Here is a 53,934-nt window from a genome sequence, read left to right as displayed (position 1 = left end):
ATCACGCGGCCCTCTTGGTGGCCTTGGCCATGAGGCGTTCGGCCTTGCCGATGGCGGCCATCATCCGGGCGGTGGCGACGACGTTGTCACGGTGCGCTCTGGCCCCGGCAGCGTGTTGCATGGCCTTGCGGGGCAGTTCGGGGTCGGCCAGGGAGTCGCCGCACGAGACGTAGGCGTTGGGGCCGAGGTCCCAAAGGAGGACGTTGACCGCGGCGCCGGCTGCGGCGAGCTGGTCGACGTCGGTCAGGTGCCAGGTGAAGTCGTGGGGGTTGAAGCCGGCGTCGCGCAGGTGGTTGGACAGTGAGCGGAACATGCCGCCGGTGCCGGCCGCGGGGTCGTAGAACGCCTGACCGGGCTCTACGTCATGGAGGTCGTGGAGGATCTTGGCCAACACGTCGCACACGTCGGGGGGCGTGTGGTGCTCGCCGAGGCCCTGCCGGGCGCCTTCGGAGCGCAGGTGGGTGATGACCCACGACATCAGGTCGATGCTGGTGCTCATGCCCGGGATCCCGCTGTGGGTGTACTCCATCATGCCGCTGGTCAGGGCCGCTTTGGTGACGGCCCGGACGCCTCGGAGGGTGTTGGTGTCAGGCTTGTCGTCCTGGAGCCAGGTCGCGAGGATGCTGGCCCGGTCGACGAGGTCGGGGCGGTCGACCCAGCGGTATGCCCAGGTCTCCTCGTAGAGCTTCCACAGCTCGGTGTCGCTGAGGCCCATCAGCCAGTCGGCCATCCTCGGGACCTCCCCTCCCTCGAAGGGGAGGAGGGCGAGGGCGGCGATGGTGCCGACGGGGACTTCGAGGCGGTTGCCGCCGTGGGCGTTGTTCCAGGCGGCGCAGACCCGCTCGCCGATGGTGATGCCGTCGCGGCGGGCGTACCGGCGGCGCTGCTCCGGTGTGCGCGGTGCCGGTGTGGGGGCGAAGTAGGGGCGCTCTCGGGGAGCGGTTCGCAGGGTGCCCGGGAGGAGGGGAGCACCGCCCTCGTCCGGGCTCGGAGTTGGGGCCGGGGCCGGGGTGGGGGTGGGGACGCGGCGGAAGGTGTTGGGGACGGCGGGCTTGTCGTCCCCGTCGCCGAGGAGGTCGAGCAGGCGCATCGTTTCTCCTTTTGGAAATGGAGCACCCCGGCCGCCTACGAGGGCGGCCGGGGTGTGGCGGGTGGATGGTGGGGCTACTGGTTGTCGGCGGTGGCGAACTCCGCTTCGGCGCAGTCGATGCAGAGACTGCTGCTGCGGTGCCACCCGGGGTGGCACTCGTTGCAGGTCTCGCAGCCGGCGCAGAGTTCGACGTGGTCGACGGCGGGGCTGGAGCGGCAGTCGGGACAGGACCGGGACGGTGGAGGGGGCATCTGGGGCTCCTGCGAGAAGGGCTGGCCGCCCCGTACATGGACGGGGCGGCCGGTCTTGGGGGTCAGGAGGGGAGGTCGCCGATGGCCCGGGAGAGGGGCGTCAGGGACTGATGAGGGCGGCCGGTAACGACCAACCAGTACTGCTGGTAGAGCCCGACCAGGGTCCGAGTGTCGAAGCTCTCGGTGAAGGTGGAGATGTTCGACGGCCGGGCCTGTTCGTAGGAGCGGTGTCGGTAGGCGCGAGCGATGAAGTCGTAGACACCGTCCAATGCCTGGTAGTGCACCTCTACGTCTGCGCAGAAGATTCGGGCGGCAGTCTGGGCGAATGGGAGCTGGGCTAGGGGGTGGCCCTGCAAGTACGAGGTGTCGGCAGGCTGCTGTCGCTGGGTTATGGCCTCCGTGCCGAGGGCTAGGGCTTCGGTTTCGGTGATGCAGTGGACGGTGACGAAGCTGTGGCAGGCGTCGTACAGGTGGACCATCAGGGCTGAGTGTTCGTCGGGGTTGGTGGGTGCGGGTATCGGGTCGTGGACCTTGTGGGAGGTGCAGCTGTCGTCGTACGGGACGTACCAGGTGCGCGTGGTGGACGCCATGTCTTCTTCTCCAAGAGGTCGTGGCGGGAACAAAACTTCTACTTAGATTTTATAGGCAAAAGCTTCGCGAGTACAGGATCCGCCCACGAAGTCTCCGCAGGTCAAGAGGGATGCCTAACAGAGGCCGCGGGTCGAAGGCGCCGCCCTCCGGTAGGGCCAGGGTGCCCTCTGGCATGTGATCCTGACCGTTTGCCATGTGATCTTTGCGCGCTCGGGGGCCACAGAGCACAGCGTTCCTCCGCCCCCGACGACGGTTGGGCTGGGGCTGTCATTCCGGGACCTGGGCTCTGCTCCGTTGCGAGGGAGCCGATGTACGGGGTGTGGTCGCGAAGGCCGGCCCGCGCGCCCGGCCAGAGTGAGTGTCCCGTCCAGCGGGTCACTGGCTGGGATCGGGAGTCCCAGGACTCGGCCCCAACACTCCGAGACGGCATCGGGAAGGGGAGGATAAATGCCCCTTACTGTGCCGCCATGACACCAGACGAACAGCGCCGCGCCGACCTCGCCCAGCGCGCGATCACCCGCCACCTCCGCGACCAGTTGACGGAAGCCAAGCGCAACGTCGGGCTGGCGGCTGACGCACCGGACGCCAACCAGCGTCGAGCGAAATGGGAGCAGGCCAGCGAGCGGCTGACCCGGTGGCTCGGCGAGCGCCAGCTGGATGCCGACACGGTAGTGGAGGTGTCCAACGCGTTCCTGCAGGCGATGGAGGACGGCGACGCGCTGGTCATGCAATCTGGCGAATTTGGTGACGCCGATCAGCAGCTCACGCTTCGGCAACGCGCCTTCGTGACACGTGAATGGCTGCGCGACCAGGGGTACGACGTCCCCGCCTATTCCAAGGAGTCAGAGTTCTGAGCGAGGTCAGCCTCCTGGCCTCGACGAGGCCACCCGCAGGGGTATCTGACCCTCGTCACCACGACGCTGAGCCGGGCGGCCAGACTCACCTGGCAAACGGTCAGGATCGCGTGGCAGAGGACACAGGGGCGCTGGGGCATGTGCGTAGAGCGGCCCCACGTGGGGCCGCTCTACGTCCTATGCGGAGGGGTGTGCCTCGAGTACGCGACGGGTCAGGTTGCCGACGTCGGTGAGCAGGGCCATGATGCCGCTGGCGAACTCTTGCTGAGGCTTGGTCAGCAGAATGTCGAACAGCACCTTGCACTGTTCGTCGTCATCGTTGGCGTGCGCCGTGATGAAGCGCGCGGAGAATACGTGTGCTGGGTGGCACTGGCCGTGCGGCGCGGGTTCCTTCATCGCCCACATCTGGCCGGGGGTCGGGACGTGGATCTGGAGGAGGTTTTGCAGGCCCATCTCGGCGAGCAAGCGGCACACCCTGTAGACCTCGTCCGTGCTGCTGAACGCGATGATTTCCTCCATGAGACGCACAGCTTTCGAGGGGTGATGCTTGATCACCGCGTCGACAGCTTCGCCGGTCCGGATGGTGCGTTCGATGTTGTCCACAGGGACGGTTCCTTTCAGAAGGTGGGCCCCACCGCAGAGGCGGCGAGGTAGAGGCGAACGAGTGTGGGGGAAGGTCGCCGTCTGCTGCCCCGCAAGGAGGGCGAGGCAGCAGACGGCAACCTGGTCAGGTGTCGGTGTGGCCGGCGGCGAGGAGGCCGCGTTACTCGGCCCGTCCACTGCCCGCCGTCGGTACGTCTGCAGACAGGGACTTGACGACCATGCCCCCGCACCAGATCCGGCCGCCGCACACGCCGTCGAACCGGGCGGAGCGGGGTCGCACCAGGGCTTCACATTCCTTGGTGAACGGGCACCGTGCACATGCCTCCAGGGCGCTGCTGCACAGGTCGATCAGGTCGTGTTGGTTCTTCCAGACGCTGTCGCGCGGGGAGAACAGCGCATCGTTGCCTCGGCACGGCGCCTGGGGCATCCATTCGCGCGTCACTGCTTCACCTCTGACGCCTCTGCGTCAGAGCAGGGGCAGTTTTCAGGGCGCCAGGAGCAGCGGGGGCACAGCCCGGTCACCAGGCCGGTACTTGCGGCGTACTGCTGGCCACCGGTGGCCCACGCGAAGGCGTACGTCGCGAGGGCGCGGTTGCGGTCGTCCAGGGAGCCGAGGCGGTACAGGTCCAGGGCGTGATAGCCGGTGAGGACACATGCGAGTTTGAGGATTGCCCACTGACTGTCGGAGGCGTCCAGGGGGCGCGGAATGCTGGCGCCGGGGCGGGAACCAGGGCCGCTGCAATGGTTGGCGGCGCTCTGCCAGCTGATGAAGGCAATGCCGCTCGGCAGGGTGGTAATGATCTCTGCGCGCAGGAGCTCGGGCAGCCAGAAGCCGTGCTGAACGAGCAGCCAGGTGGCGGCCCTGGGGCCCTTCGCTGCGCCGGCGGAATCGGCAAGCTGCCGTATGAGCGTGCCGCGGTCGATCGGGGACATCACGTTTCTCCAAGAGGTGTGTGATGGGCCCGCCCCGGTCGGGGCGGGCCCGGAGGCGTTACAGGTCTTCGCCGCTGATGGCTTCGACCAGGGCGGACATCAGCACTTCGGCCGCCGGAGGGGTGACCGCGTTGCCGTATTGGCGGACGCGCTCGCGCCGGTTGCCGAGGAGCCGGTAGGTGGGGTGGAAGGCCATCGCGTTGCCGATCTCGGACGGCTGCAACATCCGCAGCAGGCAGTCCTCGACCGCCACGCCGTGGATCAGGCCGCCGTCGGCGGTGACCAGCCCGTGGCGGTCGACGGTCGTGACGGTCCTCATCGGCTCGCCGGTGGGGGCGGCCGTGCCCCGGCCGTAGTACGGCACGAGCAGAGCGTCCGTCTCCCGGGTGGTGCGGGTCCGCATCGGTTCGGTGACCGGCGCGGCCTCGTCGTTCCAGGTGCCGCCGACGGGAACGAGGAGCGAGCCGGACTCGCGGGGGCCGGTCACGAGACCGTGGTGGTTCCCGGACGCGCACACGGTCGCCAGGGGCTCGTCCACCCCGCGGGCCTTCTTCTGGGAGCCACCACCCCTCATCTCGGCGATGAACGGCAGGAACTGGCCGGGCAGGTAGGCGAGCCCGGTCTCGTTGCGGGTCGTCATGGTCCGCATGGGCTCGGCGTCGAGCGGGAAGGGTTTCTTGCCCTCGCGCCCTTCCATCGGGACGGCGACGGGACGGGCGTAGCGGTCGAGGCCCGCCCGTATGCGGGCGATGGTCTTATCGGCCAGTGGCTTGCTGCGGTCCCCGATGCGGACCCCCGGGACGGTCCAGTCGATCGCGGTGGCAGCGGGGAGCACCTGGGGTTCGACCACGCGGGCGCAGCCGGGGCGCGGGCACAGGTAGACGTACTGGAAGCGGTAGCTCCCGGCCTTGCGGCCGTTCTTGAACGACTGGCGCGCCTGGACGCAGCCGTGGTCAGGGCACGTGGCGGTCGGCGACGTCCACTTCTCCACGTCGGGCCGGCGGCCGAGCTTCTTGAGGGTGAGCAGGTCGTACTTGCGGTTGCGCGACTGCGGCGCGCGCGGGGAGCCGAACTTCGGTTCGGCGTGCATCGAGTTGAGGTAGACGCTGGTGACGTCGTAGCCGAGGCTGTCGGCGGCCTGCCGCCAGGAGGGGTAGAGGATCCACTTGTCCAGGTCGGGGACGTTCTCCACGACGGCGCCGAGGGCGGGACGGCCGCGCAGGAGCATCGCCTCCAGGTAGCGCAGGACGTCCCACATGGTGGCGCGCGACCGTACGGCGGCCTCGGTGGGCAGGATCTCGCCGAACAAGTCCGGCTGCCGGTCGGAGTCGGCGCGCACGCCGCGCGCGATGGTGTGGTTGGTGCACTCAGGCGAACCCCACACGATGTCGGTGCGCGGGTAGCGGGCGAAGTTGATCTGGCTGATGTCGGCACAGTCGTGGTCGACCTTGGGGAAGTTCAGCGCGTGAGAGTCGATCGCGAGTGACCAGTGGTTCGCGGCGATCTTCACTTCCACGCCGGGGACAAGGTGCATCCCCTGCGCGCTTCCGCCGGCGCCGCAGAAGAAGTCGGTGACGGTGTAGGTCATCGGTGAGCCTTTCGGGCGGGCCCGCCCCGGGGCCGGGGCGGGCCGGGGCGGGTCAGCGGCGAGAGGCGTTGGAGAGCGCCGAGGCGAGGTGGGAGCGGACGGTGTCGAACAGGCAGGGCTCCCCGTCGACCGGGACGACGTCCTGCATGTGGCCGGGCTGGTGGCGGTGCTGGCGGGTGATCTTCCAGGCCGCCGGGGTGCCGTCCGCGTCGATGTCGAGGGGGCAGCAGAGCAGGTACGTGCCGTCGGGCAGATCGAAGGTGATCCGGTAGGTGCCGGTGTGGTCTTCGGGATCGACCTCAATGCCGTACTCAGCGAGCAGGGCCGTGACGTTGGCGGGCAGTTCGGGGCCTTCAGCGTTCTCCGGGGCTTCGACCTTCGTACGACCGCGGCTGGCGGCAAGGTGCTGGTGGGCGGCGTCCTGCTCGGCCTTGACGTGGGGAAGGACCACGACCATCAGCGCCAGGACGTCGGTGCCGTTGGCCGCTTGGTCGCCCCGGGCCGAGTCGTAGACAAGGTGGTGGTCGCCACCCTCGGAGCACAGGTGGACGACGTGCCAGGCGCCGAGTTCGGCGCGGTCGAGCGGTAGGGCCTTCGCGCCTGTCTCGCCTGAGGCCCGGATCGCGAGCTCGCAGCCGTTGGGCAGCTCGGCGGTGATGGTGAACTCGCCGTCGCTCATCTCCACGTCGGTGGTGATGCCGTCGGAGCGCAGCATGGTGATCACGTCGTTGTAGGTGGCCCACAGGCGCTGCCACAGCGGGTCGTTGACCCGGTGGTGGCTGGGGAAGGGAAGGGGCTGGAACACGTACATCACCCTCCAAGAGGTGTATACCCATCGATCGAATGTTGCGGCCTATCTGAACCGCCAGGCGCACGCCGGGTGGGGTTCAGGGAAGGGGTTGATAGTTAGATTTTATATGCACAAAAATCCGGAGGCCAGGGGGAACGATCATGGTTTCGGTTTCCTAGGCGACCTCTCGCGCGCCAAATCCCGGCCTCTCCGGGCCTCCTCACGCGCCTGCCGCCGTGCTGCCGCCAACCGGTCGGGCCGCTCTTGCACGGCCCTCCGGTTCGCCGCCTTCTCCGCCTCCAGAGCCTTGAACTTCTCACGCTCGGCCCGCCGATCCGCCTCGACCTTGGCCCGGTCCTCTGCCGCGCGCACCGCTCTCGGACTCGTGCCGCAGGCGCGGCAGTTGCCCGCCGGCACCCGGTGGCGGGCGCAGCCCTTCGCCGCCGGGGCTCCCGGCACGACATCGTCCGTAGGGGGAGGGGGGTACTGCAGGAAGGAGGAAGGAGAAGGGAAGGAAGGGGTTTCACCGGTGGAACTCACAGGGTTCCCCTCGTGAAACCCATCAGGTTCCACCGGTGAAACCCTGCCCTCGCCGTCAGGAGGGTTCCACGCGTGCAACCCTTCCGCGTCGGCGCCGGTCGGCGGCCGGTCCTCCGGTCTGTGCTCCTCGGTCTCCTGCGGTCGGGCCTCCTCGCCCCGCTCGTTCTGCTCGGGCGCCGCGCGAGTCTCCTTCCGCGCCTCGACGTCGTGGTGGGTCATCGCCGGCTTCGACGGCCGCGCACGCTGCAGCCCCTTCCGTGCCTTCTTCTCGTTCTTCGGCGCCTCGTCCGCCTCGTGGTGCCGGGCGTCCAGCTCCTCGTTGCTGGGGATCGACGGCACCCCCATCGGGAACACCCGGTACACAGCGGCGCGGCCGATCCGTCCGACGCTGACGCGCTCGACCAGGCCCTTGGCGACCAGTTCCGTCACGATCGTCGTGCACCGGCTCCTCGACACCCCGACCCACGCCCGCAGGCGGCGCATCCCCGGCCGGGCGAGGCGCGTCTCGTCGTCGGCCGAGTCGCAGATCTTCATCAGCGCCAACTTCTGGCCTTGGTTGACCACGTCGGGCGGCAGGTACGCCGCCACGATCATGAGGTGGATGGACAAAGAGGACTCCCCCTCCAGATGCGGGCGCCGCCCGCCCGGCGCGCGGGCGGGCGACGCAGGCGGACGATCAGCTCCGGACGGGTTTCACGTTGATGCTCACGGCCGTGGTCCGGCCGGTCTTGCGCTCGGGGATCGGGAGGCCGGCGTCCTTGAGCACAGAGATCATCCGCTTCTCGTCGGGCACCATCGGCACCTCCAGGCCCTCCGTCTCGTAGAGGTCGACCAACGCCTCGACGTCGGGTTCGGTCGTCGGATTGCCGCCGGACCACAGCAGCTCGTTGCTGCCGTAGATCCCCTCCGGGGCGCCGTCGAGCTTGGCGCGGGCGAACTTCTTCGCCTTCTTCCCCGCCGACTCCAGCTCGTGGCCCTTCACGTACTCCGCCAGGGCCTGCTCCCGATCGGCGTCCGTGCGGACGATGGCGGACTGCACCGTCCGGCCAGGGGCCGGGACTCCCCAGCACGCGGTCATGAACGCGCAGTTGTCGCAGATCGCGTCCAGGCCGGGACCGTCGAAGTCGCGGCGCGCGTCCTCCGGGCTGGGCAGGTCGCGGACGTTCTCCACCCACCAGCGGGCGAACGTCGCGCTCACCGGGTCGAAGGCGATCTCGTGTATGTGCTCGTCGCCGTTGTCGCGGTTGATGAAGCGGAAGCGGATGGCGACGACGTTCAGCGGGCCGAGGCGGGCCAGGTACCGCTGCCCCGGGACGTCCTCAAACCCGACGCTGGCGAGCACCCCGGCGTACAGGTACGCCTGACGCAACTCGGCCTCCGTCGGGCCATACCGCATGACTTTGTCCCAGAGGTACGTGGACTTCGTCTTGATGTCCTCCACGATCACCCCTTCGCCGGGCGCCGGGACCTTGGGGCGCATCCGGCGGGGCAGGCGCGCGGCCGTGGCCTCATCGAGCTGGACGGTGTCGACGTGGCCGAGGATCGTCTCGTCGCGGACGCTGCGCTCGACCAGCCAGCCGTACTCGGTGCGGGCGGACTCCAGCAGTCCTTCGTGGAGGTAGATGCCGAGCAGGGCGGCACGCTTCTCGTGGTGATCGGTGGGCTCGGCTCCGGCGAGGATGTACGCCGCGCGCCGCTGACACACGGTGTCGGAGGCGCCAAGTTCTCTCTGCTGCGACCGGTCGCTTCGGTCGCTGACCTCGTGGGCGGCCGTCCAGATCGACGGCGGTTCGAGGGGAAGAGCGGACATGATTCAGGTCTCCAAGAGGTGGGGAGGCCGCGGGGCGGGGCCTCGTGTGGGTCGTCCCGCCCCGCGGCCGGTCATCAGCGGCGTGTCGCCGTGGTCGTGCGGCTGGTGCGGGTACGCCGACGCGGGGCGGCGGCCGGTTCCGGCTCCTGCGGCTCGGACTGGTCCGGGGCATCGCCGGCCTCGGCCTCGCGGGCAGCGGCCTCGCGCAGCTTGTCGCCGTCGGTGGCCGTACGGTGCTCCCCCATCTCCGTGGGCGGGTTCTTGAGCCGCTCGACCTTCGCCTCGATCTCCGCTCGGATCGACAGGACCTCCCGGCGCTCCAGTCCCTCTTCGGGGTCGGCGGACTTCCGCCACAGGGCGCCCAGCTCGGCGATGTCCTCGGTTTCCTCGAAGTCGTGGTCGTCCAACCAGGTGCTCACCCGGTCGCCGGCCAGGGCAGGCATCTGCCGGGGCTGGGAACTGACCGAGCAGCCCATGAGGCCGAAGACGAGGTGCTCGATGGTGAAGTCCGACAGCCGCATCGGGCGGCGCTTCTCGACGCGCAGCCGCAGCGAGCGGGCCTTGATGACCTGCGGGTCCTCATCGCGCTTGAGACGGACCCACACCGAGGAGTCGAACGGCAGGTCCTTGTGGCCCTGGACCTTCCACTCCTTGAGGTTGCCGATCGGGTTGCCGTTGTCGTCGACGACGGAGACTTGCTTGCCCCGCGCGAGGCACACGACGATCCCGGAGAACGTCTGCAGCAAGTGGATGACGCGCTGCCAGCGGTCCACGGCGTCGTTCCACAGGTTCATCGTGATGTCCACCGCGGCGTCCGGGTCCTCTTCGAGGACGGCCCGGTTCTTCCGGGTGCGGCGGGCGCGCTCCTGGGTCCAGTTCGTCAGCATCCGCCACAGGGCGGAGGCGGAGTCGATGACCAGGACGACGGGCGGCTCCTTGGCGAGGGCCGCGCGGCGGGCCTCGGCGTGGACGGCTTCGATCTGCTCCAGGATGTCGCGGAACGTGCCGTCGTGGTCGATGATCTCGTAGCGGGCCCCGTCGATCGCGGCGTACTCGTCGGCGGACCCTTCGGCGAGGTCGACCCAGTAGGTCTGGCCGATGAGGTCGGAGGCGGAGAACTCGGCGGCGCTGTAGGACTTGCCGCTCCCCTCTTCCCCCTCGATGAGGATGAGCGGCCAGGGCACGATCCCTGTCGGCTTCCTCGTCTTGAGCTTTGGTGGCATGACTGCGTGTGCTCCCAAGGTCGGTTCAGTCCGTGCGCAAAGCGCGCGTGCTGAACAGGTGAGTCCACTCGGGATGTCGCTCCAGGAGGAGGCGGACGTACCGCGAGCGGAAGTTGTTGTTCAGGCGGAACTCGTCGCCTCGGGTGGCTTCGCCGTAGCGCCAGCGCAGGAGCTCGAAGAGCATCGCGATGCCGACGCGGGGCCAGTGCTGGCTCACACAGCGAGCGGTCATGGTTTCCAGTTCGTCCAGAACCCAGGGGTTCAGCTCGTGGAACGCCTCGAACCGCTCCTGGATCGTGGCGCCGGCCACCGGCTCCGGAAGACGGATCTCCTTGATCTCCAGCCCGGGAAGTTCCTGCTGATAAGCCCGCACAGCTCCCCCGTCAAGTCGCGTCACATTGGAGTGTTGCAGCCTATCTTTACGGATGATGGCGAGTTGATCAACGCCCTTCCCTCCCCGGGAATGCCGACCGCCCCGCAACCCAAGGGCTACGAGGCGATCCCGAGACTCCCCGCGCACCCGACATCCGGAAGGGCGAGGTAATTAGATTTTATATGCAATTTGCTGGATCGGGAAGGGACTTCACCCCGCCCGCCCCTTCGTCGCGGCCGGGCCACGCTTCTTGATCACCGACCCCGGACCGTCGTACGAACCGTCCCGCAGCGCCGCTTCGACGCCCGGGTCCACCTCCCACGCGAGCGTCCGCGCCTGCACCTGCAGCGCGGGCGCCGCCCGCAGCAGCGTGTCCAGGAGCCACAGCGGCGACCCCGACAACACCCAGTCCGGCTCGGCCGGCTTGCCTGGCCGAGCCTGCTGCGTCAGGACCTCCGCGTGAGTCAGGCCGAACAGCGCCGCGCCCTCCTGCTGACCAACAATCGGCGGGAGCTGGGCCACGTCGTCCACCCAGCGGGCCGGCATCTGCTCCGCCACCAGGCGCTCCAGCTCCTCTTCGCGCACCTCCCGCCGGCGGGGCGTCGCCTCCCCAAAGCCCCGCGCGAACGCGAGCGGCCAGTACGGCGACCCCGACACGATCCGGGCCTGCTCGTAGGTAAGCGTCCCGCGTCCGATCCACTGAGACACCTGCGGCCCCCGCACTCCATACAGGGCCGCGAACTCCTGCGACCCAACCAGCAACGGCTTCTCCACCAACACGACACCCCGCTCACTCCACCAACACGCCCTATGCCTATAGATACTAAACAGGCGCGAGGTGATCTTCTACGCTGTGCTGGTGCTACTCTGGCGGCCTCCAAGAGGTCGAGGCCCTCACCGCAAGGTGGGGGCCTCTTCCCTCTCTGGGACTACGCTGCCGGATACTCGGGCGGGCGGGCCCAGCCCAGCAGCCAGCCGAAGCGCCGCGACAGCCTCAGCTCCGCGAACCGGAACAACGCGTAGTAGCCGACGGCGAACCCGGAGGTCACCAACGACTCGACCACGCTCGACTCGATCTCGACGCCCAGGCGCAGGGCCTGGGTGATCAGCCATCCGGCAACGACCGGTGCGACCGTCCGCGCCACGGACAGCAGGTAGGCGTACAGCATCAGCTCTCCTCTTTGGGCTTGCGGGCGATAGCTGCGTTCGCCCAGAACATCGCTTGCTCGCACAGCGTCAGCGCGAGCCCCTTCTCGCGGCCCTCGGGCAGCTGCCTGTCAAAGAGCAGAGCGAGGTCACGGCACGCGCCCCTGACCTCTTCGTGCGCTGCGGCCCGCTTCGAAGTGCCGGCCGGGTGGTACCCGAACCGCCTCTCGATCTCCTCCGGCGTCAACGCCACCAGGTCACCTCTTCCCGTACGCCAGGGTGAACAGGTACGCCCAGCCCTTCGGGCCAATCGCCGGATCCCGCGTCACACCCCTGGACCGAAACTGGGGGTGCGCGTTGTGGAACCTTGCGACAGCGGCCTGCGTGCGTGGGCCGTACGCATCCGCCAGGTCCCTGTCCGAGATGGTGAGGAACCCGGCCGCCCGCAGTGCCTTCTGTAGCGGCTTCGCTGAGGGCCGGGTCCTGCCCGGGGCCAGTCCGATGGGGAACGGCGGCGGCGTGTACGGGGGCGCCTTCGGGCCGGGCGCGGGACGGGAGGGGGCGGGCTCCTTGTCCTCGGGCTCAAGGATGCGGGCGACCCGGGCCCGGAAGTCGTCCATCGAGAAACCGCGAGGGTCGGGCTTCCCCGGCTGCCATTCGAGGTGTCCGATCACCGACTTCTCGCTCCACCCGTGCGCGGCGCACAGGGCTGCGGCCCACCGCGCGGCGGCGTCGATCTGCGCCTCGGGCCACGGGTCGTGGCCGTCACCGTGGTTGATCAGCTCGGCGCCATAGAAGTGGGTGTTGCCGTCGGCGTTGGCCTCGTCGTCCGTAGGCAGTGGCTTCTCGCCGATCACGGCTTGGAGCACATCTCGGTCACCGCGGCCGGCGTGATTCGTACGGCCCCAGCCGACGAGGTGGACGGTGCCTGCCTTGTCGATCACCGAGTGGCACAGCGGGCCCGGCAGGGTGGAGTGTCCGGCGTAGCACAGGCTCACCATCCCCGCTTCGGTGCTGTACTTGCCGGTGTGGTGGATGACCACCCCGTGCACTGGCCCCCACGGACCGATGTGGTTGCGGTTGTGGGTCCGCCAGCTGCGAACCTCCTTGATCGCCAGCCCGGCGGCCTTGAAGGTGGCCAGTGCACGGTCGGCGTTGAGCGGTACTGCCATGAGCGCGTCCTGCTTCTCCCCCGCGCCTGGCTATGGGTGGTGCGTGTACGGGCTATCCCGCAAATTTCGCGAGCAGCCAGGAAGTGACGAGTCCAACGATGATCGGCGCGACAATCGCGGAGATCGCCAGGCGGCGGTTGGTGCGGGACTCTGTCGTCTCCCGCTCCTGGGCCCGCTTCACCTCAGCCAGGTCGTCCTCGATCGCCTGAAGTCGCACGTTGGTCGTCCGCTGATCTGCGGCGTACTCGTTCTGCGTGACCATCTCGGCCAGCCGGGCGGCGAACGACGCGAAATCGGCGCGCAGGTCGTCACGCATCTGTTGCATGGTGCGCAACAGCTCCCACGGGGTGGGGTCCTGATTGGGCGCGGTCAACTCCCGCTCCTCTTCCAGCCGGCCCCACGCCGGTGGTCAGTCTACGGTCATCGCGTCTTCCTGCCACTCCACAACTCCCGCGATGAGGTTCCAGGCGCGTCGGACTGCGTCGAGGAGTTGCTCATCGGTGATCGCAGCCTGGGCGCTGCTGGGCTGGTCTTCGACGTAGCCGGCCGCCGCGGCAGCGGAGACGACGGGGTCGGTGGCGATGAGCGGGGCATAGCCCGGTCCGAGCAGGTCTGATGGGGTGAGGGCGCCGCGAGCGAGGGCCGAGCGCAGGGGGTACCCGTCGGTGTCAGGGTGTTCGGCCAGCACCTCACGGGCGATCCGCACGAAGGCAGCCCGGACGCGGACACAGAAGTCCGGGTTGGACATGAGCCTCGCGTGCTCGTCCAGCAGAGACGATATGGGCATGTTCGTTTCCCTTCGGGTTACTTGACGTAGGTAACCTTGAGCTGAGGGGCGTACGCTTCGCCGACGCCTCGGGCCCTCCCATAGAAGGCAGGCGAGGAGCTGTTCGGATCGAGCGCGATCCCGCGCCAAAGGTTCGAATCGAAAATTTCAGTAATATCAACCCATTTACCCTGGTTGCGGGACCAGGAGACCGACTGCGATTCGGAGTCACAGGAGAACGACGTCGGGCGCGACGCGTGCTTGTGCGCCTTGAGGACCGCCGTCCCGCCGGAGTTCGAGTACCAGTGCTCGTAGTACAAGAAGACCTCGGCGCGCTGAATGGAGGCGCCAGACAGGTCGGTAGCCAGGCTCGGGGGAAAGCCAATCAAGGCGGATTGCATTCCGTTGGTGGAGCTGTAATACCCCTGCACGCACTGGTTGTTGTAGTACGCGTTGTACTGCGAACGGTTGGCGTACGAGCCAGACCAGGACGCGTTGTAGATCTTCGTGTAGCTCTTCTTCGCCGGCGTGTTGACGCCACCGCCCGTGTTGTAGACGCCGGTCTCCGGGACGTAAGGACCGATGTCCTCGACGGCGAAGATCCCCGGGTACGGGGCGGCGCCGAGAAGCCGGACAGTCTGCCCGGCCGGACCGCCCTGTGCCCAGAAGCTCACGAGGAGGCGACGGATTCCGCCACCGAACGCGACCCCGGACTTGATGGTCTCCAGGTGGACCCGTTTCCATCCGGCACCGGACAGGGGCTGGGTGATGGACTGGATCTGGGGGGAGCTGATCGTCGGGGTGGAGGCGCCGCCGTCGCGCAGGACGACCGCGATCTCCCCACCGGCCACGTTAGGGTCCGCGTAGCAGTCGAAAGTGACCCGGTACATCCGGCTCGTGTCCGCGTCGAAGGCCAGCTCGACGTAGCCGTACTCGCTCGACCCGGCGGTCACGGCGGTAGCCATGTAGTCGACGGCGACCAGGCCTCGGGGGAGGCGCGCAAGGATCTTCTCCAGGGAGTCACCGCCGACGGACAACTCGCCAGCAACAGAGACGTTGGCGAACCCTCCGTTGCCCTTCTGGTCGATCGAGGCCACCGGCTGGCCGTCCGTGGAGAGCGTCACGTAGTTGGGACGGCCGGTCACCAGCGAAACAGACTCCTCGCCCTGGGCGTCGTACAGACGCAGCCCATCGGGGGCGATCTCTGCACGTGTGCCTCCCGTGGCCGACGACATCACGGGGCGCAGCTCGATGTTGTCGAAGTAGACCGTCCCGGAGCCGGTGGGACTTTGCAGGCGAGGCGCGCAGTAGGCGGCGCCCACGGGAGCTGCATGGATGTACGTCTCCCGGCGCCAAACTCCGTCCGCTGGGGGGCCTGCATTTGAGATGGCGCTGTAGCTGAGGTGAGTGCCGTTGGTGTCGAACCATTGGAGGGCCATGAGCAGGCCGCCTTCGCCGACGAAGTCGATGCCGCCCTTGAAATCGAACGCGGCCCAATAGCGTTCGCCGGCGATGACCGGGAAGCGGTCGTAGAGCAGAGTGCGTGTGTCGGTCGAGACGAGGGTGAACCTCAACGCTTTGCCCGAGAAGTTGCCGCCCGCGACGACCTCGGCGCCGGGTACGCCGGCGAGCTGGCTGGCGATGTACCCGGTCTCGAAAGACGGGTCCGGGATCAGATTTCCGGTCACGCCGATGGCGAGGTGGTCGGCGGTGACGGTGCCGGCCTTGATGTGGGTGGCGGTGACGGAGCCGGCTGCGAGCTTGTCGGCGGTGACCGCGTTGACTGCGATCTTGTCCGCCGTGATCGCGCGGGCCGCGACCTTGTCGCTGGTGATGGCCAGGGCCGCGATCTTCTCAGCGGTGATGCTCAGCGCCGCCAGCTTCTCCGTGGTGATCGCTCCAGCGAGCACCTTCGCGGCCGTGACCGCGTTGTCCGCGAGGGCCTGGGCGCTGACCGCCGCGAGGGCGATCTTCGTCTCGGTGACGGCATGTTCAGCGAGCTTGATCTCCGAGATGATGCCGTCAATCACGTCGTCGGCCACCACCAGCTGCGGACCGATCGGGCCGGCGGATGCCGACGGCAGCGACGCGGCCCCCGAGGTGTTGCGGGCCACGAGGCGGACGTGGACCGGCTGCCCCGTTGGCACAGTGACGAGACCGCCCTGTGGTGATTCCAACGTGGCGGCGAGGGTGTGTGGTCCGGGCGTGAACTCGGGCGTGATCCCGGTGTGGACTTCGACGCGCGCGAAGTCCAGGGGCGTGACGCCCTCTTCGGCGAAGGCACCGTCCCAGACCGCCGCGATGCCGCCGAGCACCGACGTCACGGCGGGCGCGGCGGGCTCGGGCGGCGGCGGGCCGTTGACCACGTTGATGCCCGCGGTGCCGTCCGGCTGCGTACCGACGACCGCGCGCAGCGAGCCGCCCTCGTCGTACACCTCCACCGCGCCGTTCTCGATCGAGGAGTACGCCAAGGAGGACGTGCGGGTGCTGCGGCCCAGCCGCCTTTCCAGGTCGGCGACCCGTGCGACCAGCCGGGCTATGTCCCTGCTCACGAGCTGCCTCCCATGTAGGTGAAGCGGTCGGCGCGCTGGAGCTGCAGGACGGCCTGCTCGGGCTCTTCACCGGCGCCCGGCCTTAGTTGCCAGCCGACGATCCGGCACCAGGCGTCGAAGCTGGTCCACTCGTCGTAGACCCGTACGGGCACGTCGTCGCCGATCTGCCAGGACCCAATCGGCGCGGCCGGGTGGTCGCAGACGATGACCTCGGTGACCTCGCCGGTGATCTGCCGAGAGACCCGCTCAGTACGAGCCCGGGCCGCGAGCCGGTCGTTCCCCTGCTCGTTCGGTACCTCCAGCAGGTGCTCCAGGCGAAGCCGGCCGTCGCGCGCAGCGTCGGTGGCGCGGCGACGGCTGCGCCCCTCGCCGGCACCGAGGGCGACGACAACCTGCGCAGCCTGGTCGGCGTCGTACTCGACCGGCACGGCGCGGACGATGTTCACGCCCGTCGTGAAGGAGATGTCCGTACGCCTCCGGCCCAGACGGGGCCACCCCAGGACGACGCGCAGGGCGGGCTTGCCGTCGCCGCTCCAGGAAACATCCTCGGTCCATTCGGGTCCGCCCTCGACGGCGGTCATGTCCTCGAGAACGCTGCCGAGGGTGGGGGCGTCCCACCAGTCGACGTGGTACGGCTCGGCGGGGGTACCCACCGTCACCTTCGACGTGGTGGCGTCGACGGCCACGCGCAGGTTGCCGTCCGGCTGCCCTTGGCAGTAGGCCCACGCGTCTCGGATGACCTTGCAGGGGTCCGCGTAGACGTAGGGCCCGCGCCCGTCGAGGTTGCCGTGCAGGTCGTGGCGCCGGTACAGGTAGGAGCCGACCCCGGCGGCCTCGATGCGCATCTGTTGGCCCTCGGGGATGCTCCTCCACACGATGCCGCCCCACAGGAGCCGGCCGTCGCGCTCGGCGTAGATGAGGCAGGCGCCGGGGTCGAACTGTGACCGGTCAAGGTAGGCGAGGCGGGGTTCGACCACGGCGGTGAGGGACCCGGTCCCGGACAGGGCAGGTCCGAACTCGACCTGGCTCAAGGGCAGGTCGGAGGCGAGGAACTCGCCGGTCAGGATGTTTTGCGTGAGGTAGCGGTACGACGGCATCAGACAACGCCCTCGCTGAACTCGATGTCGCACACGGCCGTCGTAGCGACGTCAGCCTGCAGGACGCCGGCTTCATTCGAGTTGAGTGCCATGAGCGCGAAGAGCGGCTGATTGGTGCCCCGCAGGGCGGCGGGGACGGCCTGCGTGTCGGCAGAGATGAGGTTGATGCGCTCGGACCCGTCGGACTTGCCTGTGTCGGCGGTGACGCCCTGCCCCCGGACCGTCCCGAGCGTCCACGAGAAGTACGACCAGATACCGCCCTTGAGTACCTGGACACCGGCAATGGTCAGCACAACGCGCACCGTCGTCGCCCATGGTGGGACGGCGATGGTCCACCTCGCTGCGGGCGGCCACGCCACATAGGTGCCGGAGGCGTTGCCGGCCCAGTTCTGGTCTACCGGCGGGGAGGCTGTGTAGAGCCTGCGATCCTTGCGGGGATTCGCGATGCTCCGCAAGTCCTTGATCATCCAGCCGGTGACGGTAGCCGTGTTCGCGGGGATGTCGATGCGGGCGAGGGGGATAGCCGTCATCCCGTCGGGCGACGTAGTCGTGTTCGCGGACACGCCGCTGACAACGTGGAAGTAGCCGATGTCCTGGGTCAGCGGGTCCCGGGTGCCTTCGTACTCGGGGTCCTCGACTCGGAGCGTCACGAGGTCGGAGCGCGCCGCGGCGCCCGTCGGGGCGATGGGGACGATCGCGTCGCCCACGTTGTACTGGGTGTAGCTGCCCTGGGCCCAGCTTGCTCCTCGTACGACGGCCGAGCCGTCGCCGACCCGGACGCCGGCGCCGGGGGTGGACAGCGGGCTGACGCGCAGGTCGTTGCCTTCGGTCACTCCGGAGCTTCCGCGAGCGAGGTCGCGGATCATCATGCGCATGGCCCGAGCGGGGTGAACTCCGCCGTGGACCATCATCGGAGGCTGGATCAGTGCCATCAGGAACTCCTCACAGGGCGGTGTACGCGTCGCGCCACGTGATGGCGAGGCGGGTCGTGTTGGTGTAGTCGGTCGCCGTCCAGCGCAGTTCGGACCGCCCAGGCGGGATCTGGAACTGGTCGAGGCGGCTGAAGGTGCTGAGCGCGGTCTGCGCGCTGCCGGACCCGTTCTTGACGACCCACCGCGCTCCGAGGCGGGTGTCGATCTCGACGTACTCGCCGGGGCCGAGCGTCAGGGCGAGCTGGAGCGCCTTTCCCGTCTCGGCGATCCACACCCTGGGGTTGGCGACGGGGCCGGTGATCCTCAGCTTCGGGAACGCGGGCAGGTCCCCGCGGTTGGTCATCCAGCCGGGCCTGGTCGCGGGGCTGGACACGCCGGTGGTGATCGGCGCGGTGACGGGGGCCCTGAAGCCGGGGGCGTCCTGGGAGATGTCGAGCGGCAGGACGAGGGACTGCTCCACGTCGTCGTGGACGGTCGAGTCGAGGGCGTCGAAGGCCACGTCGAGGGGCACCCACCCGTGGATGAGCTGCGCCGTCGTGATCGCCTCGGCCCGCCGGATGCGCCCGTAGAACCGGCGGGTCGGGCGGCCTGGCCACTTCACCCTCAGGGAGGTGAGCGCGCCTGCCTTCTTCCGGACGGCCGCCGTGGCGGCCATCCTGTGGAGGGCAGCGAGGGCGTCGGTTGCCGCCGCCGGGTCGCCCGGCGTACGGATCGCGGCCTCGATGCGGACCGCCCGGACGCCGTAGTAGTCGACGCCGGGGAAGACGCCGTCCCCCGCGGGGCTGTCGACGTCCTGGCTTCGCAGGTCGGGTGTGCCGAAGCCGGGTACGTCGGCGATGACGTACGGGGTGCCCGGTCCCATGAGGAGGCCCCCGACTTCGATCTGGAAGTCCTTGTTGAGCTCGGCCACTAGATCCGGCCTCCTCGCTGTGCGTTGCGCAGCCGGCGCATGATCTCCGAGCCGACCTCCGCCGCCACGTTCGTGTCGAGGCGGCCGGACACGGTCACCGGCATGGATCCGATCAGCGCCGCCGGCTGCTCACGCACGACGACGACCTTCACCTGTCCCTCAGGGTGGGCGGCGACGAGCCGGGGAGGCTCGACGGTGGCGGAGGTGAGCCGGTAGCCGAACCGCTGTGCCACGTCCTGGAGGACGGCCGTCGCCGAGCTGCGCTGGCCGGTGCCCAGAGGGATGAATGCCTCGCCCTCCGTCTGCGGCTCCGCGAACCGCACGATCCCGTTACTGGTGGCGTAGAGGCCGGGGGTGAGGATGCCGCCCTGGAGGTAGGACAGGCCCTTGTTCGCGCGGGACAGGTCGGAGAAGAATTTCGCGCCCTTGGACCCGAGGGCCGTCTTGATCCGGCTGTAGGCCAGATTCGCCAGCTCGATGATGACGTCCTCGTCCAGGCCGGTGGTCGCCGCGACCTCGTGCAGGCCGACCTTCGAGGACTTCACCGCGGCGATGATCGCCACGAGGTCCGGCAGATCCTCGTCGCGGACCAGGCCGCCGGCGGACTTCGCCGCGTCGTTCGCGGCCTTCGCCTTCTTCTTGTCCTTCACCGCCTGCCCGGCCAGGAGTTCGGCGTCGGCGTCGCCCTGTTCGGCGAGGAGCTTCGCCAGGTCGCCGTATCCGCTGGCCGCCAGCGTCGCGAGGTTCTTCTCGAACGTCTTCTGGTCCGCGACCGCCGCCTTCAACTGTCCGGTGAAGTCGCCCAGGGTGGCCTTGGACGCGTCCGCCAGTGCCCGCAGGTCCGCGGCCATGTCCTTGAGGTACTTCGAGCTGCCGGTGGCCATCTTGCGGGTCAGCTCGATGCCGTCCTCGCCCATCGCTTCGAGGGCGTCGGCGACGTCCTGGCCGGCTCGGCGGGCCACCGTCTGCAGGTCGGCACGCCAGCGGCGGGCCACCGACACGGCGCGGTCGAGGTTCTTCGCGAAGAGATTGAGGTCGAACTTGCCCTTCTTGTTCTTCGAGTCCCCCGCGATCCCGGACAGGTCGAAGAGCTGCGGGGACTGGGGCACCTCGTAGTCGAAACCGCTCAGACCGCCATTGGCGAACCACTGGATGGAGGAGGGGTCGCCGCCGAGGCGCCGTACGGTCTCCTGCACGATCGCTCGGGACCTCGGCCGCTTAGAGCGGTGGAGGGGTACGTAAGCCTCGCCCCCCGTCTCGTCCTCACCCCACACCCTCCAGGAACCGGCCGGTGCGATCTGCGCGACGTGCTGCTCGCGGACGCCGCCTTGGGCGTAGAAGTCGAGGACGCTGCCACGGGCCTGGGGTGCCTGGATCTTGTCGGGCACCCCGTTCGCGTCCCTGTCCCACGGCGACGACTGCCGCTGGAGGATGATCGGCACGATGATCGGGGGCGGCTTCTGCGCGGTGACACTGACCGTGACGGACTTGCTGCCGGGGATGTTCTGCACGGACACGCCGATCGCGTCGAGCTGCGCCTTGACCGCCGCCATGTCCCCGGACAGCAGTGCGGACGTGAGCGCGGCGGCGGCTGCCGAGCCCTTCTGCTGGGACACCTGGGCGATCAGGGAGAGGGCGCCGGACCACTCCTCCCGGGCAGCGGTGCCCGCGCCGGCGAACGCGGCCACGATCTGCTGGAGCTCAGCCTCGGGCACTGGGAGGTCTGCTCCCCATACCTGCTGCAGGCTGGTCATCGCCCGCTCAACGTCTCCGGACAGCAGCGCGTCCTCGAACGCGCCAGCCGCGTCGATGCCCTTCTCCCTCGCGATGGAGGCGAGGATCCCGAGGCCCTTCCGGAACCTGTCGCCCGCCCCCTTGACCGTCTTGTCGACGGCCTTGTCGAGGTCTATCAGAGCCATGTCGCCGAGGACCTTCTTGAAGGCCACCGGATCGTTACGCTCGGACGCCTTCGCCCATGCGCGTGCAGTCTTCTGCCCGTACTCTTCGGCGATGCGGGCGGTGTTCTCCAGGCCGATGCGGTATCCCTCGTTGGACCGCTCCATGTCCTCCAGGACGATCCCGCGGAGCTCGTCGGCAACCTTCGTGTTGCCCTTCTTCAACTGCTCCGCGAGTTCATCCAGCATCGGAGCGGCGTCGATGCCGAGCTCGGCGAAGTGGTCCGCGAGGTCGACATAGCCCTGGACCGCCAACTCGCTTAGGTTTCCCTGGAATTCGCGCTGCGCAGTTTGCTGTCTGCGCAGCTCGTTCATGTAGTCCTGCAGCTTGACCTTGGCGGTGTCAGCCTCTTTCCCCGCCTTCCGCAGCGATTCCGCGACCTTCTGCTGTGCCGAGCGAAACGCTTCGGCCGGCTCGACTGCCGACCCCACGACTTGGGCGAGTGCACGCATCTCGTCGGTGATCTGCGCGGCACCGTTCTTATCGACATTCGCCAGCGACATCAGGTCGAAGAGACCACCGGTGTTCGCGGCCTGCTGCTTGATGCGGGCGGCAACGATCGCCTGCTGGTTGGCGAGGTCCGCTTCCTTCCTGACCGCGTCGGTCCATACCTTGTGCCGCTCGTCGAGGAGCTTCTTCGCCTTGGACCACTGCAACAGGTCGTTGACGTTGCCGGACTTCTCTCGGCGCTGCACTGCCCGGGTGTAGGCCAGGGCGTCCTGATCGAGGCGGGACTTGAGCGCGGCCAACTTCCCGCCGCCCGCGGTGATGGCGTCGATCGCTTCGGTCGCGCCGATCCCGACCTTCTTCAGGTCCTCCAGCGCCCCGTCAGCCGTGAGCTGGTCAACCAGCTCACGGAGTCCAAGCCCGGAGCCACCCTGCTCGCGCTCGGCCTGCAGCGCCTTGGTCAGTTCCTCGGTGGCATCCTTCGCCTTCTGCTTCGACGCCGTGTAGGCCGCGTATCCGGCGATGCCGAGGGTGAGCACCGCGAACAGCCCCGACACGGCGAGACTGGTGCCAGCGAGGAGGGTCGGCATCCCCGTACCGGAGGTCGCCGCCGCCGCCTGCGCGATACGGAAGGCCGCAATCTGGGCGGTCACCTTCTGGTAGGCGGAGCGCAGCAGCAGCACGCCGACCGCCGTGGCGGCGATCACCGCGAGGGTGGACTTCATCGGGCCGGGCATGTCCTGAACGGCGCCGACCACCGTGTGCAGGACCGTCCCGACCGCTTTCAGCGCCGGAATCAGGGCGCGCCCCAGGTCGATTCCGAGCGCCCGCGCCTGGTTGGCGGCCAGCTGCCACTGTCCGGCCACCGTGTCTGTCTGGATCGCGTACGCGCGCTGGGTGGCGCCCGCCCTCGCCACCTCGACCGCGATGCCGGCGTAAGTGTCGCGGTAGTTCTGCCCGTCGGCCGCGGCGAGGGCAAGGGCCGCGCGAGTGGCGCGGATGTCCTTCCACATGTGCTGCAGGCTCTCGGCGGTGCCGCCCGCCGCCGTGTTCAGCTTGTTGACCACCACGTACAGGCCGTCCTGCCGCAGGGCCGCCGACGCCGACTCGTAGCCGAGGTCGCGGACGACGTTCCGCAGTTCGGAGGTCGGCGCCATCATCCGGGTGAGCAGCATGTTCAGCGAGGTTGCGGTCTCGGCCGCGGGGATACCGGACAGCGTGACCGCTGCGAACGCAGCCGATAGGTCATCGAACTCAACACCGGCCGCTGCCGCCATCGGCACCACGTCGCCGAGCTGCTGCGCAAGTTCCTCGAAGGAGACGACGCCAAGGTTGACCGTCTGGAACATGGTGTCCATGACGTCCGTCGCCTGGCTGGCGGGCATCCCGTACGCCTTGAGGACACCGAGCAGCGCGCGGGCGGCTGTCTCCGACGTGGTCAGGCCGGCGGCAGCGCCCTCGGCTGCGACCTCCAGGATCTCCAACGCCTCTTGGCCATCGAAGCCTGTACTGACGACCTGATACAGCCCCTCCGCGAGCTGCTGCGCGGTCTGCGGAAGCTTCGTGGACAGCTCCACGATCTGGTCGGTGAACTGCTCGATCGTGTCGCCGTTGATCTGCTGGCTGATCGTCATGACGTTGGCCATCTCCCGTTCCAGGGCGATCGCCTGCGCCACGCCGACGCCGAGAGCGGCACCGAGGACGAGAGCGTGCTGCGCCGACCGGGCCGCCGCGTGCTCGCGGGCCTGCGCTAGGTCAGCTTCGGCCTGCATGGTGCGGGCCGCGGCAGCCTGCCGGGCGCGGGCAGCCTGCGCCGCCGCTTCGTCCTGCTGGTGTGCCGCCTGCCGAGCGCGCTCCGATGACTGCGCGGACAAGCCGGCCGCCCGTGCTGCAAGGGACTGTGCCGTCTGCACCCGCTGCACCGCCTGCGCGTGAACTTCCGCGGCCCGGGAAGCGGACTGCTGTGCCGCTGCCGCGGTCCGGGCCGCACGTTCCGCGTCCCTCCCGCTGGCCGTCGCCGCCCGGCCGGCCATCGTCTGCGCGACGGCCTGCGCCCGTGCGGCCCGCTCACCGGCCTGCACCGCCGCGGCCCGCGCCGTCTCCGCTCTCGCGGCCGTCTGCGCGGCAACCGTCTGGGCCCGCCCCGCGCGCTGCTGGAGCTGGGCAGCGCGCCGAGCCGCCGCACTGGCCCGGCCCTGCGCCGTCACCATCTGCGCCGACGCCTCCGCCTGCGCGCGTGCGAGCGCCTGGGAAGCGACCCTCACCTGGTTCAGGCGGCCGGCCGTCGCGCCGAGTTGCCCGTCGAAGGCGCGCAGCTGTCCCGCGCCCTGTCGCAGGCCGGAGGCGAGGCCCCCGGTGGACGCGAGCAGGTTGACGTACAGGTTGTAGCCGGAGGCCACGTCAGGCTCCCTCTCTGGGCCTCAGCCCGATCTTCACCCCGCGCCCCTCGGCCCCCGAGGGGACCTGCTCCCGTTCCATCTCGATCAGCTCGCACCCCACACAGCGCACCGGCTCGGGTACGTACGCGAAGCGGTCACCGCCGAGTTCGGGGTCCCACTCCGCCATACGGGTTCCGCAGCCATCGCACGTCGCCCGCTGATACGCCTGCCAGGCCAGGGCCTTGGCCCGGTCCAGAGCGGTCCACCGGCCGCCGGTGTCCGCGCCGAGGTACTGGCTGTGCGGGATGCCGTACGAGGCGCACAGCTGCATCTCGGCGCGGAACTGGGAGTCCTCGATCAGCCTTTTCCCAGGTCAGCCCGGGGGGTCTGGTTAACGAGGAGCGCCGCCGTGAACAGTGCCTTGGCGTCGGGGTCCGACCACGTGTCCAGGAGTTCCTGCGCCTCCCCTGCGGTCATGCCGTCCGTCGAGGAGGCGGAGATCAACGCGGCCGGGAAGGTGTCCACGTTGTACTCGTGCCCCTGGTCGGCGCCCTGTTCCGTCGGCGGATGCTCCTGCAGAAGGTCCTCCCACACCGGCCGGGGAAGGGCGCGAAAGGTCAGCGTGATCGTGGCGTCCTCCAGCGCCGCGTTCGCCTCGACGAGCTTCGAGTCGGCAGCCAGGACGTTCGGCTGGCCGCTGATCCACGCCTCGCGCTGCTCGGCCGGGATCTCCTCGGCATCCGCTCTCCGGTCGGCGTCCGCGCGGGCCTTTGCCAGCCCGAGCGCCGCTTCCGCGACCGCCTTCTTCGCCTCCGGGTCGTCGGCGAACGTCGCGGTTCGCTCAAGGAGCTTCCGCCTCCGCAGGCGCTCCATCTTCGCCGCCCAGTGCGCGTCGCGGGCCACCACGTGCGCCGGCGGCTCGGCAGCCACAGCAGTCCCCTCCGGCTGCTTGCCGCTCACGCGCCACCACCCGAAACAGCAGCGGCCGGGATGGCGCTGTCGAGCGCCGGCTTGGAGGTGATGTTGAAGGAGACCCGGAACTTCGCGGGCTCGGCCGCCGTCGTGTAGCTGGCCGACCGGGCGCCAACACGAACCGAGAAGGTGTCCATGGACGGCGATGCAGGGATGTCGCCCTTCCGGAAGATCACCACGTACCCCTCGACGCCCTTGCTGAGGAGGGTCTCGACGCTGGAGTCCTCCCTGTCCTCGTAGAAAGTCAGCGCGCTGTTCTCGGCCTTGTCCTCGCCGGGAATGGAGCTGGTGTAGTCGGTGCCCATGTCCGGGGTGTCGATCGGCGTGTTCTCCAGCGCCCACCCTTCGACGTCGCTGATGCGGTCGGACAGCTCGGTGCCAGCGATGATCTCCTCACGGGACGGGCCGATCTTCGGGTTGGCGATGGTGGCGAGGAAGAAGAACTTGCTCACGCCACGGCGCATGAACCGCTTCTGAGTGGTCAGCTCGGGCATCTGGGTGACTCGCTCTCCGGGGACTGGCCCAGAGCACGCAGAGGCCGTCCCCATCAGGGGATTCGGCCCGTCACGTCGTGCGAGCGTCCGCGTGTACCTCCGCGGTGAGGAGTATCAGGTCGGCGTGGTCACCTGGTGGTGGTGACGTGCACGGCGAACCGATGGACATAAGAGTACGTGGAACCGGCGACGCTCATCCCGTCCTCGCGATCAAGCTCCCGTCCCATCACCGCATATCCGGCCGGAACGTTGATCGGGTACTGCCAGCCGGAGCCGTCTGCCCTGCGGCCGAGGAACGCCGTCCGCACCCGGTCCGCCCCGGACGACGCTGCCTCGGGACTGTTGCCGACGGTGGTTACCTGGAAGAGCATCCGTGCGTCGGCCGCCTGATCACCAAACGGCGGACCGCTCACGGCCTGCCCCAGCTCGTACAGCACGTGGTAAGGGAGTTGGGCGCCGGTCGGCTGGGACTGGCTCGTCGGAACCGTGCTGTACCCGCAGGACCGACCCGACGCGGCCACGATCGTCTGGATGACCGCTTGGGCCACCTGCCTGCCGGGAACGCTCACTCGTCCTCCTTGCTACGGAGGTGGGCGATGACGGCGTGGCCGACCGAGTTCGCTTCGAGTTCCGTCAGCGCGTACCGCAGCATCCCGATCCGGTCCCAGACCGGTGTGCCGGCCGGTGCCGCCACCGTGAACAAGCCCAGGTCACCGCCGCGGTCGATCACCTCGATGCTCAGCGTCATCCGCGACAGGATGCCGAGCCCGAGCGTGGCCAGGACCTCGCCGACGGCGCCTTCGAGGGCTTCGGTGAACTGCTCTTCCGACACTCCGTTCACGTCTGCCCGCCTCCCTCCGCGACCTGGCGCATCCCCTCCAGGAACAGCGGCCGGATCGCCTCGACGGCGGGGCCGACGTGGGGGTAGGGCCGCTGGGCGTACGTGCGGCCCAGCGCGTCAGTGCCGACGAATCCGTACTCCAGCCTCCTGGCCTGCGGCTTGTTCGTGCCCACCACGCCGATCACATCCGTGCCCGATGCGTACACGGCGTGCGACCACGACCTCCGGTAGTCACCCGTCGGGGCGTTCGGCCCGGGTCTGCCTGACGCATTGGCCTTGACCCGGGTCTCCAGCAGCATCGCGAAGTGCCGCACGAGGGCGACGGAGTGCGGAAGTACCAGGGCAGCGCGCCGGTCCAGCGCCGCCGCGATCTGCGCGCCGTTGGTGTAGAGCCCGGCGTCCGGGTGGGCGTTCGGGTGCGGATTCAGGATCCCGGCCATCTCAGCTCGGCTCCCATCCGGCCCACTGCCCGCGGGCCCACTCCCCCAGTAGTTGCAGCATCGCCCTCGTCAACTCGTTCGGTCTGCCGTCCTGCAGGTCGTGCCGGGCGAGCGCCGCCTGTTCGAGCTGGGCGGCGTCGATCGCCTGGAGGAATTCCGCTGCCGCCGGCCCCGGGTCCGGCGGAACGCCGACGACGACCCGCGCCAAGCCCTCCAGCTCCGTGGTGCGGTGGGCAGCCAGCTCCAGCACGACGGTCGGCTCCCGCCCGGCCTCCTGCTGCACGTGGTAGGAGTGCAGCAGTCGGGACACGTCCTGGCCGTCGATCTCCACGGTCGGCCGCGCCACGTCCGCGACGATCCGCACGTGGTGCAGCCCTTCGTTCTGCTCGCTCACACGCCCACCGCCAGTGCACCGGTCTGCTCGTCCAGGCGCGTCACCCGCACGACTTCCACCGTGGACGCCTGGGTGCGGGCCTCCACGAACCAGGTCCGACCGGCGAACCCCTCAGCTCCCTGGATCACGCCGACCTGGTCCCCCGGGTCGGCGATCGGCGCGGAGAGCGGCGTCATCATCTGGTACCAGGCTGACGCCTCCCCCAGCCAGTCCGCTCCCAGGAGCTGCCGAACCACGATCTGGCCGTGCGTCGACAGCAGCGCGCCCGCGCCCTCGTAGATCGTTGCCCAGACCGGCGCCCCGTCCTCGGGGTCGGTCTTGCCGGTCGGCCGGCGCACCCGCACCGTGTCCGTCATCAGGTTCTCCAGGTCCGTCCGGACCTGCTCCAGGTCGACCATCAACTCCCACCGTTCGCAGTCGTGTCGTACGTCAGCCAGGTAAGGCGAAGCACCGGGGCGCTGGACCGCTCAACCGCTTGAACCCTCCACTTGCGGCCTACCGCGTCCGGATCTGCCGACGCGATCAGCGCCACGGTGTGCTCCAGTGTGGGCACCGGTGCCGAGAGCGGAGTGAACATCCGATACCGCCCCATCTTCGAGACAGGAGTTCCCTGTCCGTCCTGCACCGTCACCGTCACGTCTGACGCATGGTCCGGGAGGACAGCTCCTACCCCTTCCCACAGCACGATGTCTGGTGTCGTCTCCCACGTGTCGGGGTCGAAGGTGCCCGGAATGTAAATCCTCACCGTGTCAGTGCAGACGCGCTTCTCGGCCACCGCGCGAGCACGCGCAAGAGGGTCGGCTGACATCGTCATGGCCTCAGTATGCGCAGCTCAAAGCCTTCTATGCAGCGATGACTTCACAGCTCGACGTAGCCGGAATCCCGGCCTTTCCCGGTCATGGTTGATACCCACCCAGCCTTCCTGGGGCGACGGAAATATCTTCGCTACAGGACCTGACGCACGGCGGCTCCACGTCACCACGCACTCCCGCATCCGGGGTTACCGTGCTCCTACCAACCTGGGCCCTTTCCTCGGGGCCCTGAACAGTCTGGGGGGACCTTGAGAAGACGGACTGTCACCGCGGCGGCCGTGGCCGCGTTGGCGCTGACCGCGTGCTCAAACGCTTCGTCGGAGGGGAAGTCAGGGCACACCGCGCCTCCGCCGGTGATCACGGAGACTCCGCCACCGCTGATCACGACGGCTCCAGAGGTCGAGTACACGCCCATGCCCATCACGGCGTCGATCGAGTGCACGGGCATCGACACCGAATTCAGCACCCCCGACCAGGCATGGTCCGGCAAGTACCACCTCTGCGAAGGCACCGTTTCCGGGGACGAACTCAGCCCGAAGGAGCAGAAGGCCCTCACAACCGCATACGGCGAGAGCGACGATGGCGACATCAGCCCGCTCGGCACCCTCTACTCGATGTGCGCCCAGAACGCGACCGACAGCTTCGGCTACCTCGAGGACGCCGGCTCGCCCGAGCAGATCGCCGAAGTCCGTGGCGCACTCCTTCTGTGCCCCGACCACCCGCAAAAGGGTCGCATCACAACGCTGCTGGCCAGCGCCGAGAAGGACAACCGGCTCTTGGCAGAGGGCAAGATCTTCGGGTCCGGCGTCCTCACCATCGGTAAGGACGTGCAGCCCGGTACCTACGTCACCACCGACGTGGAGAACTGCTACTGGGAACGCACCGACCGGAACGGCAACCCGATCGACAACTACTTCACTGCCGGCGCCGCCCGTGTCCAGGTGACGATCCGCGCCAGCGACTACTCCTTCAACAGCGAGGGCTGCGGGGAGTGGAAGCCCGTCGAGTGATGGCGACACATTCCTGCTCGCCCACCCAGCCCATGCCGCCATGTCACATGCACGTACGAGAGCACTGACGCAGGCCCATCGGGATAGGTAGGCTCACACAGCCCGAGGGTACAGATACACGAAGCGGCCCGGCCTCCCCCTCATACGGCGTGGGGGAAACCGGGCCGCTCGGCTATGCACGTCAGGCGGAAAGTTCACCCGCTGCCACGCTGGTCACGAAGGTGGACCAGGCGGTCGGCGAACTCTCGAAGGCCGGGCCGTTGCTCTGCTTCGAGTCACGGGTGCCGATGGTGCCGCGCTCGGTGAGGTCGGCGACCTCGACGCAGCTGTTGCCGTTGCCGCCGCTGTACGACGACTTGAACCAGTCGCCGGCGGGGGCGAGGTCCAGGGAGGTGAGGGCCATGTCTCAGATCTCTCGGGCTAGTTGGTGCAGGAATTTTGACGTCTCTTCGGTGGAGAGAGCGCCATCCCGCAGGGCATCGAACCTGCGGGAGTACGTACGGATCTGGTCCGCCTTGTCGGTCATCCGCACCTCACCATCCGGCATGTCCATCTGCACGATGGTCGGAAGTCCCTCATCGAAGTCGAGGACGGCGAAGTCGGACGGGCAACGGTAGGTTGCCTTGTCCAGCGGAATCATGTGGATGAACACGTTGGAGCGGGTGGAGAGGGAGGCTAGCTCCTCGTACTGCTCGCGCATCACCTCCGGACCGCCGACCTCGCGACGGAGAGCAGCCTCATCGAGTACGACTCGGAACTCAACCGGATTGTCCCGCGTCAGGATCTCGCGGCGCTCCATGCGTACCTCGACGCCACGGATGACCTCCTCGGTGGTCATCTCATCGACGGGCTTGTGAGTGGCGAAGAGCGCCTCGGCGTACCCCCTGGTCTGAAGCAGCCCGTGGACCACGTTGGGCTGCCAGGCCCTTATCGCCTCCGCACCGTCTTCCAGGCCGACGTAGATCTTCATTCCGGAGGACATGGTCCGGGCGTAGGAGGACCACCATCCTCGGGTCTGGCCGTCCCGGTGCAGGTCGGTGAAGTGCTTGAGGTCACCCTTGTCGGTGATACCGAAGTGCTCCAAGACCGTGATCAGGTCCGCGGCCCTGCGGAACGCGGACTGGCCGAGCTCGACGCGCCTGTACTGCGCCTCGGAGATCTCCAGGCCCTCCACGGCCGCCTTCGGTGTGGAGAAGCCGGCCTGCTTACGGACCTGGGTGAGCTGCTTGCCGAGCTGCATTCGCCGAACTGTCGGCCCAGTAGGCGCCGCCACGTGCTGTCCTCCTGTCTCATCAAGTTCGCCGGATCCTGCCTACAGTCCGGCTGATGCGAGTGACGGTCCTGCCAATTTAGGTGACAGTTCGGCACTTTCGGGGGACTGTTCGCCGGATCGGGACATCGGCCCCGAGTTTTGCACCTCACGTCCTCCTTGCAAAGCCCATGACATACCCAACGGCATATGCCATTTCAAGTGGAGTTTTCACTTGGGGGTTGCAAAGCAACTGTCGCATGGAGGACGGTAGTTCCGCTACGGAAAGCAACCGGCCCAGTCGCAAATCGTGACTGTGTCAGTCACTTCGCTGCGGCCGTGCGGCCATGGCCGCCGCCCAGGTCCTGGAACAGCAGCCGTTACCCAGTCCCGACCAGCCGAGGTCGATCATGAAGATTCACCAGAGCACCACCACGCTCGTAGAGGCGGCCAGTCCGGCCCGAAAGCGGCTGGAGCGGTTACGCCGCTCCCTGAACAGCGACACCACCGGTGGGGGTGCGGGAAGCCGGGTGGTCCTGTACGTAAAAACCCTGCCGGGCGAAGACCCGGAGCCACACTTCCAGCAGCTGCGCGCCAAGGCAGCCGGCCGGAAGTGGGCCGTGCGGTGCACGATCCACGATGACTCAGGAGAAATCGTTCCCACCCAGAGTGCGGCGTGGAACGAGCTGATGAAGGCCTTGGCCGGCGGCTTCGCCCGAGGCGTGCTGGCCCCGACGTACCGGCACATCAGCGTGGACGAGGCGTACTACGAGACCGCGCTCTATGGCGTCCACAAGCACCGCTGCTTCACCTCGCTCCTTGTACCGGAGCCGTCGACTTGAAGGAGCCCAGCCCGCTGGCTCGATGACCGCGGTGTGGGGTGGCGCCAGATCCTCGGCCAGATCCTCTACGTCGTCCTCGTCAGCGCGCTCGTGATCACGCTCGCCCTGTACGGAACAAGCCTCTGAGGAGTGCACGATGAGCGCGCTGGACATGCGCACCCCCGGCCGCGCCTTGGCCGCGATCGTCCCTGAACCCGCCGAGCCCCTGGCAGTGAACCTGTTCGACGCCGCGCTCGGGGACACCGTCGAGCGCCGCTTCGAACCGGCCCGGCTGCACCGCGTCACCATCACCCCCACCAACGATGCTCATGAGCAGAGGGGCTGTTCATGATCCTTGTCCCCTCCTTCGCCCGGGCTCTGCCCGACTGGGACCTCGCCCACCGGCAGGGGGCGATTCCCCAGCCAATCGGTGAACGCGAGCTGTTCTACTTCCGCGACCGCACTGAGGCCGCTTCCGGTCAGGTCGCGGTCGACGTCGGTACGGGGTTGGGGATGCTCGCCTGCCGGATGGCCAAGTTCGGGCTGCGTGTCACCGGCTACGACTCCTCCGCGACCGCGATCGAGCGCGCGCATCGGCACCACGCTGGGCACTCCACTGCGAAGTTCGAGCTCCACGACTTCAATATCGACCCGATTCCGCCGCGTCTCGTACCGGGCAGCGTCGACATCGTGACCTGCCGCCACGTACTCCAGTTCCTGGACGCGCCCAGGTTCCTCACCGACGTCCGTCGGTGGCTGAGCAGAACCGGGGTGCTGCACGTGACGACGGCCGTCGCCGAGAAGCTGCCCGCCGGCTCGAAGACCCACGCCCTACCCGAGGCCGCAGTGCAGGAACTCGCCATGGGCTGGGCCTCCTGCGACCGCTACGACCTTGCCCCCAACGGCATGGTCACGGCCGTGGTCCTGCGCGGCCCACACGGCTGAACTGCCCCGAACTCGCTCCCTGCTTTCGTGCCTGCTCCGATACCCAAGACGGGGCTGCGAGCCAGGCACGACACCGCCTCCCTCTACCGGGTGCTACCTCTCACCTCAGGAGCTTCCGGGCCCGATCCCACTTTCCCGAAAGGCAGCCCATGAAGACCTCCAACACCATTCTTATCGCCGCCGCCACGGCTGTCGTCGGCATCTGGCGCGCCGAACGTCGGCACCGGGAGGAAATCAACCTCAGCAAGAAGCAGCACCGTCAACAGCTCCGACTCGGCACCGCTGCTCTCCATCAGCGACTGCTTGCGGCCATCGCAGCCGATCCCGAGCACTGGCAGCTCTGGGCCAAGGAAGGCATCACCCCAGAAGAGCTCGGCAAGATGGTGAGAGTCAACAGCCAGGTCAGCCTCACCCACCTCAACTTCGAGCTGGGATTGATTAGTTCGAAGAAGCTGTACGTACAAGCCCGCAGCCTCATGGAGCGGCCCGCCGTCCAAGACTTCTGGAGCAAGACCCGTGCCTTCCGGTCTGAAGAGTGCGGAGACTGGGCCAGCCAGAAGTTCATCTCGGTCTTCGACCGCGAGCACGCCGCGGCCATCATCAATTCCTAGAGAGCACCGCCCCGTAGCCGCCAAGGGCGCCGGCGCTCACACGGCTTGATCCACGGCCTCTTGGCCGACGCCGAGGCTGCCTTCTGGCCAAGGGGTGGCCAGTGCAAGACGAACTCCTGACCGTCCAGACTCCGCCTCAACCTGCCTTCGGAACGACACACCGCGTCCACCACGAAACGCAGCCCAGGCGAACATCACCTCCGTCCGGTCGAGCCACCCTCTCTCCAGCGGACACGAGGGAAGAGCAGCCGGCCTTTCTCCACGACAACCCCAGGCCCCTTGGCAGGAAGCATGTCCATCACAGCCATATCGGTGCAGCCCAAGAGACTCCCAGACTCCAACAGCGCAGGTACCCCGATGGTGTACGCCGACAGTCCTGAGAACGAGGTAGGAAGGGTTGGTGTCTCCTTCGCTAAACGGCGCGCGGTTCTTCTGCACAGTCTGCGTGCCCTCTTACGGCAGCACCCCATCGGTGCGGCCTTGCCAAGCGTCCGAGAACTGGCCGAGCAGCTCGGTCAAGACCAGCGGTACGTGTCTTCGGCGATGGCGCAGTTGGACCAGATGGGAGAGGTCTACAGCCCGGCAAGATTGCGGTGCGGCCAACGACGTCGCCTGGGTCCGCACGAGCAGCACCCCAACGACGTTGCCTTCGACCGGGCCGTTCGATCCGGTATCGAGAGCGGCCGGCACAAGGCGGGCACGCCACTCCCAACCGCGATCCTCGCCCACCAGCATGGCTTGGCTCCGGAGGTGATACCCCGGGCTCTCCGCATGATCATCAGGGACAGGCTAGTGGCCTTCCGGGAGAACCCACACGGACCTGGCTACTACGTTCTGCCCACAAACGGAGGGTCTGAGTAGGACCAGGGGCGGGCTGTGGTGAGCATGTGCTCCGTCCCGCCCCTTGCACCACCTGTACGACCGGCACAGCGATCTGGACCATCTGGAAGCACGGTGGAGTCGGGAGGAGGCGGTCTCGATGAGCACGCCGACGGGATCGGCGCTCAAGCGGGCGCGGCTGGAGAAAAACCTCACGCTTGAGGAGGTGGTCGCGGAGCTGAATGCGATTACAGGCGGAACAAGCGACACCAGTCAGCTCAGTGCATGGGAGTCTGGGCGGCGGCGAACAGGGCTGCGGAACCGGCGTGGTCTGGTCGAGTTGTACGGGAAGCCGAGCGAGGTGCTGTTCGCTCACCAGGACGGGCGCAGCGGTGTCGCGCAGGCCCTGAATCAGGTACAGGGCACGCTCGTGACGCGGTGGTCCGATCTGGTGGAGGCGATGATCACAGTGGTGTCTGACGCTCGTGAGCACCTGGTGGTGACCGGCAGCCGGAGTCGCGAGAAAGCGTACCTGGGGGCGATCGAGACGGCCGTTGCACAGAACCCGGATCTGGTGCATACCCGTGTGCTCTACGGTCCGCCGCGGCACCCGGAGCTGGCCGAGCACCTGGTGCGGCTGATGGAGTTGAGGGATCCGGCCGAGCGCCGCAACGGGGTCCGGACGCTGAGCATCGGGTTTGTCGAGCGCGGGGAGACGCTGGAGAGGTTCTTCGTGGCGTCGGAGAAGCAGGCCGTGGTGCCGCTGCCGTCCCTACACAGTGCGGACGGCTTCGACTGCGGCATCGTCCTTGAGGGCGAGGCGGCGGCTGGTCTTGTCCATCACGGGCGAGAAGCGTGCGCGGCGGCGCGACTGCTGGGCACGATACGGGACGTGCGGGAACTGCCCGTGCGCCGCAGATAGGAAGTTGGTGGAAGGGCATGATCGGTGGCCCTCGGGAGGTCGGGCAGGACGAGACGATGCGGTCGGTGGTGGGGCTTGCGCAGGAGTTGGTCCGCCGGCCGAGCCGTGGCGGGATCGACGACTACGTCCCCGTTCTTGATGTCCTGGAGCAGTGGTTGACCGGCCGCGCGGTGCCGCACCGGCGCCTGCACGACGGTGCGGGCGCCCTGGTCGGGCTCCTGGCCGAGGTCACCGGTGACCGGCCGGGGCCGTGGTGGACGCTTGACGCCTGTGTGGACACCGCCTCGTACGGGGACCTGACCCGCTGGTCCTTCGCCCCGGATTCCGGCGCGGTCCGGGACGGCTGGTTGCTGGGACGGGGCGCGGCCGACTCCAAGCTTGCTGCCGCGATGTACTGCCACATCGCCGCCGATCTCGCCGCCCGCCCGCGTGCCTTCGCTGGTGGCCTCGCCGTGCTTTTGGACGTGGACGAGCACACCGGCAACTTCGGCGGCGCCCGTGCCTACCTCGCCGACCCTCTTGCCGCCCGGCCGGCCGGAGTGATCATCGGTTACCCCGGCATGGACGAGGTCGTGGTCGGTGGCCGCGGCCTGTGGCGCGCCACGATCGCCGTACACGCGCCGTCCGGGCACTCCGGCTCCAGCCGCACCGTCATCGGCGCCATCACCCGTGCCGCACGCTTGGTGGGCCTGCTCGACGCGGCCGATCTGCCCGGTGCTGACAGCGCCTCGGGGTTTCCGCTTGGACCGAAGCTCACTGTCACTGCCTTCCACGGGGGCGAGGGCTTCTCCGTGACCCCCGACCGGGTCGACATCAACGTCGATGTCCGCACCACCCCCGCCTTCGACGCGCACGACGCCGAAACCCTTGTGCGCAAGGCGGTGGCCGAGCTCGACGCCGAGCTCCCCGCCCCCGTGCCGACGGAGGTCGCCGAGGTGGCGTCCTGGCCGGCGTTCCGGCTGGAGGAAGACGAGCAGCCGGCCGCCGCCCTGCTGTCCGCGGCCCGGTCAGCAGGGCTCGATGTCCGGGCGAAGACCGCGGGCCCCTCGAACATTGGCAACCTCCTCGCAGGGCACGGCATCCCCGCCACGGCAGGTTTCGGCATCCCCTACGAGGGTCTGCACGGCATCGACGAGCGTGCGTCTTTGGCTGAACTCCCTCAGGTGTATGCCGTGCATCAGAGGGCTGTAGTGGATCTGCTGGGCGCACATTGATTGCCCCCACTTTTCCCCCAGAAAGTCACCACCTTCGGCTCTACTGATGGCGGCTCGCGCTCGGTGTCATAGATGTGCACCACCCAAGAAGGCACCACCGACACCAAGGAGGCCAGCCATGACCGAGCAGACCCAGACCACCGTCCCCGCCGTCGACTTCACGGCCGAGGTCAACACCCACCCCGTCGCCGAGCTCACCCTCGGTACCTACATGGGTCGCTCCGACGACAAGGACAACTACTTCGAGGGCTGACCTGCCCGATGCCATGCCCGTCCGGGGGCCGTCGCACTGCGGCGGCCCCCGGCCCCATGTCCAGGTGTCGGCAGATCGCAGCCGCCCCTACTTTTCCCCTAGGAAGTCACTAACTCACGCTCTAAGAAAGGGAGTTCAAAAGCGGTGTCATAGATGTGCACCACCCAAGAAGGCACCACCGACACCAAGGAGGCCGGCCATGGCCGAGCAGACCCAGACCACCGTCCCCGCCGTCGACTTCACGGCCGAGATCAACACCCACGACGTCGCCGAGCTCACCCTCGGGCGCCAGACCTTCAACGACTCCGACAAGGACAACTACTTCGAGGGCTGATCAGCCCCGGCGTCACACGAACCCGGGGGTCGTCGCACTGCGGCGGCCCCCGGGCCCGTTTCCGGAAACGAGCAGGAGGCAGAGAGGCATGAGAAAGCAGTGGCTCGCCGGCGGTCCGGCGACCGGGGACAGCGGATTCACCGTCGCCGGTTTCGACAGCGCGCGCACCGGCCCCGGGAGCCGCGTGCGCAGCGCGGTCGAAGGCGGCGCCGCCGTGGTGGTCGTCGGCGACTGCCCGGTGGAGGAGAAGGAGCTGTACGGCGCGCTTGCATCCGTACGGGCGGGACGGTGGGAGAACCTGACGGGCTGGCCGGGCTCGTACTGGGTGGTCGCTGGCAACGAGCGCGAGCAGTTCGTCTGCGGGGACCTGGCCGGGCTCCGGCCGGTCTACTACACCGCCGACGGCACATGGGCGACCCACCTGCGTCGTCTCGGGACGCCGCTCGTAGCCGACCTGGCGCTGGCAGCCGCGCGGATCGTCGCAGGAAGCGACCACTGGCCCGACCGCAGCCCCTACGAGGGGATCAGCCTGGTGCCGGGCGGCTACGGCCTGCTGCTGCGCGCCGGGCAGGTTCCGCAGCTCCTCGATATTGCCGCGATCCGGCCGGTCGAGGACCTGCCGTCCGGCGCCGCGCAGTTCGGATCCGCTCTCGCCCAAGCGGTTCAGTACCGGGTGAAGGCTGCGGGCGGGACGGTGGGCGCGGACCTGTCGGGCGGTCTCGACTCCTCCGCGGCCGTGGTTCTTGCCTCCCGTGTCGGTCAGGTGCACGCGGTCACCTACACCGACGGCTACACCAGCGCCGAGGATGCGTCCTTCGCCGCCCGGATCGCTGAGCACACCAACGTCGAGCACACCATCGCGCACGGCAGCGACGAGGACCTGCCCTTCTCCTTCCCCGTCGGCCAGCCGACGGGCCTGGAACCGGCCATGGGTGCCGCCCTGTTCGAGATGGATCGCACCTACCTCGCTCCGGTGGCCGGCCTGCCGCTGCACCTGACCGGGCACGGCGGCGACGTCGTCTTGGACGCGACTTCCTCGGTCTGGGTCCGGCTTCTCCAAGACGGGCAGCGCCGCGCCGCGCACCGGCAGGTCGTCGCCTATGCCCGGATGCGGAACATGGCCCCTGGTCCTTTCTGGAAGGGCCTGCGGGAAACCGCTGCGCTCGGCCGGACCGGCGTGCTGGAGAAGGCCGTCGAACAGCTGGAGAAGAACCGGCCGCAGCCCACGCCGGGTATGGCGGGGTGGTCCTGGTGCCGTCTGGGCCCGGCTGCGTCCTGGCTGACCGCCGACGGCCGCGCCCAGGTGGCCGCACTACTCCGGCAGGCCGCCGCCGACACCTCCCAGCCGGAGAAGGCCGACGAGTTCGACCAGTGGACCGCGCTCCGTTTCACCGGCGCCGCCGAGCGCGGCTGGTCCCCCTACGCCGACGCTCTGGGCGTTCGCCCCGTCCACCCGTACCTCGACAACACCGTGGTGCGCGCCGCATTCGCTATACCGCCTGCGGCCCGCCGCGGCCTCTACACCTTCAAGCCACTGCTGGCCGCAGCCCTGCCCGATCTGCCCGACTGGCTGCTCGGACGCCGCTCCAAGGGATCCTTCACCCCTCAGCGGATCGTGGCCTTCCAGCAGCACCGCACCCAGTTGGACGACCTCCTCACCGTCAGCCCTCTGATCACGACCGGCCTGTTCGACCACGAGGCCGTGGCCGGCACCCTCGGTCACCTCGGGCAGGGGCGGACCCCGATCGGCTCGGCAGACATGCACCAGATGCTGACGGTCTCCTGGTGGCTCACCGGCACGCACCCCTTCACGGGGGCATCGTGCTGACCCCGGCCGGCCACATCCACCACGCCACCGACGAGCACGGCATCGTCCTCCTCGACGTCCGCACCGCAACGTGGTCGATGCTCGGCCCGGACGTCTCCCGCATCTGGAAGGCGATCGTGGTCAACGGCACCGCCGACGGCCTCGCCGACGAACTCGCGATCCCCACCGGCCGCGACCCGCACGCCGTCCGCCAGGGCATCAACAACCTCGTGAACCAGTGGAAACAGGACGGAATCCTCATCGACCCCACCCACGCGCCGCAGCGAAAGTGGTGGCGACGATGACCCAGATGGTCCCCGCCCCACTGGACACCCCCACCCTGCCCGAGCGGGCCGTCGCCACCATGGGACTCGCCCTTTCCCTCGCGCTCGGCCGCCTACCGCTGAGACACCGCATCGCCGCCATCCGCACCCTGCACCGCCTGCCGGCCGCCAGCCGCGGGCGAGTCATTCGCCTCGACACGGCCGTGCGCCACATCACCCCCACGTGGTGGACGGGCCGGATCGCATGCATGGAGATCAGCCTCGCCACCGTCCTGGCCACCGCCCTCACCGGCCGCCGCGCCTCCTGGGCCCTCGGCGCGCGTCGACTGCCCGACGCCGCGCATGCCTGGGTCGACACTGCCGAGGGGCCCGTCGGCCACGACGCCGGCGACGGCGCGGACCGGCCCTACACACGCGTCCTGTCCGTCCCGTAGAGACGCGCTGAGAACGGCCGTGGCCCCGGGAGACACGCCTCCGCCTTCCCGGGCCACGGCTCCTCGATCGAGTGAATCTCGTAACGCAAAGTTGACGGCCTGATTGTCTGACCGGCCCTGATGCACACAGACAGCCGACAATCCCGTTGCCCCACAACGTCACGGCGCGCGTTCCTAGGCCCGTGAGTTCTACCGCCACCATCGCGCCGCCGGCCGCCGTCGGCCAGCCCCCCGTCATGCGCATGGCCTCCGACCGGTACCAGGACGCCAACGCGACCATGTCGACCGGGGCCATCGCCCGCCGCCTGCCGAAGACCCTCGGCGAAGCCATCCGACTGGGCTGGGCCACCGACCACCGCGCCGTCCTGACGCTGGCCGCCTGCCAGGTCGCTGCCGCCCTGCTCACCGCCGCCGCGCTCACCGCGACCACCCGCGTGCTGGCCGGCCTGTTCACCAACGCCGACATCCTTGCCGGGCTGCAGAACCGCACCGGGGCCCTGGCCGTCCTCTGCGCCGCTCTGTGCGGCCGATACATCTTCGACGCCGCCGCCCGGGCCGCCGCCGCCCGCCTGGCCCCGAAGGTCGTACGGGAAGCCGACCTCCGCGTCATCGCCGCCTCCACCGCGGCCGAACTCGCCGCGTACGAGGACCCCGAGTTCGAAAACGCCCGCCAGGCCGCTGCCGACGGCGCCGACAAGACCCGCGACCTGATCCTCGACGCCCAGCTCCTCACCTCCGCTGCCGCCCAGATCGTCGCCGCGGCTGCCGTCGTCGCCCTCCTCCACCCCGCCGTCCTCGGCCTGCTCCTGCTCGCCGCCACCCCCTGCGCCTGGGGCGCCGTCCGCGCCGCACGGATCGAACACGACGCGCACCACCGCAACCTCGGCGACTCCCGGCTGCGCAACGTCTTCCGCTCCTACACCACCGAACAGACCACCGCCGACGAGGTCCGCGCCGGCACCATGGCCGACTTCCTCACCAGCCAGTACCGCATCATCTCCGGCCGCCTGGAAGCCGAGCAGCTCACCGCCACCCGCAAGGCCCTCACCGTTCGCGGCATCGGCGACGCCTTCACCGCCCTCGGTACGGCCGCCGCGTGGGCCGCGCTCATCCTGCTCGTCTCCACCGGCCGCATCGAACTCGCCGCCGCCGGCGCCGCAGCCCTCGCCCTACGCACCGCCTCCGCCGCGCTCTCCACCACCGTGCGCGCCGGGGCCGGTCTCTTCCGTACCTCGCTCGCCGTTGGAGACTGGCACCGCTTCCTCGCCGTCGCCGGCCCCTGGACGGCCCGCCGAGGCACCGCCCGCATCCCGGAAACCGGCCCCGAAGTGATCAGCGTCAAGGACGCCACCTTCATCTACCCCGGAACCGATCGGCCCGCGCTCTCCGACATCAGCCTCGACCTCAAGCGCGGTGAGGTCATCGCCCTCGTCGGCGAGAACGGCTCCGGGAAGACCACCCTGGCCAAGCTCCTGACCGGTCTGTACCTCCCGACCAGCGGAAGTGTCCACTGGGACGGCATCGACCTCGCCCAAGCCGACCCGGCCACCGTGTACCGGCACCTCGGGCTGGTCCCGCAGGACTACACCCGCTGGCCGCTCGACGCCCGCGCCAACATCCACCTTGGCCAGCCCAGGCCAGAAGGTGACCCCGCCATCCACGCTGCAGCCGAAGCATCTGGCGCCGACGCAGTCATCGCCCAGCTCCCCAAGGGCCTCGACACGTCCCTCGCGCGCTCCTGGTGGGGCGGGCACGACCTCTCCGGCGGGCAGTGGCAGCGCCTCGCCATCGCCCGCGCCTTCCACCGCGACGCTCCCGTCCTCGTCATGGACGAACCCACCGCCGCCCTCGATGCCCGGGCAGAGCACCGCATCTTCACCCGCCTCAAGAACCTTGCCACCGGCCGGGCCACCCTCTTCATCACCCACCGCCTCGCCAACGCCAGACTCGCCGACCGCATCATCGTCATCGAGGGCGGACGCATCATCGAGACCGGCACCTATCACGAGCTCACCCAGCGCGGTGCCAACTCCACGTTCCACGAGATGCTGCAACTTCAAGAAGGCGCAGAGTGAACGGGCTGGACTGAAGCCCTACGCCACGTCGGGACGAGGCCCGAACGAGCGCCTGCACCTCGGGTGGGAGATTGGCCACTGCGCGGCCTCCTCCACGCTTCTCACCGAACCGGCTGCCACGTCCGGATCGTTGTGCCGCGTCCACCCGCACCCGACGCTGTCGAAGACCTCGACGTGGCTCACGCCGACCTCGCGCGCCCTGTTCAGCGTCCCCGCGTTGTACGCCACCGCCGACTTCGCCAGCGCCGCCGCCTCCGCCCACGTCCGCACAGGCACCCGTGCCCCGTTGCGGTAGACGACGTGATTCACCCCCTGGCCCTCCAGCCGCTTCGCGAGCTCCCGCGCGCTCTGCACCGCGGTACGGTTCCCGGCTGCCAGCAGGGGAACCTCTCGCCGGGCCACGGCGCGCACTGCCCGGTACCACTGGTTGGCCATCCGCTCCGCTTCCTGGGAGCGGCGCAGGAAGTCGTCGTAGCTGTCGGCGGCGAGCGACTGCAGCGCCTCGGTGTGCATCACCGTCCACCCGAACGGCCGGCCCGGGTCCACGGCGGCGGCCCGCGCGCCCTGCTCGTACAGGTGCGGGAGCTGCCGCTGTACGAACGCGCGGGCCTCCTCGTCCGCCCGGGTCGCGAATTCGGCGATCGACTCCTTGAACTCCTCCAGGGTCTGCAGGACGTACGGAAGCCTCCAGCGGACCGTGATCGAGGTCAGTACCTTCTCCTGCGCGTCGGCGAGCCTCTGCCAGGCGTCCTGCAGAACGACGGCGACACGGCGAGCCACCTCGTCCGGGTCGCCCGGGGTCAGCGGCGGCCACTCGTAGGTCATCGTCCTCCCCTACCAGCGGCGCCGGGCCGGACGCAGCGACGCGACGACCACGACCGGCGGCCCTTCCTCGCTGGTCGTGGTCTCGTCGGGGGCTACGGCACCGCTCACCGAGGTGATCTGCCGTTCCAGCCCGGTGAGGTTGCCCGAGTTGTCGACCGTCATCACGCCGTCGACGGTGAGGCGCAGCGGCTCGGCGAGCAGCCCGGCTCGCCGCTCCGCCAACACCTCCAGGGCCACGGCGCGCGCCGTCCCGAGACGGGTGTACCGGGCCTCCAGGTCTGTCATGTCCGTCTCGGGCCCGAGCTGCGCGAGCAGCCACGTCCGTACCGCCTCGTCCACCAGTCTCCTCCTTGCATGGTGAAGGGCGCGGCGCCTCCCCTCGTGGGCGCCGCGCCCCGCTCGTTACTCCTGGGCCTTGCGGCTGGTCCGGGGCGGAGCCGCCGGCTTCTCCGTCACCGCGGGGTCCGGTTCGACCTCGACCTCGGGCTCGGGCTCATCGTCCGGAATCTCCGGGAGCGCCCCGTCCTCCCATGCCTTCGGCGCTGTGATCATCCGCGCCACCGCCGAACTCGGCTCGTCACCTGGCAGGAGGATCACCCGCTCTCGCCGTTCCGGGTCGTACACGTGCACTGTGCTCGCCAGCCGCCCCATGTCAGATCACGCTCGCAACAAGGTGAGCGTCAGGCGTGTGCATGACCGGCATCGCCGCGGCGGCGACCTTGGTCCAGATCTGGCCCGGATCGGTCTGGATGCCCCTGGTGACGATCAGGCCCGACGCGTCCTCCCGGAGAATCTCGGGATTGGTGCCGCGCGTCAGGTTCAGAGAGTCCCACGTCCGGCCCCACTGAATCTGTGCCCACCGCTCTCGATTCGGTGGCACGTAGATCCACTTGTCGTCCGGGAGCACCTTCTGGGCGACCCCATCGACACGGACCTGTGCCTTGTAGAAACGCACCGGCGGCAGGCCATACGTGGCACGCACCGACTGCACCTGCGCCGGATTCAGGGTCGCTGTCGGCGTGGTCGACGGGCTCACCGACTGGTAGAACGCTGCCCGATACGCGTGGTTGTTCGCCAGTGTCGCGTATGCCTTCTTCGACGTGAGGACGAACTCGGGCTCGGGAACGCCGAGGTCGTCGAGGTACTGCAGCCAGCCCAGCTCGTCCGCGATCGGGTCCGCGTTCTGGGCGTCCGTCCACGGCACGGCCGCCGTGACCCGGTTTCCGGCCGGCATCCCGTAATCGGCCTCGGTGATCAGCCTGTTCTCGTTGATGGACAGCTTGCCGTCCAGCAGAACATCGGCGGCGGCCAGCTCCAGCCGGGAGTGGACGGACTCCACGTGCCGCTCGACATCGTCGTACAGCAGCTCGACCAGCCGGTCCTGGTCGGCGCCCCGCTCGGCGTCAAGGAGTAGCTGTTCCTGCTCACCGACAATGAGCTTCTGGCCCATCTCGATGAGGGCGCCTTCGCGGACGTTCGACCACGCCTCGCGGGACGCGATCGGCACCGAGGCATCGTAGGCCCGGTACTTCGCGCTGTTGACGTACCGCCCGTTGTCACGGATCCGCCACTTCACCTCGTTGACGCTGAGAGAGGGGAACACGGTCGTCTGCAGCAGGAAGTCCGCAGGCGTCGGGATCGCCCGCGCGAAGGTGGTGAGGTCCTTGACCGACACGTCCTTCAAGAGGTCCTGGATCGTCATGGGGGGTGCCTCCTTACACGAAGCGGATCTGAGCGGAGGTGGGCGAGAGCGTCACGTCGGCCGGGACGAGCGGGCCGCCAGTGACCTTCGCCGCGTGGACGACGCCGTGCCACAGCAGCGCGGCCGGCACCCGGGTCTGACCGGGCGCGAAGTACGCCTCGGCGAAGACGAACCCGGCGAGCTCCTGCGTGCCGTCGGCGTTCGCCTTGTCCCACAGCCCGTACAAGCCGGTCGCGGTGATCCGGCCTACAGGGACGCCGGACAGGAACCGGCTGTAGGGCTGCACGGGATCGGTGGACGCCACGTAGTGGGTGCCCGCGGTGAACTTCGACAGGTCGAGCGTGATCGTCTCGGTCTGGTCGGTGCCGTGCAGCGACGCGAGCCAGTCACGGTTCGCGGTGTACGTACTCGACCGGGAGATCGGCTGGATAGACATCCTGCTCCTGGTGAACGTGGTTGGGCACACGCTCACCAGGTGGCGACGTCGTCCACGAAGGAGAAGGGCGTGGTCCCTGGTCCGGCCTTGTCCCGCCGGTGGGAAGTCTCGCGAACGGTTACAGCTACTCGGCGGCCTTGAGGTGGCCGCGTCGGCGCGCCATCTCAAGGCCTCCGGATCCTGCCTTGGGCTGGCCGCTGCCGCGCAGCGGCGGCCCGCCGGCAGGAGAACCTCCGGGCGCCGGCGGCGGGGTGATCTGCCCCGGCTGCCCAAACAGCTCCGGGCGGCGCTGTGCCAGTGCTGCCGCCGCGTCCGCCACGGTCTGCTCGTCGGCGTCGTCCGCGACGGTGAGCAGCAGTTCGGCGTCAGCGAGGTTGTCGCCGCTCGCGCCGAGGGCAACCAACGCGCCCCTGCGGACGGCCGCTCGCTCTCGGGCGGCGGCGGCGCGTTCGCGGGTCTCGGCCGCCTTCGTCGCATCGGCGGCGGCCTGCTCACGGCGCTCGATCTCGGTCAGCTGCGCCTGCTGTGCCTCGCGCTGCGCCGTCACGAACGTGGCCAGCTCGTCGGGCTTCTCGAAGCCGAGCTCTCCGAGGAGCTTCTTCACGGCTGTCCGGCCGCCCTGGTCCTTCTCCCGGGCCAGCAGCCGCGCGAGTGTGTCCTGATCGACCACCACCCCCGTGCCGGTACCGGACGGGTTCGGTTCGCTGCCGGGTTGCGCAGACGGATCGGTGGGCGCAGCACCCAGGATCGGGAAGATCGGACGTCCGTCACGCCGGTGTCCGAGGGGCATCAGGGGGTCGGGCAGCGGACGGGCCATGGTGGTGTCCTCCAGCAGCAGCGCCCCCGCGCCGTGATCCAGTCTAGCCACTTCGGAAATCGCTCATGAGGTCCTGTGCCCGCAACCTAGGGTGCGGGCCATGACTGACACTGCATGGTGGAACGGAAACTACCCGCCGGACGCCCGAACCCGGGCCTTCGTGGACATGGCGATGGACCAGGTTGAAGGCTGCCGCGACTACCTCACCGACGGCAAGGACATGCCCGGTGTGCTGCGCGTCGCGTGCATCGAGTCGTTCTGGGTGAACGTGCGGCTCCTCGTGGAGTACCTGGTGAAGTTCACTACCCACCCTGGTAACACCGACGCCCGCGCCCTCGTGTCCGACTGGCAGAAACCGACTGGTGACGTCGCCGATCGGCTGATCGGGGACTGGAACACAGCCAGTGCGCACGTGATGCACTTCGGCAAGGTGCGCACGCCCGAGGATCTGGCCGACATCGTCCTGGTCTCGGACGAGGACTACGAACGGATCGCCAGCGATCTGCGCACCGTGTACGACGAGTTCTGCCGGGCTTTGGACGCACCTCACTGATCGGCCGGCTTCGGCGGCAGTAGCGGCACCGGCGGCACACCTGGGTTCGGCTTCGGCAGGCCCAGGTACTCGCGCACGGCAGCGTTGTCGCCGGTGGCATCCGCAAGGCGCGCGGCCTGCTCGAAGGCCCTCTTCTGAATGCGCTGGATCTCCTCGGCCGCGTCTTCGATCGGGTAGCCCGCGTCCTGCAGCATCCGTACGCCGGTCTCCAGGCTGATCACGCCCTTGGTCACGCCGGTCACCACGTCGGTGAGAACTGCGGTCCGGTCGGTCGGGGTAGGCGGGCCCCACGACAGTTCCGCAGGCAGGCACTCCCCCGCAGGCCATGCGTGTCCGGCCTGGTGGAGGCGCTGCACCATGCGCAGCAGGATCTCGTACTTGTCGGCGCGCGCAAGCCGCATCGCGCCGACGAGGGAGTCCAGCGGGCTCAGCGCGAGCTGGAGCGCGTATCCGGACGGCACTTCGGTGGGGTCGAGCAGGCCAAGCCCGGCAGCGGTGAGCCGGCTGTTCGCCGCGATCCGGTCCTGGAGGTGGTCGATGCGGGAGCGCAGCTCCGCCAGCTGAGGCGAGGTGTCGAGCGTGTCCATCCGGCCGGACTCGTTCAGCTCCCACACGGAGCCCGCCTTCACCTTCACCGGCAGCGGCTGGCCGGTGCTCCGGTCGATGGGCAACCGTGCACCAGCGAGCGCGATGATCGGACTACCGGTCGTATCCGACGCCGACGCCGAGTCCGTATCCGTCGCGGCCAGTTCATCCAGGGCCTGGAGGACCAGTGCCAGGGTGCTCTTGCCCCAGTGCTCTCCCACGTCCGGGATCAAGTTCGGAATGTGGACCACGGGCAGGAAGTCCACCTGGAGGTCCAGGCGGTCGAGGATCTGGCCGTCGGACCGTGTCCGGTACCTGGCCTTGCTCTCGGGCAGGGTGTAGACGTCCTGACCTCCCTTGAGGTCGTCGAGTACCCACTCGGCGTCCGTCAGGTAGCACGTCAACGGCGACGGCCCGGCAGCCCACGGATAGACGCGGGTGATCTGCCCGGTCTCGACGTCGAGGGTGTCGCCCGCCGTCAGCACCGGTGTGCCGTCCTCCGCGAGGACCGTCTCCCGCGCCGGCTGCCCGTCGATGTCGGCACCGGAGCGGGTGGCCGGCCGGATCTGCCCCAGTTCGTAGGTGATCCGACGTACCCGCTCTTTCAGGCCCTTGGCCGGGTCAGCGGGAAGCCCCCATGCGAAGTGCACCCGCGTCGGGTACTCGGCAATGTCCTGCTCGCCCTCGTCCCACTCCGGGAAGTACCAGCCCGGGTCGTACGTACGCAGCAGGACGCGGTTCTTCTCGGGCGCCCACGACAGCGCGTACACGGCGTCGCCGCAGCGGACTGCGCACCGCTCCGCCTGCTGGATACGCAGCAGGAGCTGTTCCTTCTTCGCCCACGCTCGAAGCCGCTCCTGCAGCTCGGCCGCCGCCTGCGCGCCTTCGACTGGGGTCTCCTCGTCGGCGTGCTCCGCGCCCGGGACCACGACCTTCTGGTCCGAGCCGAGGAGGTAGCTCACCGCCGCGTCGATGAGCCGCGCCGGGTCGCCGAGCTCGCGACGTTCGAGTCCGTCTTCGTCACCGTACGCGGCGGCCAGCTGCCCGGCCTGGTTCTGGTCGTAGGCAACAAGCATCTTGTACGCGGTCAGCCGGCGCAGGTCGTCGTCCGGGATCCACTGCCTCGCCAGCTCGGGGAACACGCGTCCTGGGTCGGACGTCGTCTCCTTGTAGTTGAGCCAGCTCCACGCGTCGATGAACAACTCGCGCAGACCCACAGCGCCTCCAGGCGTCCGAGCCCCGCGCCCGTACCGAGCAGCCTACGCACCCTGGCGGGGTCAGCGGCGCCCTTCCAGGCGTTGATCGTTGCTCGGGCCGACGCGGCCGGGCATGTCGAGGAATAGGTCCCACAGCGCCCATACCGCCGAATCAAGAAGGTCGGGCGAGTCCTCCGTCTCGCCGAGGCCAACGAACGTCAGCATCTGCTCCTCCAGTTCGGCGAAGCCCCGCGGCGGGCCGACGTGGTGGATGCGGGCCTGCTCGTAGAGCTGGGCTGCCGGCGCGGCCCGGGCCCGCTTGCCTCGGGTGGCGTGGACGATCCGCCACGGCACCCGGGGGTCAACCTGCTCCAGGAGCGCCGGCAGGTACTCGCCACCGTTGTTCGCCTCGATGACCACGCAGTCCGCCTTGTGCTCGTGGTACAGCGCGGCAGCCCGGCGCATCGCGGCCGTCGGGGTGAGGCGCTTCTCCTCGGCGTGCAGGACGTACCCGCGGGGCCGGTTGTCTCCGTACGTCGACACATACGGGGTGCCGCGTCCGGCGACGGTGAACCCGGTCAGGTCGGCGTTCTCGTGGCTTTTGGTCGCCGGGTCCACTCCGATGACGATGCGGTCGAGGTGCGGCACGTGCTCGCGCGGGAGGCGAAACCCTTCGACTTCGAGCATCCAGCCTGCCCACAGGGCGCCTTCCACGTCTTCCAGCAGCTCGCCGGACAGCTCTTGGCGGCCGAGGCGGGTGCCTGCGTACTCCTCCTCCAGTTCTTCACGAGCGGCCATCGACAGGTTCGCGTCGTTGTCGGACATGTGCCCGCGGGTCAGGAGCACGCGCGGCGGCGGCCCGCCTTCGCGGTGACGTTTCTCCTGGGCCCGGCCGCGCTCCACGAGCTTTTTCACGTGCGGGAGCGGCTTCGGGGTGGTCGAAAGGATGACCTGCGGGTTGTCGGCCTCGCGCAGGCAGAACCAGAGCATGTCGTAGACCTCCTGCGCCGTGTGCCGCGACCAGGCCGCGTACTCGTCGCACCAGCCCTTATCGAAGGCCCAGCCGCGCAGGTTGTCAGGGGTTTCGGCGCCGAACCCGCGGATCATCGTGCCGTTCTTCAACCACAGCGTCGTGTCACCGAGGGAGCTGTTGAAGCGGAGGATGTCCTCGGGCGGGATCACGCTCAGCAGACCGGACTTCGGCGACAGGAAGCAGATGTCGCGCACGAGCGTCGCGTTCTTCGCGATCACCGCGATCTGCTGATTCGGGGTGGCAGCCCACTCCCGCACCGACTCCGCCGCTGTGCGCGTCTTGCCCCAGCCTCGGCCGGTGAGCAGCAGCCACGCCGTCCACAGCCCGAGCGGAGTCCGCTGGGCGGCACGGGCGTGGTTGTGGAACCAGCCGGCGTGCGGCAGGCCGTTGCAGCCCTGCCGGTCGCACGCCCAGCGGCGGCGGGAGACTTCGTCGGCCTGGATCAGAGCGGCGACTTCCTGCTGGAGCTGCCGCTCACTCATGGCCCGCGGGTCGGGCAGGGCCTCGATGCCGCGTCGGCGCGCCCATCCTCTGCGCGTCACGCCTCCTCCTCCGGCGTCTCACCGATGCGACGCTCCAGTTCGCGACGCAACTGCTCCATGCGGGCGTGGCGCTCCTCGTCGCTCATCTCGCCGGCCTGTAGGACGTTGTCGTCGACGGCGTCGGGAAGCGTCGTGCCGTCGGGAGAGAGGACCTTCCGTTCGATCTCGGCGGCGACCTGGAAGTACCGCAGGAGCTGGTCAGGGGACAGCTCGCGGGGGTCGAGGGACTGGAGGCGGGCGACGACCTTGCCGAGGAACGCCTGGCTGATCTTCACGTGACGGCGGGCGGCGGCGCGGCGGGCGTCGGCCTGCTCGGCGAGGAACACGCGGTCCTGCTCGCGGTCCCACGCCTGGGCGCGCAGGACCCAGGCGTGGGCGGAGGACCAGCGGGCGATCAGGGCCCGGGACTTGTTCAACTCCCGTGCCACTCGCGTGATACTCCGGGCGGGGCCCATGTCCCGGTACGCCGCGAACCCCGCGAACGCCACCGGCGACTCGTCGGTCTGGCGGTCCCACGGGTCGTTGTCGCTTCCTGCCACCGTCCGGCTCCTTGCCCTGCGCTCCTTCCTGTCGGGTTACTCCTCGTCGTCTCCGCCTGCCGTACCGGCCCACACGTCCAGGGCCCGCCATGGTTCGTCCTCGGGAACGTCGCCGGCGCGGACCAGGTCGGCGATCGCCGTACGGACGGCGGCTGCGGTGGCGGTCGGTATCTCGCGGAGGCCAAACACGGTCTCGATCGGGGCCGTGCCGTCTCGGGACGCGGAGCGGGCCTGCGGGTCGTACCAGCCTTCGGAGAGTTCCGTCAGGTGCCGCTCGAAGGTGTCGAGGATGACCCCGAACGCCGTGGCTGCGTTGCCGATCTTGTAGGCGGCGCGAGTGGTCTCCAGCGCGTCCAGGACACCTTCGTACTGGGTGAGGGCCAAGCCCCAGCGGGCGTCGGCGGTGCCCGTCTTCTTCGCCTCGTCCAGGGCGGCTTCGGCTCGCTCCAGCTCGTCGGGCAGGAAGACGATCGTGACGGTGGCGAAGTCGAGGTTCGCCTCACCAAGGCCGCCGACGTCGACCTTCTCCAGTAGCTCCAGGGCCTTGTCGTCCAGGCCCGTGTACTGCCGCCACTCGACGGATTCCAGCTCCTCGTACAGCTCCTTGAGGATCGCAGGATCGTCCTGGCCCGCGATGGCGTTGTGGGAGAGCTGGAGCGCGATCTGCCGCTGCCGTGGCAGCGGGTCGGTTATCTCCAGCCAGCCGATGCGGGTCAGGCCGGCCTCGATCGCGGCCATCGTGCGGTGGTTGCCGGACAGCACGATGCGCCGTCCGGAGTCGGCGTCGTTCCAGACCAGCGGCGTCGAGGTGAGGCACCCGTCCTGCCGGATGTTCTCCACGAGCTGCTTGAACTGCTCATGCGGCAGAAAGCGGGCGTTGAGGTCGAGGAGGGTGAGGTCTCGGGGATCGCCCTCTACGTAGGCGGGCGGGGTCAGTTGCTCGGTCACTTCTTCTCCTTCGCGGCGGCCGGGGTGGTCTTGGGGGTGCCCCACTTGGTGGTCCAGGTGTCGAAGGCTTCGGCGAGGGTGTGCCCGCCCATCGGCCCCTGGTACTGGAGCTGGTAGGCGTAGCCGGACTCGTTGGAGGGGCCGCGCTTGGTGAGCTTGAGCAGTCCGCGGTACTTCATCGACACGGGCTTCTGGGTGAACGCGGTCGTGGCCACAGCCCGGATCCGCTTGGAGAAGGCGCGCTGGCAGAGCAGTTGGGCCTCGGTGCTCGTTGCCGCGAGAACGACCAGCTTCGACAGGCGGGGGTAGTCCGTCGGAGCCACCGCGAAGTCGGACAGCAGGTACGCCTCGTCGGGGGTGTACGAGGACGGCGACATGGCGAAGACTCCGACGATCCGGCCGCCGGCACGGACCGCGACGGACAGGTGCGCCGAGCCGGGCGCGATCTTCGGGTTGAGGTAGCGGGAGCGCAGCGCGTTGAACTGGGCGGCCGTCAGGAGGGAGAGGGTGAGCGGGCCGGTGATCTCCTCTCCCTGACGTAGGCGAGGAGCAGCGACCGGCTGGAGCGGCTGGCGGGGGGCGACGATCCGAGTGCGCGCCTTCGAGGCGTAGACGTAGAACGGCGCGGCCCGGGGCGTCGCCTTGATCACGCCGCGCAGGTGGGACTCCAGCTCGGGGACGTGGTGGTTGGACGCGGTGAGCCAGTACGGACGCTCGGTGATAGCTCCGAGGACGCTCACCACGTCGGCGTCCGTCAGGGGGGAGTAGGTCGGCGCATCCCAAGTGAAGTGGGCTTCTAGGGGGGCGTACAGCTTTTCGTAGCCGCCTCCGTAGAAGGGAGGGAAGGAGCACACGGGGGCAGCCTCGGGGACCCGCGTGAGCCACGAGCGGACGTCCTCGGCGTCGTACGAGGCGAGTTGGAGGTCCGTGGCCGACAGCTTCTCCACTGTCTCGGCGTGCATCCGCTCCCACTGTGCGCGATGCGAGGAGACGACCCGCTGGTGGTACAGGGTTTCGCGGCCCAGGGCGGGCAGGAACCGGGTGCCCAGCATCATGGTCGCGACCGTGCCGACCGCATCATCCAGGGAGTCGGCGAGCCAGCCGAGCTCGTCTTCGGACTCGGGGCGGAGCTGGATCCCGACGGGCTGCCGGGTCAGCCACCGGCCGATCGCACTGGTGTAGATCGACACGTCGGAGGAGTGGAGCTCGAAGCCGAGGTCCGCGATCGACCGTTCGATGGTGAAATTGCCGCAGCACGGGACGTAGACCGGGGCGCTGGCGGGCCACTCTCGGGCGGTCTCGTGGACTATGGCGCGCATGGGCTGAGGGATCGTGCCCTGGAACATGGTTCCCCTCAAGGCGTTCCCCGCGCCATGTGGAGGCTATCAGCGCAGGCCCTGGACACGACTGTGCGGCGGGGCGCCCTTGGGGGTGCCCCGCCGCACAGGTGTTGGGTGGCGGCCCGGTCGGTATGTCGGCCGGGCCGCCAGGAGGTCACATCAGCGGGATCTGCTCGTGGGTCAGTCGCGGTCCCAGTTCCCGCACAGCGTCGCCGGTGCGTTCCTGCCACCAGTCGGCGAACACCCGCCGGTGACACCAGAGTCCGGGCTTCGACAAGTCCTCGAAGCACAGCAGGACCAGGCGGTGATCGCCGGCGGCCGTGGCGACGGCATTGAGGAGGTCGGCGATCCGGGGAGCGCCAAGCTTGTCGAGGTCGGCGCGGTAGGCCGCGGTGAAGAGCGGCTCGGGCTCGTTGAAGTAGGCAGCGGCCGGAGCAAGCTCCGGCACCTGGTACTGGAGCTGGTAGGCGAGCTTGTAGCGAGGGTGGCCACGGGTGATGCGGACCGGCACCCCTTGGGCTATCTGGACGTCCGGGAACCGGTTCGTGAACAGGGTCAGCACGTGCTGCTGTCCTCTCTGGTGTAGTTGTGATCCCCAACGGGGGGCGCGCCCGCTGCCGTTGCGGCAGCGGGCGCTTTTGCTTTGGGTTAGCCGCCGGCCTCGATGTCTTCGAGTTCGGCGATGCGCTCGCGGCTGACACCCATGTCCTCATACACCGAGGCCGGCAGTTCGCCGTCCACGTCGTACGCGGTGATCCAGATCCTGCCCGCCGATCCCTTAACGACGACCGGTGTGACATCGGTCGACTACGCCGGCATGTGCCGAGGCAGTGCTATCTCCACGTCCAGGTCGGCGGAGGGAGATCCCAGACCGTCCAAGAGTGCCTGCAGCGTGTCGAGGAGCTGGCGCGCCGAAAAGAACTCGGTCAGCTGTCGTGCCGTCTGCTCGCCCATACGAACCCCCTGTTGAGTTAATAAAGAGCCCACCCCGATTGGGGTGTTTTGCTTGCTTCTCTTTAAACCTATTGGACGGCACTCCATAAAGCAATATTTTACCTCTTTAATCGCCCCATTGATTTCCTATTTAATTCTCTTGAATTTCACAGTTGGGCGAGGGGGTAGCGAGCCGAGGAGATGAGGGAGCGATCCCTGGCTAGCGGACACCGGCGGGGGCGTACGCACCCGATAGGCAGGCCCGAGGGGGAATGGATTCGCCGCCCGAAATCGCCCCGTACGCACCCACCTGCGGGACCCAACAGGTCCAAGGGACTACAAAAGGCTGCCCGTGTCACCGCACAGCACAGCGAGCACACCGCCCTGGTGGGCGATGTGCTCGCTGTAGATTGGCCGCCGGGCGGGTCCGGCCTCCTTCCGGACCCGCCCGGCCTCATGTCAGGCGTCCTGCTTCGCCGCGGCCCGGGTGCGGGGCGCGGCCGGCTTACGGGGGGCCACCTTCTTGGCGGGGGCCTTCCTGGCGGGGGCCTTCTTCTCCGGGGCCGCCTCGGGCTGGGTCTCCGGCTCCTCCAGGTTGTCGGCCTTGGCCGGCTCCTCACTCTTCGCCGGCGCCTGAGTGGTCTTGACCGCCTCCGCCCAGGCGACCTCCTTGGCCGTGGCGATGCCGTTGGCCTGGCGGAGCATCCGACGGGCCAGCGTCACCTGGCTGTGGAGCCGATCCATGACGCGGACGTATCGGCCGAGCTCCGTACCGAGGATGTCGGCCAGCTCCTCCGGCTTGGCGACCTTGGTCAGCTCATCGAGGAGCGGCAGCAGCCCTTCCTCAATCTTGCCAAGCTTGTCAGTGGCCTGCTTCTTCGCCTTCTCCCGCTTCTCCTTCTCCTCGACGGTGGGCTCCTCGTCGGTGATCATCGAGATTTGCTGCTCTGCCATTCGCAGCCCCTGGGCGAAGTTGGCGGCGTCCGCTTCACTGTCGAAGTCGCCCTTGAGGTAGCGCATGGCAGCGACCATCTGGTTGGCCGGGGAGAGCTGGGCGATGTGCCAGGCCAGGTTCGGCTTAATCTTGCCCTCCGTGACCCAGGCCGCGACCTCATCGCGCAAGGTGAGGAGCCCGATCCGCCACTTGATGTGCGTCTCCGTCTTGCCCCACTGGGCTGCAATCTTCTTGGGGTCCCAGCCGAGGGCCATCATGTCGGCGTAGGCGCCGGCCTCCTCCATGATCGTCATATCCTCGCGGTTCACGTTCTCCGCGACGGAGAGGATGAACGCCTCCACCTCGTTCAGGTTCTCCAGAACCCGGACGTCGACCGTGGCGATGCCGGCCATCTGGCAGGCCCTCCAGCGCCGCTCACCGGCGATGATCATGAAGCGCGCCTCACCCTCGCCCTCGAAGTCGTAAGGGCGGACAACAATCGGCTGGAGCAGCCCGTTCGCCTGAATAGAGGTAGCCAGCTCCTGCAGCGCCTCCTCATCGAAAAAGCGACGGGGCTGCTTCGGGTTGGGCGCGATCTCCTCGATACGGACGTTGGGGAAGGAGGCCGGGGTCTGGTTCTCGATCTCGGTCATTTCTTCTTCCTTTCACTTTGTTCGCCGTTCCGGTGAATCCGGTTTGATGCGGTCGAACTAATTAGAACCTATAGGCATTCAATCTTGAGGGCAATAGGAAATAGGGAAGAATTCAAAAAGAGAATTCGACACTCTTTTATTTCGTGTCCACATAAAGAGGGGCGC

63 protein-coding genes are annotated in these 53,934 nt (G+C 68.7%); 15 read left to right on the top strand and 48 right to left on the bottom strand.

Annotation, left to right across the window (positions count from 1 at the left end; all coding sequences use genetic code 11):
* Position 1: 1 nt before the first annotated feature.
* The 3 genes from ACFW2Y_RS00890 to ACFW2Y_RS00880 form a co-directional block, all read right to left on the bottom strand.
* On the bottom strand, positions 2-1,090 hold the full coding sequence (locus ACFW2Y_RS00890) for an N-6 DNA methylase (protein ID WP_384871529.1): 1,089 nt from the start codon (positions 1,088-1,090) through the stop codon (positions 2-4).
* Positions 1,091-1,164: 74 nt separating this feature from the next.
* Positions 1,165-1,341, bottom strand: a complete 177-nt coding sequence (locus tag ACFW2Y_RS00885; protein ID WP_384871526.1) for a hypothetical protein — start codon at positions 1,339-1,341, stop codon at positions 1,165-1,167.
* A 62-nt stretch (positions 1,342-1,403) separates the two neighbouring features.
* Complete coding sequence (locus ACFW2Y_RS00880) at positions 1,404-1,931, bottom strand: hypothetical protein (protein ID WP_384871523.1); 528 nt, start codon at positions 1,929-1,931, stop codon at positions 1,404-1,406.
* Between the two features lie 468 nt (positions 1,932-2,399).
* Between ACFW2Y_RS00880 and ACFW2Y_RS00875 the strand changes: the two genes are divergently transcribed.
* Positions 2,400-2,786: a hypothetical protein gene (locus ACFW2Y_RS00875; RefSeq protein WP_384871520.1), complete on the top strand. Its 387-nt coding sequence runs from the start codon at positions 2,400-2,402 to the stop codon at positions 2,784-2,786.
* Positions 2,787-2,963: 177 nt separating this feature from the next.
* Here ACFW2Y_RS00875 and ACFW2Y_RS00870 read toward each other — a convergent pair whose 3' ends face one another.
* The 29 genes from ACFW2Y_RS00870 to ACFW2Y_RS00730 form a co-directional block, all read right to left on the bottom strand.
* Positions 2,964-3,389 (bottom strand): hypothetical protein, encoded by a 426-nt coding sequence (locus tag ACFW2Y_RS00870; protein ID WP_384871517.1) that lies wholly within the window; start codon positions 3,387-3,389, stop codon positions 2,964-2,966.
* A gap of 160 nt (positions 3,390-3,549) precedes the next feature.
* Complete coding sequence (locus ACFW2Y_RS00865; RefSeq protein ID WP_384871514.1) at positions 3,550-3,831, bottom strand: hypothetical protein; 282 nt, start codon at positions 3,829-3,831, stop codon at positions 3,550-3,552.
* Positions 3,828-4,322 (bottom strand): hypothetical protein, encoded by a 495-nt coding sequence (locus ACFW2Y_RS00860; RefSeq protein WP_384871512.1) that lies wholly within the window; start codon positions 4,320-4,322, stop codon positions 3,828-3,830. Before ACFW2Y_RS00860 ends, ACFW2Y_RS00865 begins: the two co-directional genes overlap by 4 nt.
* A 58-nt stretch (positions 4,323-4,380) precedes the next feature.
* Positions 4,381-5,910: a DNA cytosine methyltransferase gene (locus tag ACFW2Y_RS00855; RefSeq protein ID WP_384871509.1), complete on the bottom strand. Its 1,530-nt coding sequence runs from the start codon at positions 5,908-5,910 to the stop codon at positions 4,381-4,383.
* A 52-nt stretch (positions 5,911-5,962) separates the two neighbouring features.
* Positions 5,963-6,715 carry a hypothetical protein gene (locus tag ACFW2Y_RS00850; RefSeq protein ID WP_384871507.1) on the bottom strand — a complete coding sequence of 251 codons (753 nt, stop codon included), beginning with the start codon at positions 6,713-6,715 and terminating at the stop codon, positions 5,963-5,965.
* 144 nt (positions 6,716-6,859) lie between these two features.
* Positions 6,860-7,849 carry a hypothetical protein gene (locus ACFW2Y_RS00845; protein WP_384871504.1) on the bottom strand — a complete coding sequence of 330 codons (990 nt, stop codon included), beginning with the start codon at positions 7,847-7,849 and terminating at the stop codon, positions 6,860-6,862.
* A gap of 67 nt (positions 7,850-7,916) precedes the next feature.
* A complete protein-coding gene (locus tag ACFW2Y_RS00840) occupies positions 7,917-9,050 on the bottom strand; it encodes a hypothetical protein (protein ID WP_384871502.1) in 1,134 nt (377 codons plus the stop codon).
* 74 nt (positions 9,051-9,124) lie between these two features.
* A complete protein-coding gene (locus tag ACFW2Y_RS00835) occupies positions 9,125-10,234 on the bottom strand; it encodes an AAA family ATPase (RefSeq protein ID WP_384871499.1) in 1,110 nt (369 codons plus the stop codon).
* Positions 10,235-10,298: 64 nt separating this feature from the next.
* On the bottom strand, positions 10,299-10,646 hold the full coding sequence (locus ACFW2Y_RS00830; protein ID WP_384871496.1) for a hypothetical protein: 348 nt from the start codon (positions 10,644-10,646) through the stop codon (positions 10,299-10,301).
* A 210-nt stretch (positions 10,647-10,856) separates the two neighbouring features.
* Complete coding sequence (locus tag ACFW2Y_RS00825; RefSeq protein WP_384871493.1) at positions 10,857-11,426, bottom strand: hypothetical protein; 570 nt, start codon at positions 11,424-11,426, stop codon at positions 10,857-10,859.
* 149 nt (positions 11,427-11,575) lie between these two features.
* Complete coding sequence (locus ACFW2Y_RS00820; protein WP_384871491.1) at positions 11,576-11,815, bottom strand: hypothetical protein; 240 nt, start codon at positions 11,813-11,815, stop codon at positions 11,576-11,578.
* Positions 11,815-12,045: a hypothetical protein gene (locus ACFW2Y_RS00815; RefSeq protein ID WP_384871488.1), complete on the bottom strand. Its 231-nt coding sequence runs from the start codon at positions 12,043-12,045 to the stop codon at positions 11,815-11,817. Before ACFW2Y_RS00815 ends, ACFW2Y_RS00820 begins: the two co-directional genes overlap by 1 nt.
* Positions 12,046-12,049: 4 nt before the next feature.
* Positions 12,050-12,964 carry an N-acetylmuramoyl-L-alanine amidase gene (locus ACFW2Y_RS00810; protein WP_384871485.1) on the bottom strand — a complete coding sequence of 305 codons (915 nt, stop codon included), beginning with the start codon at positions 12,962-12,964 and terminating at the stop codon, positions 12,050-12,052.
* Positions 12,965-13,016: 52 nt separating this feature from the next.
* Entirely contained in the window at positions 13,017-13,337 is a 321-nt protein-coding gene (locus tag ACFW2Y_RS00805) for a hypothetical protein (protein WP_384871482.1), read from the bottom strand.
* Between the two features lie 36 nt (positions 13,338-13,373).
* Positions 13,374-13,751: a hypothetical protein gene (locus ACFW2Y_RS00800; protein ID WP_384871480.1), complete on the bottom strand. Its 378-nt coding sequence runs from the start codon at positions 13,749-13,751 to the stop codon at positions 13,374-13,376.
* Between the two features lie 17 nt (positions 13,752-13,768).
* Positions 13,769-16,282: a hypothetical protein gene (locus tag ACFW2Y_RS00795; RefSeq protein WP_384871478.1), complete on the bottom strand. Its 2,514-nt coding sequence runs from the start codon at positions 16,280-16,282 to the stop codon at positions 13,769-13,771.
* Positions 16,279-17,379, bottom strand: a complete 1,101-nt coding sequence (locus ACFW2Y_RS00790) for a hypothetical protein (RefSeq protein ID WP_384871476.1) — start codon at positions 17,377-17,379, stop codon at positions 16,279-16,281. Before ACFW2Y_RS00790 ends, ACFW2Y_RS00795 begins: the two co-directional genes overlap by 4 nt.
* Positions 17,379-18,311, bottom strand: coding sequence for a hypothetical protein (locus tag ACFW2Y_RS00785; protein ID WP_384871473.1), 933 nt, complete (start codon positions 18,309-18,311; stop codon positions 17,379-17,381). Before ACFW2Y_RS00785 ends, ACFW2Y_RS00790 begins: the two co-directional genes overlap by 1 nt.
* Before the next feature lie 10 nt (positions 18,312-18,321).
* A complete protein-coding gene (locus tag ACFW2Y_RS00780) occupies positions 18,322-19,221 on the bottom strand; it encodes a phage distal tail protein (RefSeq protein WP_384871470.1) in 900 nt (299 codons plus the stop codon).
* Positions 19,221-24,023 (bottom strand): phage tail tape measure protein, encoded by a 4,803-nt coding sequence (locus ACFW2Y_RS00775; RefSeq protein ID WP_384871468.1) that lies wholly within the window; start codon positions 24,021-24,023, stop codon positions 19,221-19,223. Before ACFW2Y_RS00775 ends, ACFW2Y_RS00780 begins: the two co-directional genes overlap by 1 nt.
* Before the next feature lies 1 nt (position 24,024).
* Positions 24,025-24,333, bottom strand: a complete 309-nt coding sequence (locus ACFW2Y_RS00770) for a hypothetical protein (RefSeq protein WP_384871466.1) — start codon at positions 24,331-24,333, stop codon at positions 24,025-24,027.
* 26 nt (positions 24,334-24,359) lie between these two features.
* Positions 24,360-24,962 carry a hypothetical protein gene (locus tag ACFW2Y_RS00765; RefSeq protein ID WP_384871463.1) on the bottom strand — a complete coding sequence of 201 codons (603 nt, stop codon included), beginning with the start codon at positions 24,960-24,962 and terminating at the stop codon, positions 24,360-24,362.
* Positions 24,959-25,468: a hypothetical protein gene (locus ACFW2Y_RS00760; protein WP_384871460.1), complete on the bottom strand. Its 510-nt coding sequence runs from the start codon at positions 25,466-25,468 to the stop codon at positions 24,959-24,961. The genes ACFW2Y_RS00765 and ACFW2Y_RS00760 overlap by 4 nt, the downstream gene beginning before the upstream one ends.
* Before the next feature lie 128 nt (positions 25,469-25,596).
* Positions 25,597-26,037 carry a hypothetical protein gene (locus tag ACFW2Y_RS00755; RefSeq protein WP_384871456.1) on the bottom strand — a complete coding sequence of 147 codons (441 nt, stop codon included), beginning with the start codon at positions 26,035-26,037 and terminating at the stop codon, positions 25,597-25,599.
* Positions 26,034-26,309: a hypothetical protein gene (locus ACFW2Y_RS00750; RefSeq protein ID WP_384871453.1), complete on the bottom strand. Its 276-nt coding sequence runs from the start codon at positions 26,307-26,309 to the stop codon at positions 26,034-26,036. Before ACFW2Y_RS00750 ends, ACFW2Y_RS00755 begins: the two co-directional genes overlap by 4 nt.
* Positions 26,306-26,749, bottom strand: a complete 444-nt coding sequence (locus ACFW2Y_RS00745) for an HK97 gp10 family phage protein (protein WP_384871451.1) — start codon at positions 26,747-26,749, stop codon at positions 26,306-26,308. Before ACFW2Y_RS00745 ends, ACFW2Y_RS00750 begins: the two co-directional genes overlap by 4 nt.
* Position 26,750: 1 nt before the next feature.
* Positions 26,751-27,143: a hypothetical protein gene (locus tag ACFW2Y_RS00740; protein WP_384871448.1), complete on the bottom strand. Its 393-nt coding sequence runs from the start codon at positions 27,141-27,143 to the stop codon at positions 26,751-26,753.
* On the bottom strand, positions 27,140-27,541 hold the full coding sequence (locus tag ACFW2Y_RS00735; protein WP_384871446.1) for a DUF6093 family protein: 402 nt from the start codon (positions 27,539-27,541) through the stop codon (positions 27,140-27,142). The genes ACFW2Y_RS00740 and ACFW2Y_RS00735 overlap by 4 nt, the downstream gene beginning before the upstream one ends.
* Positions 27,541-27,957, bottom strand: coding sequence for a DUF6093 family protein (locus ACFW2Y_RS00730; RefSeq protein WP_384871444.1), 417 nt, complete (start codon positions 27,955-27,957; stop codon positions 27,541-27,543). The genes ACFW2Y_RS00735 and ACFW2Y_RS00730 overlap by 1 nt, the downstream gene beginning before the upstream one ends.
* A 351-nt stretch (positions 27,958-28,308) precedes the next feature.
* Here ACFW2Y_RS00730 and ACFW2Y_RS00725 point away from each other — a divergent pair, with 351 nt between their 5' ends.
* The gene (locus ACFW2Y_RS00725) at positions 28,309-28,965 is read left to right on the top strand and encodes a hypothetical protein (protein ID WP_384871441.1); all 657 of its coding nucleotides are present in this window, start codon (positions 28,309-28,311) and stop codon (positions 28,963-28,965) included.
* 181 nt (positions 28,966-29,146) lie between these two features.
* Here the strand turns inward: ACFW2Y_RS00725 and ACFW2Y_RS00720 are convergent, their stop codons facing one another.
* A complete protein-coding gene (locus ACFW2Y_RS00720) occupies positions 29,147-29,368 on the bottom strand; it encodes a DUF397 domain-containing protein (RefSeq protein ID WP_384871438.1) in 222 nt (73 codons plus the stop codon).
* A 3-nt stretch (positions 29,369-29,371) separates the two neighbouring features.
* Complete coding sequence (locus tag ACFW2Y_RS00715; protein WP_384871436.1) at positions 29,372-30,205, bottom strand: DUF5753 domain-containing protein; 834 nt, start codon at positions 30,203-30,205, stop codon at positions 29,372-29,374.
* 419 nt (positions 30,206-30,624) lie between these two features.
* Between ACFW2Y_RS00715 and ACFW2Y_RS00710 the strand changes: the two genes are divergently transcribed.
* The 4 genes from ACFW2Y_RS00710 to ACFW2Y_RS00695 all read left to right on the top strand — a co-directional run bounded on the left by ACFW2Y_RS00710 (position 30,625) and on the right by ACFW2Y_RS00695 (position 32,591).
* Positions 30,625-31,056, top strand: coding sequence for a hypothetical protein (locus ACFW2Y_RS00710; RefSeq protein WP_384871434.1), 432 nt, complete (start codon positions 30,625-30,627; stop codon positions 31,054-31,056).
* 136 nt (positions 31,057-31,192) lie between these two features.
* Complete coding sequence (locus ACFW2Y_RS00705) at positions 31,193-31,387, top strand: hypothetical protein (RefSeq protein ID WP_384871431.1); 195 nt, start codon at positions 31,193-31,195, stop codon at positions 31,385-31,387.
* Entirely contained in the window at positions 31,384-31,980 is a 597-nt protein-coding gene (locus ACFW2Y_RS00700) for a class I SAM-dependent methyltransferase (RefSeq protein ID WP_384871428.1), read from the top strand. The genes ACFW2Y_RS00705 and ACFW2Y_RS00700 overlap by 4 nt, the downstream gene beginning before the upstream one ends.
* Positions 31,981-32,129: 149 nt before the next feature.
* Positions 32,130-32,591 carry a DUF6082 family protein gene (locus tag ACFW2Y_RS00695; RefSeq protein ID WP_384871426.1) on the top strand — a complete coding sequence of 154 codons (462 nt, stop codon included), beginning with the start codon at positions 32,130-32,132 and terminating at the stop codon, positions 32,589-32,591.
* Positions 32,592-33,044: 453 nt separating this feature from the next.
* Here ACFW2Y_RS00695 and ACFW2Y_RS00690 read toward each other — a convergent pair whose 3' ends face one another.
* On the bottom strand, positions 33,045-33,326 hold the full coding sequence (locus ACFW2Y_RS00690) for a hypothetical protein (RefSeq protein ID WP_384871424.1): 282 nt from the start codon (positions 33,324-33,326) through the stop codon (positions 33,045-33,047).
* Positions 33,327-33,570: 244 nt separating this feature from the next.
* Here ACFW2Y_RS00690 and ACFW2Y_RS00685 point away from each other — a divergent pair, with 244 nt between their 5' ends.
* From ACFW2Y_RS00685 to ACFW2Y_RS00650, 8 genes are all read left to right on the top strand, one after another.
* A complete protein-coding gene (locus ACFW2Y_RS00685; RefSeq protein ID WP_384871421.1) occupies positions 33,571-34,332 on the top strand; it encodes an XRE family transcriptional regulator in 762 nt (253 codons plus the stop codon).
* Positions 34,333-34,349: 17 nt separating this feature from the next.
* Positions 34,350-35,546 (top strand): M20 family metallopeptidase, encoded by a 1,197-nt coding sequence (locus ACFW2Y_RS00680; RefSeq protein WP_384871418.1) that lies wholly within the window; start codon positions 34,350-34,352, stop codon positions 35,544-35,546.
* Between the two features lie 118 nt (positions 35,547-35,664).
* The gene (locus ACFW2Y_RS00675; protein ID WP_384871415.1) at positions 35,665-35,799 is read left to right on the top strand and encodes a hypothetical protein; all 135 of its coding nucleotides are present in this window, start codon (positions 35,665-35,667) and stop codon (positions 35,797-35,799) included.
* Between the two features lie 199 nt (positions 35,800-35,998).
* On the top strand, positions 35,999-36,133 hold the full coding sequence (locus tag ACFW2Y_RS00670) for a hypothetical protein (RefSeq protein WP_384871413.1): 135 nt from the start codon (positions 35,999-36,001) through the stop codon (positions 36,131-36,133).
* Positions 36,134-36,221: 88 nt separating this feature from the next.
* Entirely contained in the window at positions 36,222-37,961 is a 1,740-nt protein-coding gene (locus ACFW2Y_RS00665; protein ID WP_384871410.1) for an asparagine synthase-related protein, read from the top strand.
* Complete coding sequence (locus tag ACFW2Y_RS00660) at positions 37,955-38,245, top strand: PqqD family protein (RefSeq protein ID WP_384871408.1); 291 nt, start codon at positions 37,955-37,957, stop codon at positions 38,243-38,245. Before ACFW2Y_RS00665 ends, ACFW2Y_RS00660 begins: the two co-directional genes overlap by 7 nt.
* Positions 38,242-38,658 carry a lasso peptide biosynthesis B2 protein gene (locus ACFW2Y_RS00655; protein ID WP_384871405.1) on the top strand — a complete coding sequence of 139 codons (417 nt, stop codon included), beginning with the start codon at positions 38,242-38,244 and terminating at the stop codon, positions 38,656-38,658. The genes ACFW2Y_RS00660 and ACFW2Y_RS00655 overlap by 4 nt, the downstream gene beginning before the upstream one ends.
* Before the next feature lie 182 nt (positions 38,659-38,840).
* Positions 38,841-40,733 (top strand): ATP-binding cassette domain-containing protein, encoded by a 1,893-nt coding sequence (locus ACFW2Y_RS00650; RefSeq protein ID WP_384871402.1) that lies wholly within the window; start codon positions 38,841-38,843, stop codon positions 40,731-40,733.
* A gap of 18 nt (positions 40,734-40,751) precedes the next feature.
* Here ACFW2Y_RS00650 and ACFW2Y_RS00645 read toward each other — a convergent pair whose 3' ends face one another.
* The 6 genes from ACFW2Y_RS00645 to ACFW2Y_RS00620 all read right to left on the bottom strand — a co-directional run bounded on the left by ACFW2Y_RS00645 (position 40,752) and on the right by ACFW2Y_RS00620 (position 44,564).
* Positions 40,752-41,558, bottom strand: a complete 807-nt coding sequence (locus tag ACFW2Y_RS00645) for a phage minor capsid protein (protein ID WP_384871399.1) — start codon at positions 41,556-41,558, stop codon at positions 40,752-40,754.
* Between the two features lie 9 nt (positions 41,559-41,567).
* A complete protein-coding gene (locus ACFW2Y_RS00640) occupies positions 41,568-41,897 on the bottom strand; it encodes a hypothetical protein (RefSeq protein ID WP_384871397.1) in 330 nt (109 codons plus the stop codon).
* 63 nt (positions 41,898-41,960) lie between these two features.
* A complete protein-coding gene (locus ACFW2Y_RS00635; protein ID WP_384871394.1) occupies positions 41,961-42,110 on the bottom strand; it encodes a hypothetical protein in 150 nt (49 codons plus the stop codon).
* A gap of 100 nt (positions 42,111-42,210) precedes the next feature.
* Positions 42,211-43,260 carry a major capsid protein gene (locus tag ACFW2Y_RS00630; RefSeq protein WP_384871392.1) on the bottom strand — a complete coding sequence of 350 codons (1,050 nt, stop codon included), beginning with the start codon at positions 43,258-43,260 and terminating at the stop codon, positions 42,211-42,213.
* Positions 43,261-43,273: 13 nt separating this feature from the next.
* Complete coding sequence (locus ACFW2Y_RS00625) at positions 43,274-43,696, bottom strand: head decoration protein (RefSeq protein ID WP_384871389.1); 423 nt, start codon at positions 43,694-43,696, stop codon at positions 43,274-43,276.
* Positions 43,697-43,820: 124 nt separating this feature from the next.
* The gene (locus ACFW2Y_RS00620) at positions 43,821-44,564 is read right to left on the bottom strand and encodes a hypothetical protein (protein ID WP_384871387.1); all 744 of its coding nucleotides are present in this window, start codon (positions 44,562-44,564) and stop codon (positions 43,821-43,823) included.
* 49 nt (positions 44,565-44,613) lie between these two features.
* Here ACFW2Y_RS00620 and ACFW2Y_RS00615 point away from each other — a divergent pair, with 49 nt between their 5' ends.
* On the top strand, positions 44,614-45,066 hold the full coding sequence (locus ACFW2Y_RS00615) for a hypothetical protein (protein WP_384871384.1): 453 nt from the start codon (positions 44,614-44,616) through the stop codon (positions 45,064-45,066).
* On the opposite strand, the gene ACFW2Y_RS00610 is transcribed toward ACFW2Y_RS00615, so the two are convergent.
* From ACFW2Y_RS00610 to ACFW2Y_RS00580, 7 genes are all read right to left on the bottom strand, one after another.
* The gene (locus tag ACFW2Y_RS00610; protein ID WP_384871381.1) at positions 45,060-46,868 is read right to left on the bottom strand and encodes a hypothetical protein; all 1,809 of its coding nucleotides are present in this window, start codon (positions 46,866-46,868) and stop codon (positions 45,060-45,062) included. The two genes, ACFW2Y_RS00615 and ACFW2Y_RS00610, sit on opposite strands and share 7 nt — an antisense overlap.
* Before the next feature lie 60 nt (positions 46,869-46,928).
* Positions 46,929-48,422: a terminase large subunit domain-containing protein gene (locus tag ACFW2Y_RS00605; RefSeq protein ID WP_384871379.1), complete on the bottom strand. Its 1,494-nt coding sequence runs from the start codon at positions 48,420-48,422 to the stop codon at positions 46,929-46,931.
* Positions 48,419-48,961: a hypothetical protein gene (locus ACFW2Y_RS00600; protein ID WP_384871377.1), complete on the bottom strand. Its 543-nt coding sequence runs from the start codon at positions 48,959-48,961 to the stop codon at positions 48,419-48,421. Before ACFW2Y_RS00600 ends, ACFW2Y_RS00605 begins: the two co-directional genes overlap by 4 nt.
* A gap of 36 nt (positions 48,962-48,997) precedes the next feature.
* A complete protein-coding gene (locus ACFW2Y_RS00595) occupies positions 48,998-49,909 on the bottom strand; it encodes a ParB N-terminal domain-containing protein (RefSeq protein ID WP_384871374.1) in 912 nt (303 codons plus the stop codon).
* Positions 49,906-51,255, bottom strand: a complete 1,350-nt coding sequence (locus tag ACFW2Y_RS00590; protein ID WP_384871371.1) for a hypothetical protein — start codon at positions 51,253-51,255, stop codon at positions 49,906-49,908. Before ACFW2Y_RS00590 ends, ACFW2Y_RS00595 begins: the two co-directional genes overlap by 4 nt.
* A 148-nt stretch (positions 51,256-51,403) precedes the next feature.
* Positions 51,404-51,811 carry a hypothetical protein gene (locus ACFW2Y_RS00585; RefSeq protein WP_384871369.1) on the bottom strand — a complete coding sequence of 136 codons (408 nt, stop codon included), beginning with the start codon at positions 51,809-51,811 and terminating at the stop codon, positions 51,404-51,406.
* 830 nt (positions 51,812-52,641) lie between these two features.
* On the bottom strand, positions 52,642-53,769 hold the full coding sequence (locus ACFW2Y_RS00580; RefSeq protein ID WP_384871366.1) for a ParB/RepB/Spo0J family partition protein: 1,128 nt from the start codon (positions 53,767-53,769) through the stop codon (positions 52,642-52,644).
* Between the last annotated feature and the right edge of the window lie 165 nt (positions 53,770-53,934).

This window comes from Streptomyces sp. NPDC058877, from assembly GCF_042742855.1.
Classification (GTDB): domain Bacteria; phylum Actinomycetota; class Actinomycetes; order Streptomycetales; family Streptomycetaceae; genus Streptomyces.
This window is presented reverse-complemented; position numbering and strand designations above follow the sequence as displayed.

Bases quoted from the DNA above. Each gene is read 5' to 3' on its own strand.
- ACFW2Y_RS00890 (WP_384871529.1), bottom strand. From the start codon at position 1,090: ATGCGCCTGCTCGACCTCCTCGGCGACGGGGACGACAAGCCCGCCGTC.
- ACFW2Y_RS00885 (WP_384871526.1), bottom strand. From the start codon at position 1,341: ATGCCCCCTCCACCGTCCCGGTCCTGTCCCGACTGCCGCTCCAGCCCC.
- ACFW2Y_RS00880 (WP_384871523.1), bottom strand. From the start codon at position 1,931: ATGGCGTCCACCACGCGCACCTGGTACGTCCCGTACGACGACAGCTGC.
- ACFW2Y_RS00875 (WP_384871520.1), top strand. From the start codon at position 2,400: ATGACACCAGACGAACAGCGCCGCGCCGACCTCGCCCAGCGCGCGATC.
- ACFW2Y_RS00860 (WP_384871512.1), bottom strand. From the start codon at position 4,322: ATGTCCCCGATCGACCGCGGCACGCTCATACGGCAGCTTGCCGATTCC.
- ACFW2Y_RS00855 (WP_384871509.1), bottom strand. From the start codon at position 5,910: ATGACCTACACCGTCACCGACTTCTTCTGCGGCGCCGGCGGAAGCGCG.
- ACFW2Y_RS00840 (WP_384871502.1), bottom strand. From the start codon at position 9,050: ATGTCCGCTCTTCCCCTCGAACCGCCGTCGATCTGGACGGCCGCCCAC.
- ACFW2Y_RS00820 (WP_384871491.1), bottom strand. From the start codon at position 11,815: ATGCTGTACGCCTACCTGCTGTCCGTGGCGCGGACGGTCGCACCGGTC.
- ACFW2Y_RS00810 (WP_384871485.1), bottom strand. From the start codon at position 12,964: ATGGCAGTACCGCTCAACGCCGACCGTGCACTGGCCACCTTCAAGGCC.
- ACFW2Y_RS00800 (WP_384871480.1), bottom strand. From the start codon at position 13,751: ATGCCCATATCGTCTCTGCTGGACGAGCACGCGAGGCTCATGTCCAAC.
- ACFW2Y_RS00790 (WP_384871476.1), bottom strand. From the start codon at position 17,379: ATGCCGTCGTACCGCTACCTCACGCAAAACATCCTGACCGGCGAGTTC.
- ACFW2Y_RS00785 (WP_384871473.1), bottom strand. From the start codon at position 18,311: ATGGCACTGATCCAGCCTCCGATGATGGTCCACGGCGGAGTTCACCCC.
- ACFW2Y_RS00770 (WP_384871466.1), bottom strand. From the start codon at position 24,333: ATGCAGCTGTGCGCCTCGTACGGCATCCCGCACAGCCAGTACCTCGGC.
- ACFW2Y_RS00760 (WP_384871460.1), bottom strand. From the start codon at position 25,468: ATGCCCGAGCTGACCACTCAGAAGCGGTTCATGCGCCGTGGCGTGAGC.
- ACFW2Y_RS00745 (WP_384871451.1), bottom strand. From the start codon at position 26,749: ATGGCCGGGATCCTGAATCCGCACCCGAACGCCCACCCGGACGCCGGG.
- ACFW2Y_RS00735 (WP_384871446.1), bottom strand. From the start codon at position 27,541: ATGGTCGACCTGGAGCAGGTCCGGACGGACCTGGAGAACCTGATGACG.
- ACFW2Y_RS00730 (WP_384871444.1), bottom strand. From the start codon at position 27,957: ATGACGATGTCAGCCGACCCTCTTGCGCGTGCTCGCGCGGTGGCCGAG.
- ACFW2Y_RS00720 (WP_384871438.1), bottom strand. From the start codon at position 29,368: ATGGCCCTCACCTCCCTGGACCTCGCCCCCGCCGGCGACTGGTTCAAG.
- ACFW2Y_RS00715 (WP_384871436.1), bottom strand. From the start codon at position 30,205: ATGCAGCTCGGCAAGCAGCTCACCCAGGTCCGTAAGCAGGCCGGCTTC.
- ACFW2Y_RS00710 (WP_384871434.1), top strand. From the start codon at position 30,625: ATGAAGATTCACCAGAGCACCACCACGCTCGTAGAGGCGGCCAGTCCG.
- ACFW2Y_RS00705 (WP_384871431.1), top strand. From the start codon at position 31,193: ATGAGCGCGCTGGACATGCGCACCCCCGGCCGCGCCTTGGCCGCGATC.
- ACFW2Y_RS00700 (WP_384871428.1), top strand. From the start codon at position 31,384: ATGATCCTTGTCCCCTCCTTCGCCCGGGCTCTGCCCGACTGGGACCTC.
- ACFW2Y_RS00695 (WP_384871426.1), top strand. From the start codon at position 32,130: ATGAAGACCTCCAACACCATTCTTATCGCCGCCGCCACGGCTGTCGTC.
- ACFW2Y_RS00690 (WP_384871424.1), bottom strand. From the start codon at position 33,326: ATGCTGGTGGGCGAGGATCGCGGTTGGGAGTGGCGTGCCCGCCTTGTG.
- ACFW2Y_RS00685 (WP_384871421.1), top strand. From the start codon at position 33,571: ATGAGCACGCCGACGGGATCGGCGCTCAAGCGGGCGCGGCTGGAGAAA.
- ACFW2Y_RS00680 (WP_384871418.1), top strand. From the start codon at position 34,350: ATGATCGGTGGCCCTCGGGAGGTCGGGCAGGACGAGACGATGCGGTCG.
- ACFW2Y_RS00675 (WP_384871415.1), top strand. From the start codon at position 35,665: ATGACCGAGCAGACCCAGACCACCGTCCCCGCCGTCGACTTCACGGCC.
- ACFW2Y_RS00670 (WP_384871413.1), top strand. From the start codon at position 35,999: ATGGCCGAGCAGACCCAGACCACCGTCCCCGCCGTCGACTTCACGGCC.
- ACFW2Y_RS00665 (WP_384871410.1), top strand. From the start codon at position 36,222: ATGAGAAAGCAGTGGCTCGCCGGCGGTCCGGCGACCGGGGACAGCGGA.
- ACFW2Y_RS00655 (WP_384871405.1), top strand. From the start codon at position 38,242: ATGACCCAGATGGTCCCCGCCCCACTGGACACCCCCACCCTGCCCGAG.
- ACFW2Y_RS00645 (WP_384871399.1), bottom strand. From the start codon at position 41,558: ATGACCTACGAGTGGCCGCCGCTGACCCCGGGCGACCCGGACGAGGTG.
- ACFW2Y_RS00635 (WP_384871394.1), bottom strand. From the start codon at position 42,110: ATGATCACAGCGCCGAAGGCATGGGAGGACGGGGCGCTCCCGGAGATT.
- ACFW2Y_RS00630 (WP_384871392.1), bottom strand. From the start codon at position 43,260: ATGACGATCCAGGACCTCTTGAAGGACGTGTCGGTCAAGGACCTCACC.
- ACFW2Y_RS00625 (WP_384871389.1), bottom strand. From the start codon at position 43,696: ATGTCTATCCAGCCGATCTCCCGGTCGAGTACGTACACCGCGAACCGT.
- ACFW2Y_RS00615 (WP_384871384.1), top strand. From the start codon at position 44,614: ATGACTGACACTGCATGGTGGAACGGAAACTACCCGCCGGACGCCCGA.
- ACFW2Y_RS00590 (WP_384871371.1), bottom strand. From the start codon at position 51,255: ATGTTCCAGGGCACGATCCCTCAGCCCATGCGCGCCATAGTCCACGAG.
- ACFW2Y_RS00580 (WP_384871366.1), bottom strand. From the start codon at position 53,769: ATGACCGAGATCGAGAACCAGACCCCGGCCTCCTTCCCCAACGTCCGT.